We start from the raw sequence: 50,413 nt of genomic DNA, 5'->3' as shown, positions 1-50,413 counted from the left end.
TGCGGCCTCGCCGCCGTTCGATCATGATCACTGCGCGCTCTTCGCTGCTCAAATGGCTGTACGTCGTTCCCATCGCAATACCTTACCTGCAGCAGGGTGTTGCACTTGGAACTTGAGTCTAAGCAGTTCCTCCACCGGTATCACCACCGCCGCCAAAACTTCTTCCAACTCGGTCACGGCTTCCGGCATATCGTGTTTGAGGATGGCTTCAGCGTGATGCAGCGTGAGCACTCTCAAACATGGTTTTTTTACGTTTTTAGAGGAGAGGTCCGTGCGACAACCGAATTCAACCAACATCTGGGCCAGCGAAGCACGTACGTCGGTGACGATTGCACGGTAGCGTCTGCACATCACCCGCGCGCCGCCACCTTGGCCCAGGTGTCGCGCAGGGATACGGTGCGGTTCCACACCGGCGCGTCCGGGCGGCTGTCCGGGTCGGGCGTGAAGTAGCCGAGGCGCTCGAATTGATAGCCGCCGGTGGCAGCCGCCAGCGCCGGCTCGAGCAGGCAGTCGGTCAGCACCTGCAGCGAGTCCGGATTGCGCAGCGCCAGGTAATCGGTCTCCCCGGCCGGGTCCGGCACCGCGAACAGGCGGTCGTACAGGCGCACCTGCGCACGCAGGGCGTGCCTGGCATCGGCCCAGTGGATGGTGCCCTTCACCTTGCGCCCGTCCGGGGCGTTGCCGCCGCGGGTGGCCGGGTCGTAGCTGCAGATCAGTTCCAGTACCTCGCCGCTGGCCGGATCGGTCACCACCCGCTCGCAGCGGATGAAATACGCAAAGCGCAGGCGCACCTCGCGTCCCGGCGCCAGGCGGTGAAAATCCTTGGGCGGGTCGAGCATGAAATCGTCGCGCTCGATGTAGATCTCGCGCCCGAACGGCAGCTGGCGGCTGCCAAGCTCAGGTCGCTGCGGATGGTTGGGCGCGTCCAGCCAGTCGGTCTGGTCGGCCGGGTAGTTCTCGATCACCACCTTCAGGGGGCGCAGCACGGCCAGCGCGCGCGGCGCGGACTGCTCCAGCGCCTCGCGGATGCAGGTTTCGAGCTGCACCACGTCGATCACGTTCTCCTTGCGCGTCACGCCGACGCGGCTGCAGAAGTCGCGGATGGCGGCCGGCGGCACGCCGCGCCGGCGCAGGCCCGACAGCGTCGGCAGGCGCGGATCGTCCCAGCCGTGCACGTGGCCGCCTTCCACCAGCTCGTGCAGGCGGCGCTTGCTCATCACCGTGTAGGAAAGATTCAGGCGCGAGAACTCGATCTGGCGCGGGTGGCAGGGCACCGGCAGCTGGTCGAGGATCCAGTCGTACAGCGCACGGTGATCCTCGAACTCCAGCGTGCATAGCGAGTGGGTAATGCCCTCCAGCGCGTCCGACACGCAGTGCGCGTAGTCGTACATGGGATAGATGCACCAGGCATCGCCGGTCACCGGGTGCGGCGCGTGCTTGATGCGGTACAGCACTGGGTCGCGCAGGTTCAGGTTCGGCGAGGCCATGTCGATCCTGGCCCGCAGCACGTGCGCGCCGTCCGGGAACTCACCGGCCCGCATGCGGGCGAACAGGTCCAGGTTCTCGTCCACGCTGCGCGTGCGGTACGGGCTGTCGCGGCCCGGCTCGGTCAGCGTGCCACGCCAGGCGCGGGTTTCCTCGGCGCTCAGGCTGCACACGTAGGCCTTGCCGGCGCGAATCAGGTGGACCGCGAAGTCGTGCAGCTGCTGGAAGTAGTCCGAGGCGTGAAACAGCTTGTCGCCCCAGTCGAAGCCCAGCCAGCGCACGTCCCGCTCGATGGCCTCCACGTACTCGATGTCCTCCTTGGCCGGGTTGGTGTCGTCGAAGCGCAGGTGGCAGACGCCACCGAACTCCTGCGCCAGACCGAAATTCAGACAGATCGACTTGGCGTGACCGATGTGCAGGTAGCCGTTGGGCTCCGGCGGAAAGCGCGTGACCACCGTCCGATGCTTCCCGATGGCCAGATCCTGCTCGACGATCTGGCGTATGAAGTTGGTCGGCGTCGGGCGGTCGGCAGCGTTCATGCACGTTGGACTGATCAGGGGATGTGGCCGGTATTGTAAGTAAGCAGGCGAAAGCCCGCGGCGCCAGGGCCGCGCCTGCGCCACGTCCCGTCAGCAGTACCGGCCAACCGCCGGACCGCGCCGCCCGGGCGGCGGCCCGATCCGCGGGTCGCAGCCGGCCGCTGCGGGTTCCTTTGCCTCACTCATGCCGCCCTTCGCGCTGCTCTGACGCTTGGCGCCGCTGATCCCCCGGCCGGCCGCTTCATATCCCGCCTCATCCCCCACTTTCCGACGGACTGCACCAGCCGGTTGCGCTGCTGAGTTACCCGCAACCTGCTTCCGCAACTGCTGTATGGGCAACAGGCGCCCCTCGAAGCCCTGATGTTTCATTAATTAAAACAAACACATGTGATCTGGCACGGGGGCTGCTCAAGGCCTGGCCTGACTAACAGGCTCCCCGTCGCCGCGAAAACAGCGTTTCTCGCTGCATAGGGGCGCCGGCAGTCTGCAACCCCGCGGCGCAGCTTGTGCGGCACAAAACTGGCCGACCCATTCGCCACGTAACGAACTTTCAAGGAAGGGAGCAATGGATTTCGAAACAAAAGACGTCATGCCGCGGCCTGCCGGAACCGCCACGGCAGGCAACACGCAGAGGTCGAAACGGGTGGTGGCGTTGCTGCTGACGCTGGAGGCAATGGGCGCCAGGCATGGCGCATGGGCAGAAGATGCCGCGCCCACGCTGGACAACACCGACACCCAGCCTGCCGTCACGGCAACGCCCGCCAAGTCGGCGGTGGCGCTCAAGAAAGTCACCGTCACGGCGCGCCGCCGCGAGGAGGACGCGCAGGATGTGCCCACGCCCATGAGTGTGCTGGGCGGCGAAACGCTCGAGACGCAGCGCATCTACCGCGTGCAGGACATCCAGCAACTGGCGCCCAGCGTCAACGTGGCACACATGCATGCCCGCCAGTCGAGCATTTCCATACGTGGTCTGGGCAACAACCCGGCCAGCGATGGCCTGGAAAGCAGCGTCGGCATTTACGTGGACAACGTGTTTCTGGGCCGCCCCGGCATGGCGGTGTTCGACCTGCTGGACGTGGAGCAGATCGACGTGCTGCGCGGCCCACAGGGCACGCTGTTCGGCAAGAACACCACCGCCGGCGTGCTCAACATCACCACCCGCAAGCCGAGCTTCACGCCGGAGCGCAGCTTCGAGGCTAGCGGTGGGCAGGACGGCTATTTCCAGGGCAAGGGTGTGCTGTCGGGGCCACTGACCGACACCCTGGCGGGCCGGCTGGGGGCGTACCGCACGCGCGACGACGGCTACATCAAGAACGTTTTCAATGGCGATCGCCTGAACGGCGGCGAGCGCGAGGGCGTGCGTGGGCAACTGCTGTTCGAGCCCAGCGCGGACCTCAACGTGCGCTGGATCGGCGACTACCACGAGGAAGATTCCAGCAACGGCACCCGGGTGCTGTTCAGCACCGGCCCGACCATCGGCGGGATAAACCGCTACGAACAGCGCGCGGCCGCGGTCGGCGCCACCCTGGTGGATGGCCGCGACGGCAAGGTCAATATCGACGGCGCGCAGAACGTGCGGGTGTTCCAGGGCGGCACCTCGTTGGAAGCCAACTGGAAACTGGCGAATGACTTCACGCTGACGTCCGTCAGCGCATACCGCTTCTGGAATTTCACGCCGCGCAACGACGATGGGCTGAACGTGCCGGTCAGCCTCAACGCCGGCCAGTCGGTACGGGACGACCAGTACTCGCAGGAGTTGCGTCTGGCCTCACCCAGTGGCGGCCGCTTCGACTATGTGCTGGGCGCCTATTACTTTCGCCAGGACCTGACCAACGAATCCTTCTTCTTCAATGGCCCGCTTGCGGATACCTGGAATGACACGCCACCCGGCGCGCTGGCCAACGTCACCAGCATCGGCCACGGCCAGATCGAGATCGACAGCTACGCGCTGTTCGCGCAGGGCACCTGGCACCTGACCGAGCGCCTCGACCTCACCGCCGGCGCGCGCGGCACCTACGAAAGCAAGGACGCACGGGTGGACCGCGACGCACCGGTCGGCGGCGCACCGGTAGCCGGCCCGGCGGCGGCAGCGCGCAACGGCCGCTATGGCGCCTACGACTCAGGCGACCTCGGCCTGAACGCTTCCAGCCCGTCCGGGCTGCTGAGCCTGGGCTACCGGTTCACGCCGCAGGTGCTGGGTTATGCCTCGATCTCGCATGGCGAGAAGTCCGGCGGCATAGACCTGTCGGTGTCGGCCGCGCCGACCGCCGGCGCCGATTCCCTGCTGGTGGGCGCCGAGCGCGCCAACGACGCTGAACTGGGCGTCAAGAGCGTCCTTTTCGACCGCCGCCTGCTGCTCAACACCAATGTGTTCTGGAGCCAGGTCAACGGCTATCAGACCCTGGCCTTCGACGACGCATCCTTCACCCGCTACCTGACCAACGCCGGCTCGGTGCGTACCCGCGGCCTGGAGTTCGAAGCCACCGCGCTGCCGCTGCGCGGCCTCACGCTGAGCTTCAACGGCTCGTACAACGATGCCACCTACCTGTCCTACAAGGACGCGCCCTGCCCGCCGGAAATCGGTTTCCAGCCAGGCGCGCCGCAGTCCTGCGACCTGACCGGCCGGCAGGTGGTGGGTGCCCCCAAGTGGATCGCCAACCTCAGCGGCGACTATCGCTGGCGCGCCGGCGACGGCTTGCAGCACTACTTGGCCGCCAGCTACGCGTTCCGCTCCAGCGCGCCGGGCACGCTCGACGATTCCAAGTTCGGGCAGATCCCGAGCTACGCGGTGGTCAACCTGTCCACCGGCGTGCGCGTGGACCTGGGCAAAGGCCAGCTGGACCTGTCGCTGTGGCTCAAGAACGCCTTCGACAAGACCTACTACACCATCCTCTGGAACGAACAGAACGGCGGCTACGGCGGCCTGATCGGCACGCCCCGCACGCTGGGCGTGAGTGCTCGTTACGACTTCTGAGCCGGCCGGTCCTTATCTGTCACCATCGGGAGAGCCACATCATGACGACCATACCTACGTTCTTTCACGCCGTAGCGGTACGGCGCGGCTGGCTGGCCGCAATGGCCGGGCTGATGCTGGCCGCCGCTGCGCATGGCGCGCCCAGCGTCTACCCCACCGGCGTGACCCGTTACGACCCACAGAAGGCCTGGAACGGCTACGTCGTGTTCAGCGGTGCGGACCGCAAGACCCGCCTCATCGACATGAACGGCAACGAAGTGCGCCGCTGGGACTACCCCGGCTTTCCCACCGTGTTGCTGGACCCGGCGCTGGCCGGCGGCGCCCGCGGCCGCGTGCTGGTGCAGCTGGCTGCCACGGAAAAGCCGCACCCGCTCGCCTCCCCCGGCAATGGGCTGGACAACCAGGCCATCGGCGAGCTGGATTGGGACGGCAAGGTGGTATGGCGCTGGGGCGATGCCGCCCCAGACGGCGCCGCCCGCCAGCATCACGACCTGCGCCGACTGCCCAACGGCAACACACTGGTGCTGGTCAACAAGCCGCACCCGGTGGCCGGCTTCGACGTGCCGGTAGTCATTGACGACGCGGTGTACGAAATCACGCCCAACGGCGAGATCGCGTGGCGCTGGCTGGCCTCCGAGCACCTGGAGGAGTTCGGCTTCACCGCCGAGCAACTGGCGCTGGTGCGCGCCACCAAAAACCCGGATTACCTGCACGTCAACAACCTGAGCGTGCTCGGGCCCAACAGGTGGTTCGACGCCGGCGATGCCCGTTTTCATCCGGACAACCTGATGATCGACGCGCGCAACGCCAACTTCATCGCCATCATCGCCAAGGCCAGCGGCAAGGTGGTGTGGCGCCTGGGCCCGGGGCTGCCGCCAATAGACCCCAAGGCCGGCCAGCACGTGCCGCGGCCGGTGGACCAGTTCGTCGGCCAGCACGACGCGCACCTGATCCCCGCCGGCCTGCCCGGCGCCGGCAACCTGCTGGTGTTCGACAACCAGGGCGCGGCCGGCTACCCGCCGACGCCGTTGCAGGTGACTTCCGGTTCGCGGGTGCTGGAAATTGACCCCGTCAGTTGGCAGATCGTCTGGCAGTACAGCGCCGAGCGCTCGCGGCAGCCCGGCTGGGCCTTTTTCAGCTCCTTCATCAGCAGTGCGCGGCGGCTGCCCAATGGCAACACGCTGATAGACGAGGGCATGACTGGCCGGTTCTTCCAGGTGACGGCGCAGGGCGAGATCGTCTGGGAGTACGTCAGCCCGTATTTCGGCAAGGCGCCGCACGGGGATGCTTCGAGCAACTGGGTCTATCGCGCGACACCGGTGCCATACGACTGGGCGCCCGAAGGCACCGCGCGCAGCGAACAAGCGGTCATCCCCACGCTGCCGGGGCAGGTTCCCGTGCAGCGCACGGCGGCACGCTGACGCCCGGCGATGCACGCCGCAACCGGTCGCGCCCGACCACCGATTCACTGCCCGCATAGTGCGGCCCGGCCGGCAGCCGGCCACCTCAGGCACGAGCGATGTCGTGGCGCGCGACGGCTTTCTTCGAACCCTGATTCAACCCCATGAGGACCCCGACATGACCCACTCCGCACTCGCTGCTACAGCGCACGCCCAGGAGCTGGACATCGCCCCGGTCGCCGGACGCATCGGCGCCGAGATTCGCGGCATTGCACTGTCCGCGGCGCTGAATGACACCACCCTGGCCGCGATAGAACACGCCCTGGTGGCTCACAAGGTGCTGTTCTTCCGCGACCAGACCCACCTCGATGACGCCGGCCAGGAGGCTTTTGCCGCCCGGCTCGGCTCCCCCGTTGCGCACCCCACGGTGCCGGTACGGGAAGGTACCCGCTTCCTGCTGGAACTGGACGGTGCCCTGGGCCAACGTGCCAACAGTTGGCACACCGACGTGACCTTCGTGGCCGATTACCCCAGGGCCGCGGTGCTGCGGGCCGTGGTCGTGCCCCGGTCCGGAGGCGACACCCTGTGGGCAAACACCGCCGCCGCCTACGCCCACCTGCCGCCGCCACTGCGCGACCTGGCGGACCGCCTGTGGGCGGTACACAGCAACGAGTACGACTACGCGGCTGTGAAACCACACATCTCCACGGAGCAGCTGAACACCTACCGCAAGGTGTTCACCTCCACCGTTTACGAGACTGAACACCCGGTGGTGCGCGTGCATCCGGTCAGCGGCGAGCGCGCCCTGCTGCTCGGTCATTTCGTGAAGCGCATCAAGGGTTATGGGCCGGCCGATTCGACGCAGCTGTTCAACCTGCTGCAGGGCCACGTCACCCGTCCCGAGAACTCCGTTCGCTGGCGCTGGCGGGTCGGTGACGTGGCCATCTGGGACAACCGCGCCACGCAGCACTACGCCGTGGACGACTACGACGCGCAGCCGCGCATCGTGCGCCGCGTGACCGTGGCTGGCGATGTGCCATTTGGCGTGGACGGCACGCGCAGCCAGACCCTGCGCCCCACCTGATCTGCACCCCGGCGTGCCGGCCGGCGCAGGCCCCTGCGCCGGCGCGCCGCGTATTGCCGCCTCCCGCTCCACCGGTTCGCTGCGCGCCGGGCGCTCCGGCGTGTGCTGCATGCGACGGAAAGGAAACCGGCGCAATGCCGAGGGGCGGGCGCCGGCCGACCGTGCAAGACCACCGCGCGACAAACGGCCCGACGACCCAGCCCCTTTCTGTCCCGAGCATCGGGCTCGTAGCGGGGACACCCCGACCATCCGGCCCGGCCCCGGCGTTTCTGCTGCACGCGCAACAGGCTGCTGAGCGCACTGTTGATGCGGCAGCATGGCCCCGGCCATTAATAAAATTATTCACACAAAATCAGTAAGTTATTTTTGGCACGCGACCTGCTAAGGGAAGAGCGTCCGCCGACACCCGGGACAGGCCCGCGCCGACATCAGCCGGCGGGGCCAGCCCGTGCCGGTTTTTTGTACGGTTTCTTTGTTCGCTCAGGCAGGAGTGCATTCATGGGCAACGCGCTGACCGCCGACAGCGTCTCTGCGCTGTACTGGCGCAACGTTCCAGTACGCGAGGCTTACCGCCCCGCGGTACAGGCCGCGCCAGTCCTCGTTGGCGCGCTCCCGCCCGGGCACGTGCTCAGTCGCCGTGAAGCGGTGCTGATTGCGGCACTGGCGGTGGTGCTGCATGGCGCGATGTTCCACGCATGGAATGCCCAGCCGGAACCGTCGCTGCCGATGACGGCACCGATCGTCCCGCCGCTTGAAATCGAACTGACCCGCCCGGCGCCGCCGCCGGTCATGCCGCAGCCCGTGGTGCCGCAGCCGGTCGTTCCGCAACCGGTGGTGGCACCGCCGTCACCGCCGCCACCGCAGGTAGATGAGTTCGCCGCGCGTCCGGCGCCACGCAAAGCGCCGCCCAGGCCGAAGGCCCCGCCTGCGCCTGCGCCCGAGCCGGCTCCGATGCACGCGCCTGCGCCAATTGCGCCCGCCGTGCCGGCACCCCCGGCGCTTCGTCCACCGGCGGCGACGCCGCCGTCGGCGAACGCGGATTACCTGCGCAACCCGCCGCCGGAGTACCCGGAGTTCGCCCGCCGCCGCGGCTGGGAAGGCACCGTGGTGCTGCGCGTCCACGTGCGTGCCACTGGCGTGCCCAGCGAAATCCAGGTGCAGCAGTCGAGCGGCCGGGATGTCCTGGATGCGGCGGCGGCACAGGCGGTCCGGCGCTGGACCTTCGTGCCGGCGAAGCGCGGCGACCTGGCCGAGGACGGCTGGGTCAGCGTACCGATCGGCTTCAGCCTGTCCTGAGCCAACCTGTCCCGAGTCAACTTGGAATTAAAGACCATGAACCTGTCGGCATCCCCCATCCAGTCGGTAGACCACGCGGTGCTGTGGCTGCTGGCCGGCTTCTCCACCATCACCTGGGCGCTGGGCCTGTTGAAGGGCGTGCAGTTCGTCCGCCTGAAACGCCAGGACCGGCGTTTTCTGAAACGGTTCTGGAGCGCCTCCAACCTGCCGGCCGCCGCCGAGCTGGTGGACGAGGCGCCCGGCGCCGCCGCGCGCGTGGCGCAGGCTGGTTTTGCCGCCTTGCATACCGCGGCAGCGCCGGCCGGTGACCTCAGCCACGCCATCGACCACCAGGACCGCCTGGAACGGGCGCTGCGTCAACAAGTGCAACGCGAGCGGCGGGGGCTGGAAAGCGGCCTCGCGGCACTGGCCAGCATCGGCTCCACGGCGCCGTTCATCGGCCTGTTCGGCACCGTGTGGGGAATCATGAAAGCGCTCGATGGCATTGCCGCCGCCGGCTCGTCCAGCCTTGAAACGGTGGCCGGCCCGATCGGCGCGGCGCTGATTGCGACCGGTTTTGGTATCGCCGTCGCGGTGCCCGCGGTGCTGGTCTACAACTACTTCCTGCGGCGCCTGAAGCTGACCGCGGCCGACCTCGACGACTTTGCTCACGACTTCTACAGCCTGGCGCAGAAGTCTTCCTTCCAGGTGATTGCACATCCGGCGCCCCGCCCTGCCGCCGTGCAACGCGTGCGGGAGGCGTTCTGACATGGCCTTCTCGACCCAGGACTCGGACGAAGTCCTCAGCGAGATCAACATCACTCCGTTGGTGGACGTGATGCTGGTGCTGCTGGTGGTGTTCATCGTCACGGCGCCGCTGCTGACCAACGCCATCCAGGTCAACTTGCCCAAGACCGCCGCCGTCGCGCCGCCGGAGCAGAAGGAGCCGCTGGTGGTGGGCATCGACAGCGCCGGCAAGGTGTTCATCGGCAAGGACGAGATCCAGCCCGAGCTGCTGGAAGCGAATCTCGCGGCGGCCCGGGCGAGCAACGCCGATCTGCGGGTGCAGCTGCAGGCCGACGCCGGCGTGAACTACGGCGTGGTTGCGCAGGCCATGGCCGCAATCGAGCGGGCGGGCATCACGCGTCTGGCCGTAATCACGGCGCGCTGACATGGCCGCGCACCCGCACGTGGCAACGCTGATGCACACGCTGTATGCAGGATCTGGCGCGTCGGCCGGTGACGCGGCCGCGCACCGTGCCGGCATCCAGCCCGGCACGGTGCGCGCCGCGCCGAGCTACGGCCGCCGTCTGGGCGCCGCGCTGGTGCCATGGCTGGTGCCCGCGCTGACGGCGCTGCTGTGGTACCTGGCCAGCCGGCAGCAGTGGATGTCGCCGCAGATACTGCCTTCCCCCGAGGTGGTCGCAAAAACTGCGCTGGAACTGGCTTCGGGCGAACTGGGGGGGCAACTGTGGATCAGCGTCCAGCGGCTGGCGCTGGGACTGCTGGGCGGCGTGTCCACGGGACTGCTGCTGGGGGCCGTGCTGGACGCCAGCGCGCGGGCCGAACGGCTGATCTACCCCACCTTCAGCGCCCTGGCGCAGGTGCCGACGCTGGCCTGGATTCCCCTGTTCATGCTGTTTTTCGGCATCGGCGAACTGCTCAAGTGGGTGGTGCTGGTCAAGGCCATCGTCGTGCCGGTAACCGTGCACACGCTGGTCGGCGCGCGGGACGTGCCGCCGCGCCTGCGCGAGGCAGCGGCGGTGCTGCGTCTGCCGCGCGGCGTGCGACTGTGGCGCCTGACCGTGCCGGCGGCGCTGCCGTCGGTCCTCACCGGCCTGCGGCTTGCGCTGTCACAGGGATGGGCCGCGCTGCTGGCGGTGGAACTGCTGGCCTCCAGCGAGGGAATCGGCTACCTGATGGTGTGGGGCCGGCAACTGTTCATGCTGGACATCGTCCTGGTGTGCATCCTGGTGGTCGGCCTGACCGGCGGGGTCATGGCCTGGGCCATGCACCGCCTGAGCCAGCGCATGGTGCACTGGCCGCAGCCTGGCATGGCTGCGTTTGCCGGTGGCCGCGCCGCGCCCGGTGGCTGGGGCGTGCAGTCGTGGGCACTGCCGCTGGTACTGCTCGCGGTGTGGCAGCTCGCCAGCCAGCATGGCGGCGCTGCGCGCATCCTGGCCGCACCGCTCGCGGTGCTGCACACCACCGCGAGCGGCCTGCTCGACGGCAGCCTGCCGACCGCCATGGCGCTGAGCCTGGGGCGCACCCTGGGCGGACTGGCGCTGGGCGGCGGCAGCGGTGTGTTGCTCGGCCTGGCGCTGGGGCTGTGGCGCCCCGCCGAGCGCGCACTGGGTCCGGCGCTGGCCGCAGTGCGCCAGGTGGCCATCTTCGCCTGGGTGCCGCTGCTCACCGCCTGGTTCGGGCTCGGCGAGCCGGCCAAGGTGGTGTTCGTGGCGCTTGCCGCCTTCTTCCCGCTGCTGCTGGCTACCCAGCACGGCGTCGCCGACCTGTCCCCGCAGCTTGCCGAAGCGGCCGGCGTTCTGCGCCTGAATCTGCGCCAGCGGCTGCGGTTGCTGATCCTGCCTGGCGCCTTGCCGGCCATCTTCGCCGGTCTGCGGCTGGGGCTCATCTATGCCTGGCTCGGCACCGTCGGTGCGGAGTACTTCATGCCGTCCGGTGGCGGCATCGGCAGCCTGCTGATAGGTGCCCAGCAACTGTTCCGCATGGACCTGGTGCTCAGCGGCATGCTGCTGATCGGACTCACCGGCGCGGCCCTGGGCGCACTCGGACAGCTGCTGGAGCGACGCAGCACCTACTGGAGACACGCATGAGGCCATTACCCGAACCGGCCGTCCGATTCAGCCATGTCAACAAGCAGTTTGCGGTAGCCGGCGGGCAATTGCAGGCGATTGCCGATTTCAGCCTCGAGGTCGCCGCCGGCGAGCTGGTTGCCATCGTCGGGCCGAGCGGTTGCGGCAAGTCCACCCTGCTGCGGCTTCTGGTCGGGCTCGATACGGCGTTTGAGGGCCAGATCCGTGTGGACAACGTCCCGGTAACGGGCGTGGGCGCGGAGCGGGGCATCGTGTTCCAGGAGCCGCGGCTGTTTCCGTGGCTGACGGTCGAGCAGAACATCGCCCTGGGCTTGATCAACGAGCCGCTGAGCGACGCGCAGCGGACCGGTCGCGTCGACGAATTCATCCAGCTGGTGGGTCTGCGCCGGTTTGCGCGCGCCTATCCGCACCAGTTGTCCGGCGGCATGGCACAGCGCGTGGCGATTGCCCGGGGCCTGGTGGCCAGTCCGCGGGTGCTGCTGCTGGACGAGCCCTTCGGCGCCCTGGATGCCCTAACCCGCCAGCAGATGCAGACCGAGCTGCTGGCCATCCGCGCGCGCACGCGCGTCACCACGTTGCTGGTTACCCACGATATCGAGGAGGCCCTGTTCCTGGCCGACCGGGTAGTGGTCATGGCGCCGCGGCCGGGCCGCATCCGGCGGGTGGTGGAAGTGCCCTTGCCGACACCGCGGGCACGCAGCGGCGCCGACTTCCAGCGCCTGCGTGATGTCCTCCTGCACGAACTGACCGGCGCGCCGCTGGCCGGCGAGACCGACCGTTCCATCAATCCCTCCTCGCAAAAAAGGGCCGTCGCATGAGTTATTCGCTGGGCAAGCGCCCGAATTTTCTGGTCATCGTGGCGGACGACCTGGGCTTTTCCGATCTGGGCGCCTTTGGCGGCGAAATCGCCACGCCGCACCTGGACGCGCTGGCCCACGCCGGACTGCGGCTGACCAACTTCCATACCGCGCCGACCTGCTCGCCGACCCGTTCCATGCTGCTGACCGGCACCGACCACCATATCGCCGGCCTGGGCACCATGGCCGAGACGCTGGCACCGGAGCAGATCGGCAAGCCCGGCTATGAGGGCCACCTCAACGACCGGGTGGTCACGGTGGCAGAGCTCCTGCGCGAGGCCGGCTACCAGACCCTGATGGCCGGCAAATGGCACCTGGGGCTGACCTGCGAGCAGGCGCCGCACGCGCGCGGCTTCGAGCGGTCGTTCGCGCTGTTGCCGGGCGCCGCGAACCACTATGGATACGAGCCCCCTGAGACCGCCGACCGGCCGGGGGTATTGAAAGTCACCCCGGCGCTGTACATCGAGGATCAGACCTTTGTGCCCAGCCTGCCGGCGGATTTCTATTCCTCCGACGCCTACGCCGACAAGCTGATCGGGTACCTCGCCGACCGGGACCGCGACCGGCCATTCTTTGCCTACTTGCCGTTTGCCGCGCCGCACTGGCCCCTGCAGGCACCGGCGGAGCTGGTCGCGCACTATCGCGGGCGCTACGACGCCGGCCCCGAAGCGTTGCGGCAGGAGCGGCTGCAACGGCTCAAGGCGCTCGGTCTGGCAGACGCGCACGTGCAGGCCCATCCGGTGCAGGCCAGCACCCCGGAGTGGGAGGCCCTGAGCCCGCAGCAACGCGCGATCTCGGCCCGCACCATGGAGGTCTACGCCGCCATGGTCGAGCGCATGGACTGGAACGTCGGCCGGGTCATCGAGCAGTTGCGCGCCGCGGGTGACCTCGACGACACGGTGATCCTGTTCATGTCCGATAACGGCGCCGAGGGCGCGCTGCTGGAGGCCTTTCCAAAGTTCGGCCCGGACCTGCTCGGTTACCTCGACAGCCACTACGACAACAGCCTGGAGAACATCGGCCGCGCCAATTCCTACGTCTGGTACGGCCCGCGCTGGGCGCAGGCTGCAACTGCGCCGTCGCGCCTCTACAAGGCCTTCACCACGCAGGGTGGCATTCGCGTGGTTGCCTTCGTGCGCTACCCGGGCTTTGCGCGCCAGGCGCAGGTCGGCGATGCGTTCACCACGGTCATGGACATCACGCCGACCCTGCTCGATCTGGCCGGCACGTCGCATCCGGGCACCGCTTGGCGCGGCCGCCCGGTGGCGCCGCCGCGGGGCAGGTCCTGGGCGGGCTACCTCGCCGGGCGCGACCACGCCGTCCACGACGCGCAGGCCGTCACCGGCTGGGAGCTGTTCGGCATGCGCGCGCTGCGCCAGGGTGATTGGAAGGCGGTGTACATCCCGCCCCCTGCCGGCCCCGGAACCTGGCAGCTCTATAACCTTGCCAGCGACCCCGGCGAAGTCCACGACCAGGCGCGCACGCAACCGGACACCCTGAACACGCTCATCGAACACTGGCACCAATACGCGCGGGAAACCGGCGTGGTGCTGGCCGACTCCGGTCCGGCGCGCGTGCACGATACCGGCGCCGCGGTCCCGCAGCACGCGGCTGCGGGCTGAACTTCAAGCGCCGCTCCCGCGCCGCGGGAGCGGGTCCAGAAAATGACGCCCAGGAGGCGCCAAAAAATGCCCACGTTTCCGATCTCATGGCCGCGACTGCTCCTGCTCGGGTTGCTGGCCGCCTGGCATGCGCCGCTGCCGGCGGCGCCCGCCCCGGTTACGGAAATCCGCATCGCCGTGCCCGATCTGGGTGCCGGCAGCCGCCCCAGCGGCGGGGGGCTGGTGGACGTGCTGCGCGAGCAGCAGCTCTTCGAGCAGGCATTTGCCGGTGACGGCATCCACATCGCGTGGACCTTCTTCAAGGGCGCCGGGCCGGCGGTCAACGAGGCGCTCGCCAGTGGGCAGGTGGATTTCGCCTTTCTGGGCGATCTGGCGGCCATCATCGGCAAGGCAGGCGGGCTCGACACCCGCCTGCTGTGCGCCACCGCGCGCGGCATAAAAAGCTATCTGGGCGTGGTGCCGGGCTCCGGGATCAAGACCCTCCTGGATCTCAAGGGCCGGCGCGTGGCGCTGTTTCGCGGCACCGCCAACCAGCTGTCCTTTGATGCCGCGCTGGCCAGCCAGGGGCTCAGCGAGCGCGACATCAAGGTGATCAATCTCGATTTCAATGCCTCCACCGCGGCGCTAGCGGCGCGCCAGGTGGATGCCGTCTGGGGGCTGTCCAACCTGATCGCGCTGCGCGAGCGCGGCTTGGCGCAGATCCCGCTGTCGAGCCGTGACATCCAGGGTGCCGGCAGCACGCAGGCCGTACTGGTGGGCGCCGGCGCCTTCGTGGACCAGCATCCCGAGCTGGTGGTGCGCCTGCTGCGCGCCCATCAGCAGGCGGTGCGCTGGCTGGCCGACGAGGCCAACCGCGAGGCCTACCTGGATCTCGTCTCCGCCACGGCGGGGTATCCGCGGGTGATCCTGGAAACCGACCTCGAGGGTGAGCGGCTGGGCGAGATGTTCGCCCCGCAGCTGGATCCGCCCTTTCTGGACCACCTGCAGGCCGGCGTGGAATTTGCCTTGGCGCAGCGACTCATCCGCAAAGGCTTTCAGGTGCGCGAATGGGCCGCGCCGCGGTTTCTCGAAGCCGCCCTCGATGCGTCGCTGCCTGGCGCGCGGCCGATCACAGACGGCGCCAAAGCGCCACCAGCACAGGCGGCGCACTGAAGGCAAGTATCTGGCGGTGTCCGCAGGCGGCCTTCACAGTCGATCAAATGCGGCATATTCCGTCTCATTTGAATTTGTGAAAATCAAATTTCACGGATATTCCAGCAATTGTGCTTGAAATATGCCTTATCTCGGGCTTTGAAACCCGGCTGCCGGCATTTCAACAAGATGATGCGCCGATGCGGGCCTGCTGGCACGACCTATGCGGTTACCAAGCCCATTTGCAGATGATCAGTCCTCCAGGATTCATGTCCACCGCCCTCGACCTGACCGTTCGCCAGCACCACATGCAGGTCGCCTGCGCGGCGGACGCCCGGGAGCTGGCGCCCGCCATTCGCACACACGCCGGCTGGAACGCGCCGGCGCGATGTTGCTGTACGTCGCAAGGCGCCCTCTAGCCGGTCGCTACGAAAACGTAGCGCTGTCATACCGGCCGCCCTGCGGGCGCCCATCACGAACGGTTCGACGACCTACCCGACCGGTGTTGGGCGCCCGTGTGGTCGATGCCGTCACGACCGCGTTCCACCGTTGTATTTGAAGGAATCACCTCCATGGCGGATGCATTTTCAGCCCGGTCGCTGCCACGGCTCGGCAGCGCACTGGTCATTCCTGGCAAGGACGGCAGCGGGCCGGATCACTGGCAAACGCTGTTCGAAGGCCGCTGGCCGGGCAGTCGCCGGGTCCAGCAGCAGGACTGGCAACGGCCGGATCTGGAGCCGTGGGCTAGCCGCGTGATGGAAACCGCGGCGCAGTGCAAGCGGCCGCTGGTGGCCGTTGCGCACAGCTTCGGGTGCCTGGCAGCGGTCCGCGCCATCGGCCGCGGCGCCGCCATCGACGCCGCCTTGTTGGTGGCGCCGGCCGATCCGGACCGGTTCGGCATTGCCCGCTGGTTCATCGAACGCCGGCTGGGGTTGCCGGCGCTGCTGGTGGGGAGCGACAACGACCCGTGGCTTAGCGCCGCCCGCGCCGCCGAGCTGGCGAGGCATTGGGAGGCCGCCTTCATCAATCTGGGCCCGGCAGGTCACATCAACGTGGCGGCGGGCTTTGGCCACTGGCCGCTTGCGGAGCAATTGGCGGCCCGGCTTCTGCAGGAATCCGGCGGGCGCAGGTCCGGCCCTGTTCGGCCAGGACGGACCGACGACGTCGGGCAGCCCGACAGGATGGTCTGGTCATGAAACTCACATCCTTTGCGCAGCGACCCACGCAGGCCGAGCATGCCGCCCGCGATGCCGGTAGCGGCGGCGCGGCGGCCGGCCGCCCGTCGGTGCTGACCCTGCCCGAGCCGAGGCGACAGACCCATTCGATTCGCGCCAGCGCGCTGGTGTTCGAAGACCCGCTGTCGCGCGAGCTGTTGGCGTACCTGGAACGCGTCGCACCGAGTGATGCGACGGTGCTGATCCACGGCGAGACCGGCACCGGCAAGGAGCTGGTGGCGCGGCACGTGCACGCCCTGAGCCGCCGCCGCAACGCGCCCTTCGTGGCCGTCAACTGCGCCGCCCTGAACGAATCCTTGCTCGACTCCGAGCTGTTCGGACACCGCAAAGGCGCCTTCACCGGCGCCGACCGGGATCGCGAGGGCTGGTTCGAGACCGCCGACGGCGGCACGCTGTTTCTGGACGAAATCGGCGACCTGCCGGCCGCGGCGCAGGTCAAGCTGCTGCGCGTGCTGCAGGAGCGCGAGGTGGTGCCGGTTGGCGCGCGCACGCCGACGGCGGTCGACTTTCGGCTGATCGCCGCCACCAACGTGGATCTGAAACATGCCGTCGAGGCGGGTCATTTCCGCGCCGATCTCTATTACCGTTTGAGCGTCGCCGACGTGCGCCTGCGGCCACTGCGCGAGCGGCCGGGCGATATCCCGCCGCTGGTCGAGCATTTTCTGGCCATGTACGGCGGTCGCCTGGGCCACGGCGTCCCCAGCGTCTCGCCGCCTGCCATGCAGCGACTGCTGAGCCACCCGTGGCCGGGCAACATCCGCGAACTCGAAAACGTCCTTCACCACACCCTGCTGGTGTGCCCCGGTCCGACCATCCGCGCCCAAGACGTCTATCTGCCCGAGCGGCCCCAGTCGCCCGACGTGCACGGCGCCAGCGCGGGTGGGGCGAATCTGCAGCAGGTCATAGTCGAACTGCTTGAACAGGGCGTTCCCGATCTATACGCCGAGGTTGAGCAGACGGTCATCCGCACCGCCTATGAGTACCATCGCAGCAATCAGGTGCGCACCGCGCAGGCGCTGGGCATCAGCCGCAACGTGCTGCGCGAGCGCCTGCATCGTTTGGGCATGTTGCCGTACGCGCCGTCACGCCGCCCGGAAACGTAGTGGCGACCAACCAGGGCCCACAGCAAACTCTGCCCAGCCCGGTTCAGCCGCGCCGCCCGCCTCAAGGGCCGGCGCGCAGGCTTTGCGCCGGCGGCGTGGCCAGCACGCGGCGCGCGCCCAGGCGGCCGGTCAATGTCACCAGCGCCGTGGCCAGCAGGAGCGCGCCCAGCAGTGCGCCGGCGTTCGGCTGGTAGGGAACTTCAAGGTAATGGGCGCACGCCAGGGCACCCGCCACCACTGCCGCGCCGCTGCCCAGCAAGGCCGCCGCGCCGCCCAGTAACGCAAAGCGCAGGTTGTAGACCGCGCCCAGCTGGCGGCGGCTGGCGCCCAGCGTGCGCAGCACGGCCGCTTCGCTCAGCAATCGGGTTCGCTCGGCCAGCACCGCCGCCAGCAGCACGGCCAGGCCCGCCAGCAGCGTGAAGCCGGCCAGAAAACCGGTGGCGCGGGACAACTGCGCGACCAGGCCCTGCAGGGTGGCAGTCATCGCGTCCAGGTCGATCACGGTCAGGTTCGGGAAGCGCTGCACCAGCGTGCGCAGCAGGGCGTCGGCCTGGGCCGGATCGATGCGGTAGCTGGTGACGTAGGTCGCCGGCAGGGCGTCCAGCGCGCCGGGCGAGAACACGACGAAGAAATTGCTGCGCAGGCTCTCCCAGTTGACCTCGCGCAGGCTGGTGACGGTGCCGGTCACCTGCTGACCGCTGACCTCGAACGTGAGCGTGTCGCCCAGGGCCACGCCCAGCGCCGCCGCCCATTCCTGTTCCAGCGAGATTTGCGGTTCGGGCGCCGCCGCGTTCCACCATTCGCCGGCCACCAAGCGATTGCCGGGCTCCGGATCGGCGCGCCACGTGAGGTTGTTCTCGCGCTCCAGAAAGCGCCGCGCCCGTTCGTTTTGCGGCGCCGGCGGGGGCTTGCCGTCGATGGCGGTCAGGCGCGCCCGCACCATCGGCCGCAGGTCGACGTCGCGGGCCCCGCCCGTGGCCAGCAGCTGGGCCACCGTGTCCCGCTGGTCCGGCTGGACGTCGATCAGGAAGCGATTGGGCGCCCCCGGCGGCACGCGCATCTGCCACTGGCGCAGCAGGTCGGTCTGCACCAGCGCCGGGGTCAGGATGGCAAGCACGCCAAAGCCGAGCGCCGCCACCGCCAGCACGGTATGGGCCGGTGCCCGTCCGAAGGCGGCCGCCGCATAGCGCCAGGCAAACGGCCCGCGATGCGACAGGCGCCGCGCCGCCCGCGCCAGCACCCGCGCGCCGACGCCGAACAGCAGCGCGGCACTGAGCAGCACACCGATGGCCAGCAGGCCGCGCTGGACGCTGCCGCTGAGCCACGCATAGACGGCGCCGCACAGCAACAAGGCCAGTACCAGGCCGGCGCCCTCGGTGCGCGCAAAGCCGCGCTCGACCTCGCCCTGCGCAGGCGCGCGCAGCACCGCCGCGGGCGGCGTCGCGCCCAGGCGCAGCAGCGGCGGCGCGGCCACGGCCAGCGCCACCAGCAGTGCCAGCAGTACGGCTATCGGCAGCATGCGCACATCGGCCGGCGGCAGGTCGGCGGGCACCAGGCCGCTGAGCAGGATGGGCAGCAGCCGTTCCAGAACGCTGCCGGCCGCTGCACCGGACAAGCCACCCAGCAACGCGACGGCGGCCACCAGCCCGGCATAGGTCAGCAGCACCAGCCGCCGGCTGGCGCCGAGCGCTTTCAGTGTCGCCGCCGCCGGCAGGCGTTTTTCGGTGAGATTGGACGCCGACAGCACCACCGCCGCCGCCGCCAGCACGACGCCGGCCAGGGCCACCAGGCGCAGAAAATCGGCTGCCTGGCGGGTCATGTTGCGTGTCTCGTCGAGGCCCTCGTCGGCCGTTTCGACGCTTGTGTGGGGCGGCAGTTCGGCCTCGAGCGCCGACACCAGGCGAGCAGCCTTCGTCGGCGGCGGGTCGTAGAGCAGTCGGCTGCGCACCCGGCTTTGCGGCGACACCAGGCGCGTAGCCGGCAGATCGTCCAGGTTCATCAGCACCCGCGGACCGATGCTGAAGGCGCCGGCCACGCGGTCCGGTTCGTCGGCGATGACGCCCGCCACCGTAAACGCGCTGTAGCCGAGTTCGATCCGATCACCCACCTCGATGCCCAGCTGCGCCAGCAACACCGGCTCCACCCACACCGTGCCGGGCGCCGGCGCGCGCCGCGCCCCCTGACCGGCGATCAGCAGCTCGCCCAGCAGCGGGTAGGCGGCGTCCACGGCCTTGAGCTCCACCAGGCGCAGGCGCTCGCCGGCCGCCGCCATGGTGGGCAGCTCCAGCACCGTCGTGGCCGGCCGCAGGGCGGACGGCAGGCTGGCGGCGACCGGCCGCAAATCGCGCTGGGCGGCGATCCGCACCGAGCCGCCGAGCAGGGTCGCGGCGCGCGCGTCGATGGCCGCCTGCACGCGCTGCGCAAAACCGCTGACGCTGGTCAGCGCCGCCACGCCCACCGCCACCGCCAGCAGCATGGCCAGCAGCAGCGGATCGGGCCGGCGCAATTCGCCGCGCAGCAGGCGGCCGGCGGTGCCCAGCTCAGTCATGTTCGGTCAGCCGCCCGGCGTCGAGTGTCAGGCGCCGGTCGACGCGCGCGGCCAGCGCCTCGTCGTGCGTGACCACCACCAGCGTGGTGCCGGCGGCGCGGTTCAGGTCGAACATCAGTTCCAGCACCGCTTGCGCGCTGGCACGGTCCAGGCTGCCGGTCGGCTCGTCGGCGAACAGCACCCGTGGCTGGCCGACGAAGGCCCGCGCCAGCGCCACCCGCTGCTGCTCGCCGCCGGACAGGGTGGGTGGATAGTGTCGCGCCCGCTGGGCCAGGCCGACCTGCTCCAGCATCCGGCGGGCACGCTCGCGGGCATCGCGCTGGCCGCGCAGCTCCAGCGGCAGCGCCACGTTGTCGAGCGCCGTGAGGTTGCCCAGCAGCTGGAAGTTCTGGAACACGAAGCCGACCTGCTCGCGGCGCAGCGCGGCGCGGGCGTCCTCGTCCAGGGCCGTCAGTTCGGCGTCGGCCAGCCACAAGCGCCCGGCGCTGGGCACGTCCAGTCCCGCCAGCAAGGCCAGCAGCGTGGTCTTGCCGCTGCCGGACGGGCCGACGATGGCGCAGCGTTCACCGTCCGCAATCGCCAGATCGACGGGCTGTAAGATGTCCAGCCTCCCCTGCGGCGAGGTAACCCACTTGGCGACTCCCTGGGCGCGTATCACCTGCGTCTTGCTCCTGTTGTTGGCCGGCTGCTCGCGGGCGGCCACGCCCCTGCCGGCCGGATCGATCCTGGTGCTGGGCGACAGCCTGAGCGCCGGCTACGGACTGCCGGACGGCGCCGCCTGGCCGGCCCGGCTGGCCGCTGCGCTGCGCGAACAAAAGCTGCCGTGGACCCTGGTCAATGCCGCCATCAGTGGCGACACCAGCGCCGGCGGGCTGGCCCGGCTGCCGGCGCTGCTGGACAGCCACCGCCCGGTGCTGGTGCTGATCGAGCTGGGCGCCAACGACGCCCTGCGCGGTCAGCCGCTGAACGCCACCGCTGCCAACCTGCGCGCCATGGTCGACGTCGCGCAGGCGGCCGGCGCGCGGGTGGGCCTGATCGGCATGCAGATTCCGCCCAACTTTGGCCCCATCTACACGCGCCAGTTCCGTGATCTGTTCCACGAAGTGGCGCGCGAGGCGGATGTCCCGCTGCTGGATTTCCTGCTCGAACCGGTCGCCGCCGACCCGGCCATGTTCCAGGAAGACGGCATCCACCCCACCGCCGCGGCCCAGGGGCCGATCGCAGACCATGTTGCGCAATGGCTGCAGGGCGCCTTCGGCCTGCCGGATCTGACCCCGGCCGGCAAGGCGCCCTGATCCGCCCGCGCCGGATGGGCGCGCTCAGCCGCGCGCGCCCGCCGTCGGCTGGTCCGGCAGGGTGATGTTCAGCTCCAGGATGTCGCAGTCGCCCAGGTGCTCCACATCCACCTTGACCGCGCTGTCGTCGACGGTCACATAGCGGCGCACCACCTCCAGCAGGTCGCGCTGCAGGCTGGCGAAATACGGCGGCCGGCCGGCTTCGCGCCGCTGGTGGGCGACCACGATCTGCAGCCGTTCCTTGGCCATCGAGGCACTGCCCTTGTTGCGCCCGTTGCGCAGGAAATCGAGGACTCTCACGCGCGTGCTCCGAAAAGGCGCCGCAGCAGGCCGCGCTCCTCGGTGATGAAGCGCAGCGGTTTCTCCTCGCCCAGGAAACGCGCCACGGTGTCGGCGTACGCCTGCGCGGCGTCGCTGGTCTGATCCAGGATCACCGGTGTGCCGGCGTTGGACGCCGCCAGCACGCTGGGCGACTCCGGAATCACGCCCAGCAGCGGTATACCCAGAATCTCGCCCACGTCGTCCAGGCTGAGCATCTCGCCCTTGCCGACGCGCTTTGGCGAGTAGCGCGTCACCACCAGGTGCTCGCGCACCCGCCCGCCCTGCTCGGCGGCCCGCGTCTTGCTGGCCAGCAGGCCCAGGATGCGGTCCGAGTCACGCACCGAGGACACCTCCGGATTGGTGACCACGATCGCCTCGTCGGCGAAGTACATGGCCAGGTGCGCGCCTTTCTCGATGCCGGCCGGCGAGTCGCAGACGATGTAGTCGAACTCCTTGGCCAGCTCGTCCAGCACCCGCTGCACGCCGTCCAGGGTCAGGGCGTCCTTGTCGCGGGTCTGCGAGGCGGCCAGGATGGCCAGGCCATCGACCCGCTTGTCGCGGATCAGCGCCTGGTTCAGCTGCGCCTCGCCGTGGATGACGTTCACGAAGTCATACACCACGCGCCGCTCGACGCCCATGATGAGGTCCAGGTTGCGCAGGCCGACGTCGAAGTCGATGACCACGGTCTTGTGCCCGCGCAGGGCCAGGCCGGTGCCGAAGGCGGCGCTGGTGGTGGTCTTGCCGACCCCTCCCTTGCCGGAGGTGGTGACGATGATGCGTGCCAAGTTTTTATCCTCTGTATGCCTAGCGTTGCGCCCTTGGGAAGCGCTGAATAAATCCATCCTGGATTTCTCAGCGCCCGCCATCGGAAAAGCGTGGTTTTCCGATGGCTCACAAGATCAGCAGCTTACAGCCACTGATCTTGGCAGCGCGTCCCTGCGCTGCGGGAAACGCTGAATAAATCAACGTTTCCCTTACAAGGGCGCGGTGACCAGATCCTCGCCATCGAGGAACACCTGCGCCGGGCGCCCGCGCAGGGCCGGGTCAATGTCCTCGGCCACCTGAAAACAGCCAGCGACGGCGATCAGCTCGGCCTCCAGCGCGCGGCAGTAGATGCGCGCCTGCGTGTTGCCGCGAAGCCCCGCCAGCGCCCGCCCACGCAGCGGGCCGTAAACATGAATGTGGCCGTCGGCCAGCAGCTCCGCGCCGGGGCTGACGCCGGCCAGCACGATCAGGTCACCGCGCGAGTACACCTGCTGTCCCGAGCGCACGGTCTGGGTGATGAGCCGCGTCGGCGCGGGGGCGATCGGGGCTGCCGCGTCCGGCCCGGCTGCAGCGTTCGCGGTGGCGGATGGTGGCGGCGGTTCTTCCTGGGCCGGTGGTGGTGCCGGCTCGGCGTCCGGCGGCAGGCGACCTTCGCCCAGCACGCCAAGGCCCAGTGCCGCGGCGGCACTGGCCACCGTGTCGCCGCCGCCGCGCACCGCGACCGGCACGAAGCCCAGCCGTGCCACCAGCGCGCGCAGACCGGCCAGGTCCAGGGCCTGCGGCTCGGCCAGATCGGCCAGGTCCAGCAACAGCGGCGCGCGGTCGAACAGCGCCGGCGCCTGCGCCACCTTGGCGGCCAGGCCGGCGTCGATTGCGGACAAATCGGTGCTCAGCGGCTTCAGTATGGACAGCGTCACCAGGCTGCCCTTGAGTCGGAACGGTGGACTCGCGGCCATTGAAAAATCGGGTTGGAATGCGCCGCGTGTCGACGGCCCGGCTACCTTAGCAGAAGCAGCGGCCGCGGCGGGCGCCTCGCGCCAACAACCCGCCAGCGCGGCCGGCAACCGGCTAGCTGCCGAGCCGGCCGCGGGCGCTGTCCAGCAGCGCGGCGGTGGAAGCATCGTGCGCGGCGCCGGGCACGCCCTGCCCGCCCAGCTCCCGCTCCAGTGTGCCGGCCAGGCGCTTGCCCAGCTCCACGCCGAACTGATCGAACGGATTGACCCGCCACAGCACTCCACTGGTGAAGGTGCGGTGCTCGTGGCAGGCCAGCAGCGCGCCCAGCAGCTGCGGCGTCATGTCCGGCAGCAGGAACATTGTGCTCGGCCGGTTGCCGGGGCAGCGGGCATGCGGCTTGTCAGGTGCATCAAAGCCGGTGAGCAGCGCTTCGGCCTGCGCCAGGCACTGTGCGACCAGCCGCCGGCGGTGGCCGGGCAGGTCCGCATCGGGCCGGGTGCACACCACGAATTCGGCCGGAATGGTGGCCGGACCCTGGTGCAGCAACTGGTAGAAGGTGTGCTCGCCGTCGTTGCCGTTGCCACCCCAGACGACCGGACAGGTGGGATAGTCGAGCGGCTGGCCGTCGCGGTCCACGCCCTTGCCGTCGCTTTCCATCGCCAGCTGCTGCACGTAGGTCGGCAACAGGCGCAGCCCCTGGTCATAGGGCAACAGCGCGCGGCTGCCAAAGCCCCAGAAACTGGCGTACCAGACGTCCAGCAGGCCCAGCAGCAGCGGCAGGTTGTGCGCCGGCGGGGCGGTCAGGAAGTGCCGGTCCATGGCCGCGGCGCCTTCGAGCAGCTGCGCGAAGCGGTCCGCGCCCAAGCCGATGGCCGCCGGCAGGCCGATCGCCGACCACAGCGAATAGCGCCCGCCGACCCACTCGGGAAAGGTGACGATCGCATCCTGCGCAAATCCCAACGCCCGCGCCTTGTCCGAATTGGCGGTGACGGCGATGAAATGGCGGTCGACCCCCTCGGCCAGCTGCCCGGCCATGAAGGCGCGCGCCGTCTGATAGTTGTAGAGCGTCTCGGTGGTGCCAAAGCTCTTGGAGGACACCAGAAACAGCGTGCGTTCCGGCTCGCATTGCGCCAGCACGCGCTTGAGCGGCGCCGGGTCGACGTTGGAGACGAAATCGATGCGCATGTCCGGCGTGGCGAGTTCATGCAGGGCTTCCAGCGCCAGCGCCGGACCCCAATACGAGCCGCCGATACCCAGGTTCACCACCTGCGTGAAACGCTGGCCGCTGGCGCCGACGCGCCGCCCGCTGCGCACCGCGTCGGCCAGATCCGCGATCTGCCGGTGCATGGCGGCCACGCCGGGCTTGATGTCCTGTCCGTCGACCACAATCGGTTCCGGCGAGGCATCGCGCAGGGCCGTGTGCAGGGCCGGGCGGCCCTCGCTGTTGTTGATCGGCTCACCGGCAAACAGCGCCGTGCGCCAGCGCGGCAATTCGGCCGCCTCCGCCAGCGCCAGCAGCGCGGCCAGGGCAGCATCGTCCAGCAGATGCTTGGACAGATCCACGTGCAGGCCGGCCACGCCCAGCGTGTAGCGCGCCACGCGCTGCGGATCGGCGGCGAACAGCTCGGTCATGCGGCAGCCCGCCAGGCGGATTTGGGCGGCGGCAACGGTCTGCCAGGCGGATGAGAATTGGGCGTGTGTCATGGCGAATCCCGGTGAACGATTGGGTGCGGGGTGTTTTAGCGCGGCCGGATTGCCAGCGTGTGGCGGCCTGCCATCGACTACTGCCGAACAGCAAGATCGATGCCGGCGCAGGCCACCCGCGCCAGCAGGACGATTTCGTCCTCGGTGATGACGTATGGCGGCATGAAGTAGACGACGTTGCCGAGCGGCCGCAGCAGCACGCCCTCGCTCAGGCCATGCTGATAGACGCGCAGGCCGCGGCGTTCCTGCCACGGATACGGCCGGCGGCTGGCCTTGTCCTGCACCAGCTCGATGGCCAGGATCATGCCGGTCTGGCGCACTTCGGCTACGTGCGGATGGTCCACCAGATGCGCCGTCTCGCGCGCCATGGCCGCCGCCAACGCGCGGTTGCGCTCGAGCACCGGTTCGCTGGCGAAGATGTCCAGCGTGGCCAGCGCCGCCGCGCAGCCGAGCGGATTGCCGCTGTAGCTGTGCGAGTGCAAAAAGGCGCGCTGGCTGGCGTAGTCGGCGTAGAAGGCCTGGTACACGGCATCCGTGGTCAGCACTACCGCCAGCGGCAGGTAGCCGCCGGTCAGGCCCTTGGACAGGCACAGAAAATCCGGCGCGATGCCGGCCTGCTCGCAGGCAAACAGCGTGCCGGTGCGCCCGAAGCCGACCGCGATCTCGTCGGCGATCAGATGCACCCGGTAGCGGTCGCACAGCGCCCGCAGGCCGGTCAGGTAGGCCGGGTGGTGCATGCGCATGCCGCCGGCGCACTGCACCAGCGGCTCGACGATGACCGCGCAGACCTCGTGCGCGTGGGCTTCGAGCAGCGCCTGCATGTCGGCCAGGCGCCGCTGCGCCACCTCAGCCCAGCTCTCGCCGGGCTCGCGCTCGTAGGCGTCGGGAGAAGGCGCGGTGATTGGCGCGCGCAGCAGCTCGGCGTAGGCGTCGCGGTACAGGCCGACGTCGCCGATTCCCAGCGCGCCCAGCGTCTCACCGTGGTAGGCGCCGCGCAGGTTGATGACGCGGGATTTGCCGCCGATGCCGCAGTTGCGCCAGTAGTGGTAGCTCATCTTGAGCGCGACCTCCACCGCGGACGAACCGTTGTCGGCAAAAAAACAGCGCGCCAGCGACGGCGGCGCGAGCGCCACCAGCCGCTCGGCCAGCAGCAGTGCCGGCTCGTGCGAAAAGCCGCCGAAGATGACCTGTTCGAGCTGTCCCGCCTGCCGGGCGACGGCGGCCGAAATGTACGGATTGGCGTGCCCGAACAGGTTCACCCACCACGAGCTGATGGCGTCCAGGTAGCGCCGGCCGTCGAAATCCTCCAGCCATACCCCAGCGCCGCGGCGGATCGGCACCAGCGGCAGCCACTCGTGATCCTGCATCTGCGTGCACGGATGCCACAGCACGGCCAGATCGCGGGCGACGAAATCGGCGTTGTTCATGCCGCGATTGTAGGAGCGGGCCACGCCTGCGGCCACGCCGCATCGGTGCGGGCGCCAGCAAGTCAGCTTGAGCGCCGCACGCGCGGTCGCCCGCCGGCAAGTGGGCAAGCGCCAACTGCTAAACTGGCGACCCGCTTTTTACCGGAGCCGCGCCATGCGCATAGCCGACGACTGTGTCGTGACCCTCGCTTACACCCTGCGCGACGACGCCGGCGAGGAGCTGGACAGTGCCACCGCAGCCGATCCGTTTGCCTTCGTGCACGGCCGCCACTCGGTGATTCCGGGCCTGGAAAAGGCGCTGACCGGGCACGCTGCCGGCGACAAGCTGGAGCTGACCATCGCCCCGGCCGATGCCTACGGGGAGCACAGCCCGGCGCGCGTGCAGGTGGTGCCGCGCGATCGCTTTCCGGCCGACATGGACATCGAGCCGGGCATGCAGTTTCACGCCAGCGATGAACACGGCGGACGCATGTCGGTACGCGTGGCCGAGGTGAGCGAGGACGGCATCACCGTGGACGCGAACCATCCGCTGGCCGGCCAGACGCTGCATTTCGCAGTCGAGGTGCTTGGCGTGCGCGCGGCGACAGCCGAGGAGCTGGCGCACGGCCACGTGCACGGCCCCGGCGGTCATCACCACTGACGCAGCGGATTCCCGCCTATCGCTTGCTGCCCGCCGTGCGCCGCCCGCTGCGGGCGGGCGCCTGGCTGGGGTGGCTGCTCGCCGCTCTGGCCTGGGGGAGTGCGGCAGCCTCCGAGCCGGTGGCCGAGGCGCTGCAGGCCGCGCTGGCGGCACCGAGCCTTACGGCCGAACGGTCGCTGTACGCCCCGGAGCTGCTGCGACCGCTGTATGCGGTGCGCGGCTACGCGCCGCTGTGGGACGCTCGGCGCGCGGATGCGGCGCGCGCCGAGCTGGCGGGCGCAGCCGCGCACGGTCTGCGCGCGGCCGACTACCACCTCGCCGCCATCGATGCGCAACGCGCAGATCGATCTGCGGCCGGGCAGGCGATGCTCGATCTGCTGCTCAGCGACGGCCTGTTGATGCTCGGTTCGCACGTGCGTGGCGGCAGGATCGAGGTCGGCGGGCTCACCCCACGCCGGCGCTTGCTGGCGGTGGATGCCGATCTGCCGGCGCGCCTGCAGCAGGCCGAATCCGCAGCGGCGTTCCTGTCCGGGCTCGGCTCCTCCCTGGCCGGCTATCCGCGCCTGCAGCAGGCCCTGGCGCATTACCGTGCCATCGCTGCCACGGGTGGCTGGCCGCTGCTGCCCGACGGCCCGACCCTGCGGCCGGGTGATCGTGACCCGCTGCTGGCTGTGCTGCGTCAGCGCCTGGCACGCGAGGGCATGGACGGCCCGGTCGGCGATGGCGAGGCGCTGTTCGATGCGCCGCTCGAGGCCGCAGTGCGCCGTTTTCAGGCTCGCCACGGGCTCGACGTCGATGGCGCCGTCGGTCGCCAGACGCGCCGGGCGCTGAACACGCCGGTGAGCTTTCGCGTCGACCAGCTCATCGCCAACCTGGAGCGCAGACGCTGGCTGGGCGCCGCGCCGGGGCGGCGTCAGGTGCGCGTCAACATGGCGGCCTTCACGCTGGAGGCCATCGACGGTCCGGCGGTGGCGCTGCGCATGCGCGTAGTGGTAGGACAGCCCTACCGGCCGACGCCGGAATTCTCGGACCGCATCCGCTATCTGGTGCTAAACCCCTACTGGGAAGTTCCGCCGCGCCTGGCGGCGCAGGACAAGCTGCCGCTGATCCGTCGCGATCCGGATTATCTGGCCAGGGAGCATATACGGGTGCTCAGCGGCTGGGCCGAGGACGCGCGCCAGATCGACCCGGCCACCATCGACTGGCAGCACCTCAGGACCCCGCTGCCGTACCGTTTGCGCCAGGATCCGGGGCCGTGGAATGCGCTCGGGCGGATCAAGTTCATGTTCCCGAACGCCCATGACGTCTACCTGCACGACACCCCGGCGCGGGCGCTGTTTGAGCATGCCGAGCGCGGCTTCAGTTCCGGCTGCATCCGGCTGCAGGAGCCGCTGGCGCTGGCCGACTGGCTGCTGTCGGGCGACCCGCGCTGGTCGCCCGAGGCGCTGCGCGCGGCCATCGACAGCGGCCAGACGCGCACCGTGAACTTGCGTGAGCCGGTACCGGTCTACCTGCTGTACTGGACCGCCTGGGTGGACAGTGACGGGACGGTACAGTTTCGACGCGATATCTACGACCGCGATGCGCCGCTGGCGGCGGCGCTTGTCACACCGATTCAGGGAGATTGACGTATGGGCCGGCACTGTTTCGGTCACTGGCTGGCGCGTTGGCTGTGCTGCGTCGTACTGGGCCTGGCCGGCGTGATGCCGGCACTGGCGGCGCCGCTGCAGTTGGCCATGTTGACGCCGGCATCGGGCACGTCCGGTGGTGCCGGCTTCAGCGTGCGCTGGGGCACCGAGCGCTCTGGACTGGCGGTCAACCCGCTGGTGGCCAGCGCCGGGCAGGCCATCACCTTGCAGGTGGAGAACCCCGACAGCGGCACCTTCACGCTCGATGCCGGCGCCGGCGCGGTCCAGCGCCTCGGCGCGGCCCAGTGGCGCTGGACCGCGCCCGGCAAGCCGGGCGCCTACACGCTGGAGGTTCGACGCGCCGACGGGGCGCGGATGCGCTTCACGGCGCTGGTCACCACGCCGCGGCAGGCGCTGCGCGGCGGCGCGCTGAACGGCTACCTGATCGGCGATTACCCGAACCACCCCGGCGGCCAGGCGCTGTACCGGCCGCCGGAAGGTTTCATCGAGATCAATGCCCGCAGCGCCGAGCTGCCGCTGACGCCGCACCTGAAGCTCGGGCAATTCGTCTGCAAGCAGGCGGCCCGCGGGCCGCGCTACGTGGCGCTGCGCGAGCGGCTGCCGCTGGCGCTGGAGGCGGCCATGGAGCGCTTTGCGCGCGCCGGCATCGCCAGCGGCGGCCTGACCGTGATGAGCGGCTATCGCACGCCGCACTACAACCGCCAGCTGGGCGACACCCGTTTCAGCCGCCATCAGTGGGGCGATGCGGCCGACGTGTTCATCGATGAGGACGGCGACGGGCGCATGGACGACCTCAACGGCGACCGCCGCCATGATCGGGAAGATGCCCGGCTGCTGTTTGAAATCGTCGACGCGGCGCAGGGCGAGGCCGGCTGGCAGCGCTTCATCGGCGGCCTGTCGGCCTACGCGCCCAATGCCTACCACGGCGCGTTTCTGCACCTGGACACGCGCGGGGTCAAGGCGCGCTGGTAGTCCGTGGCAGACGCCGCCCCGGCCGTTCGCGCCGGGGCGGCGCTGCCACCCGGATGGCGCATGGCAGCGGCCCGGGTCAGGGACGCCCGAAGCGCTGCCGCGCAAACGCCACCCGCTCGGCCACGCTGGCGCCTTCCCGGCCGTGCGCGTCCACGGTGGCCAGGCGCGGCAGCAGGCCGGTCTGGTTGGCGATCTGAATGTTCAGACCCGGGCGGGCGTTCATCTCCAGCATCATCGGCCCGAAATCGCGGTCCAGCACGAAGTCCACGCCCAGATAGCCCAGGCCGCTGATGTCGTAGCAGCGGGCGGCCAGCTCCAGCAGCGTCTCCCACTGCGGCACCTGCACGCCGGTGATCGGGTTGCCGGTGTCGATGTGTTCGTCGATCACCTCGTTGCGCCAGACGCCGCGGCCGGTCAGGCCGCTGGCGATGTCGATCCCGGCACCGATGGCGCCCTGGTGCAGGTTGGCCTTGCCGTCCGAAAGCGCGGTCGGCAGGCGCACCATGGCCAGCACCGGATAGCCCTTGTAGACCACCGTGCGCAGGTCCGGCACGCCCTGGTGCGAGATCGGCTCGAACACCGGGTCGACCTTGACGCGGTACTCGATCATCGCCGCGTCCGGCTGCCCGCCGAGGCTGTACAGGCCCGACAGGGTGTTCGAGACGTGGTGTTCGAGTTCGTCCTCGGTCAGCTGAGCGCCGCTGGCCTTGCGGTAGCGGCCCTTGCGACGCCCGACGATGACCAGCACGCCATTGCCGCCGCTGCCGTTGACCGGCTTGACGACAAAATCCTCGCGGCCCTCCAGCAGCTTGGGCAACTGCAGGACCTGGTGCTGGATGGCGATCAGGCCGTACAGCTGCGGCACCTGGATGCCGGCCGCCTGGGCCAAGGTCTTGGTGCGCACCTTGTCGTCCACCAGCGGATACAGGCGGCGCGGGTTGACCCGGGCGATGAAGTCCCCGTTGCGCTGGTTCATGCCGAGCACGCCGTGCGCGCGCAGCGCCCGAGCCCGTTGCCAGGGGAACGTGATCATCCGGCCAGTGCCTTGAAGCGTCGCAGCTCGGTCAGGCGATAGCCGGTGTAGCGGCCCAGGGCCAGCGTGATGGCCAGCACGATCAGCAGCAGTTCCGGGAACATGAACACCAGGTGCTGCACCTGCCGCTCGGTCATCACCAGGTACGCCAGCGAGGCCGCCAGCAGGCTGCCGCCGGCCTGTTGCAGGGCCTCGCGCGGACCGGCCTCTTCCCAGCCGATCGACATGCGCTCGATGGTCATGGTCAGGATCACCATCGGAAACAGCGCCACCGACAGCCCGGCGCCGATGCCCAGTTGGTAGGTCAGCACGCTCAAGGTCGCCATCATCAGCACCACCACGGTCAGCACCGAGGCCAGGCGCGGCACCAGCAGGAGCTTGAGCCGCTCCAGGTAAAAGCGCGCGCCCAGACCCAGCGCAACGATGCCGGTGAACAGCAGGATGCCGTTCAAAAGCCTGGTTTCCCGAAACGCCAGCGCGATCAGGATCGGCGCGAAGGTGCCGAAGGCCTTGATGCCGACCACGTTGCGCAGCAGCACGATGATCAGCGCCCCCAGCGGCATGGTCAGCACCACCCGGTACACCATCTGCATCTGCACCGGCAGGCTCAGCAGCGAGAACTGCAGCGCCAGTGAGCCGCGCTCGGCGGCGCGCTGACGAGCCACGGCCAGGGCCTCGTAGGTATTCTCGGCGGCCGAGAATTCGAGCCGCAGGTGGCGTACGCCGTCGCTGTCGCGCAGCGGCGGCTTGCCGCGCGACCAGACCAGGAAATCGTCCGGTTGGCCCTGGGCGCCGCTCAGCGGGTCAAACGACAGCCAGCGCTCGCCGTTGTGGACTTCCAGGCGCGTCAGCAGCGGCAGGCGCCGACCTTCCTTCTGGAGCTGGAAGCCGTACACCGGACGGGCGGCGATATTGGCCGTGGCCAGAATGCCGGCGGCGACTTCGGCGCGGCGCTCCGGGGAGTTATCACCGGCCAGCAGCAGGTTGATGTCGCTGTTGTCGCGGGCACCCAGCCGCTGCAGGGTTTCGACGGCGAAGGTGGCGATGTCCGCCGAGTGGGCGCGAATCTGCTCGACCAGGCTGGTCACCACAGCGGCCTGCGCGTCGCTGAACTGCGGCGGCTCCACCGGCGGCGGGCGCGAGCCGCTGGACTGGGCCGTGTCGCGGGCCGGGTAGACCACCGCCTGGTAGTACAGCTCCTGCTCGCCGCGGGCGCGGCGGATGGCCCACAGCGCCTCGCGGTCGCCATCCTGCACGGCCGTCGACAGACCGTAACCGCTCGACACGAAGGTCTCGTCCAGCAGGGCAAAGCCGGGCGGGCGCAGCGGCACCGCAAAGCGCACCTTGACCGGTTTGCCGGACTGCGCCGTGAAGCGGATGCGCGCCTCCACGGTCCAGGCCCCGATGGCGTTGTCGGCCTTGATCGGCACGCCAAGATCGAGCCACTTGTACAGAAAAAGGCTGCCGCCGGCCGCAACCAGCAGCAGGCACAGGATCAGCAGATGCCGGTTGCGCAGGACACTACTCCCCTTTGACACCGGCCTGGCAGCGCGGCTCGCGGACGAAGGTACGGGCCGGATCGACCACCGCCAGGCGTGCCAGCGCCTTGCGCCCCAGCAGCAGCGGATAGATGAAGCGCCCGCGATCGGTCAGGTTGACCTCGACCGTGCGCAGCTCGTCGCCCAGGCACAGCGGCAGGCGGATCACCGGCCGGCGGTCGTAGGGACCGCTGTGGCGCTTGATGCGCACGTAACGCACCACCGGCTGCTCCATGAGCGGTGCTTCCTGAAGCCCCGATCGGCTGACCCGAAAGCGCACCCAGCGCCCGCCGTCACGCTCGAAGGGCGTGATGTCGGTGGCATCCAGCGAGGAGCTGCGCGCGCCGGTGTCGAGCTTGGCCTTTAGCTTCAGCGGCTGGCCATCGAGGTGCAATTCCGCGAACTCGACCCAGCCGTACACGCCGCGGGCCGCGGCCGGTGCAGCCAGCAGGCACAACAACAGGGCAAGCGCGGCGCAGGTGTGGCGCATGGATCGTCGGGCGCAGTGAAGACGTGGGCGGCAGCCGGCTGGCCGAGGCGGCCGGCATTCTATAACAGCGCCTTATGGGCACCGCTTCAGCGAAACGGATTGCCCGCCTGCAGCGCCAGCAGGCGCTGGTGCAGGCCCGGGTGCTCGGACAGCACCCGGTATTCGAGCAACTTGAGCACGCTGCGCAGCGATCGCCACTCGTCCAGCACCGGCTGCGGGCCGGTCAGCAGCTGGCGGGCCTCGTGCAGGGCGGCGCGCAGGTACTCCGACGCCGGGCGGGTGTCCACCTCGTGTTCCAGGGCGCTCACGATGCGCTCGAACTCGGCCTCGTCCAGCCACACGCCGAAACAGGCGTCGCAGTAGTCCACGGTCACCCCGGTGCGGCCGTACTCGAGCGCATGCAGGGCGCCGTCGCCGGTCGGGCAGCGGCCGCTGCGCGGGGCATGACGGAACTGCTCGGCATCCGACCACAGTTCGACGTCCAGAAAGGCCAGATCGGGATCGGCCGCTTCGCGCGCCGCGCGCAGGGCGTGCGCCTCGAACCACAGGCCGCGGCAGCGCGGGCAGCGCGCCACCGGCACCTGCTGCAATTCGGTGGCCGCCAAGGCAATGGCGCAGCGGGGGCACTGGGCAGTCATGACAGGCGGTCTCCTGAAAAAGCTTGCTCTGACAGTACGGGGTAGCCGCGGCCAGCGTAGTCGAAACCATCCAGCTCGAAGTGACGGCGCTCATAAGGCGCATGACGGTTCAGGTAATAGGCCCGGATCTCGCCGATGCGCCCGTCGCGCAGGCGGTACCACTCGGCGCCGCGCATCAGCTCCGGCGCGCCGCCGGGTGGGGTCCAGCGCAGCGTCCATTCGATGACCGCCTCGTCACCCTGCACGATGCCGTGATCCACCGTCCAGTGGCCGCCGATGCGCGGCTGCATGCACGCCCAGTGCTCGGCCAGCGCCGCGGCGCCGCAAACCGGCGCGTGGTGGGTGAAGTAATGCACCACGTCATCGCAGAACGTGGCCTGCATGGCCGCGCGGTCGGCGGCGTTGCAGCCGGCGTAGTAGCGGCGGATCAGGTCCAGCGGCGGCTCGCCGCTCACCCCCGCGGTCCGGCAATCAGCCAGATCAGCAGGCCCAGCACCGGCAATAGCAGGATCAGCACCACCCAGCCCACCTTGGCGCCGGTGCCGGCCCCGCTCTGGACCACGTTGATGACGGCCCACACGTCGGCAATCAGGATGAGCAGGCCCAGCAGCCCGCCGACTTCGATACCCATGATGCAGTCTCCTTTTTGTTGACAACGGCGCAGCGAATGTTCGTAGGTTAACCTTTCCCGGCGCAGCCACGGGGCTGCGACGCAGGAGGAGCGCGCCCGATGAACACCGACAGCGGCCGGTCCGAAGCCGCGCTGGAAACCCGTGACGGCGCGGCGCTGGGTGCCCTGTTGGGCCTGCCGACGGGGCTGCTGTTGCTCACGCTTGCCTACGCAACCACCCGTTACGTGGTGTTTGGACCATGGACTGTCGGCCACATTCCGCTGTACGTGCTCAACAAGGCAATTTCCTGGAGCGCGCTGTGGCTGGTGGCCCTCGCACTCGCCCTGGGGCCATTGGCTCGCCTCGCACCGGGACGATTTGCGCGCTACCTGTGGCGACGGCGCTACTTCGGGATCATGGGTTTTGCGCTGGCGTCGCTGCACGTGGTGATGTCGCTGGCTATCCTGAACTATGCCTACTACCGGCAGTTTTTCCGGCAGGCTTTCGAGCTGACGCCACTGGCGGAATTCTCGATGGCGATGGGCGCGCTGGCCTGGTTCCTGCTGCTGGCGCCCCTGGCCGGCTCGCTGCCCGGCGCACGTGCGCAGATGTCGGCGCGTTATTGGCAGTTGCTGCAGAAGATCGGCGTGCTGGGCATGCTGCTGGGCGGCCTGCACCTGAGCTACGGCGTGCCCGGTTGGCTCACGCCGGCGGCGTGGTATGGCGGCTTGCCGCCGATCACGCTGTGGTCGGGCAGCGCCGTGGTGATCGCGCTGGCGCTGCGGATGCTGGCGCCGCGCAATTCCGGAGACGCGCAATGAATCCCACCGCATGCCTAGTGCCGATCGCCGCCGCGCTGCTGGCCAGCGGCGGGCACGCATCCGAAACCGCCCCGCACGGTGCACCCGTGTGGCAGGTGGCGATCGCGCACGATTTTCGCCTGCCCCAGGATGACCCGCCGGTGCACCTGTACCCGCCGGCCACGCTGCGCGTGGATGGCCTGGGCTGGCTGCGGGCATTTCGGGACGACGGCGGCACCGTGACCTGGGACCTGCCGGTCGGCCATTCCGGCAACGACGGGCTGATCGCCTGGGGTCGCTGGGGGCATGGTCGCACGGGCGGCGACGGCCGCCATGGCGGCATCGACATTACCGGCGGCGAGGGCGTGCGCAACGCCATCTATTACGTCGCCGGCGAGCCACTGACCAAGACTCCGACCGGCGCGGCCCGTTATTCCGTGCTGGGCGGACAGGTGTCGCCAACGGCCGGCGAGGGCGGCATGGCGGCGACCACCTTCCTCGAAAACGGCGCGCTGGAAGTCGATTTCGATGCTGCGCGGGCCACGCTCGAACTCGCCATCACGGTGCCCAGTGGTCGCTACGAGCTGAAGGCGCAGGACCTGCACATCGTCGATGGCCGCTTCGTGAGCGCGCCCGACAGCCGCCTGACGGTCACGGGCGTGCTGTGCTTTGCCGGCTGCACGGCGCGCCTGGAAGGCTTCCTGGCCGGGCCGGCCGGCGAGCGGGCGGGCCTTGCGTATCACATCGATATCGAGGCACTGACCGAGGACGCCAACGGCGTGGTCGCCTGGCGGCGTGACTGAGGCGCTGCCGCGCTCGACCGTCACCGGCCTGCAGTGGCCGGCGCTGCCGGACAGCGTCGGCGCCAGCCTGCTGGCCGTGCATTACCAGCTGGCGCAAAGCGAATGGTGGCCGGGCGCGCGACTGGCCGAGGCGAGCTATCGCCAGCTCGCCGCGCTGCTGCGCCACGCCCGCGACACCGTCCCCGCCTACGCCCAACGCTTGGCCGGCCTGCCGCTGGACGCTCCCCAGGCGCTGACCGGCGCGTGGCAGCAGCTGCCGCTGCTGCGCCGGGCAGACGTACAGGCGCTGGGTGACGATCTGCACAGCCGGGCCGTGCCAGCCGACCACGGACAGCTCATCGAGCACCACACGTCCGGCTCCACCGGCCGGCCGCTGCGCGGCGTCGAGACCGAACTCAGCCATTTCTTTTTCGGGGCGCTGAACCTGCGCGAGCACCTGTGGCAGCGGCGCGACTTCGCCGGCACCTTCGCGGCCATTCGTACCCAAGTGACGGACGCGCATCTGCCCGGCTGGGGCCGCGCCATCGAGGCGGTGTTCCGGACCGGCCCGGCCGTGACGCTGCCCATCCACACGCCGCTCGATCAGCAGCTCGACTGGCTGCTGGCGCACGATCCGGACTATCTGCTGACGCATCCGAGCAACCTGCGCGGCCTGCTGCTGGCGGCGCGCGATCGCGGCGTGCGGCCGGCCCGCCTGCGCGGGCTCGGCAGCTTTGGCGAGCAGCTGCCGGATGACCTGCGCGCCCTGTGCCGGGACGTGTGGGGCCTGCCCCTGGCCGACGTCTACAGCTGCGAGGAAGCCGGCTACATCGCCCTGCAATGCCCGCAGGTGGAGGGGCACTACCACGTGCAGGCCGAGCATCTGCTGGTCGAGGTGCTGGACGCCGCCGGCCAACCGTGCGCTGCGGGCGCTACCGGCGAGGTGGTGCTGACCACGCTGCACAACTTCGCCATGCCGCTGATCCGCTATGCGATCGGCGACTTTGCCGAGGTAGGCCCGCCGTGCCCGTGCGGGCGCGGCCTGCCGGTGCTGCGGCGCATTCACGGCCGGGCGCGCAATCTGCTGCGCCTGCCGGATGGCAGCCGGCACTGGCCATCGTTTCCGGCCGATGACTGGCTGGCCGTCGCGCCGGTGCGTCAGTTCCGTCTGCGTCAGACGGCCATCGAGCGGATCGAGGTGGACCTCGTCACCGCCCGGCCTCTGAAGCCGGCCGAAGAAAGCGCCTTGCGGCAGATGCTGCAAAGCCGGCTCGGCCACCCGTTCCAGATCGTGCTGCAGGCGGTTGCCGACATACCGCGTTCGCCGGGCGGCAAGTTCGAGGATTTCGTATGCCAGATCGACGCCTGAACGCAGTGCGGACGGGCGGCCCTGCCGGATGCCGGGCGCCGCAGAACAGGCAGTTGACGGTACCTGATAGACTAGACTGTCATTTTTGTGTCTTTTCAGGTTCCCTGCATGGCCCGTATCACTGTTGAAGACTGCCTCGCCAACGCCGAAAGCCGCTTCGATCTGGTGCTGATGGCAGCACGCCGGGCGCGCCAGCTGTCGCTGGGGCGCGCGCCGCTGGTGGAAGCGGAAAACGACAAGCCGACGGTGATCGCGCTGCGCGAAATCGCCGCCGGCAAGATCGACCGCAGCGTGCTGGAGCCCGAGGAACTGCACCTGTTCCTGACCGCCGAGGAGCTGGCCGCGCAGCGCGCCGCCACCGGCTGGGAGCAGGCACTCGACGCCGCCGCCCACGTCGACCTCACCCATCCCCCCACCGAGGGGTCCGCCCCCACGGCGGACGAGGAGCCCTGAGCGCACCGGCACCCGCCATCCAGGCCAGCGGCATCGAGTCGCTGGCCCGCAGGCTAGCTGCCTACCTGCCGCCGGACGACGTCGCCGCCGTGCGGCGTGCCCACGCCTTCGGCGCCCAGGCCCATTCCGGCCAGCAGCGCAAGACCGGCGAGCCCTACATCGCCCACCCGCTGGCGGTGGCCGAAATCCTGGCCGACCTGCACGTCGACGGCGACACGCTGTGCGCAGCGCTGCTGCACGACGTCATCGAGGACACTGCCGCCACCCGCGCGCAGATCGCCGAGCAGTTCGGCGAGGAAGTGGCCGCGCTGGTGGATGCCGTCACCAAGTTGACGCAGATTCGCTTCGAAACCCGCGAGCAGGCGCAGGCGGCGTACTTTCGCAAGATGATGCTGGCGGTGGCCGGCGACCTGCGGGTGATGCTGATCAAGCTGGCCGACCGCCTGCACAACATGCGCACCCTGGGCCATCTGGAGCCCGACAAGCGGCGGCGCATCGCCCGCGAAACCCTGGACATCTACGCCCCGATCGCCAATCGCCTGGGGATGCACCAGCTGCGCAGCGAACTGGAGGAACTGGGCTTCGTGGCGCTGTATCCGCTGCGCAGCCGGGTGCTGGACGAGGCCCTGCGCCGGGCCCGTGGCAACCGCCACGACCTGGTCGGCAAGATCGAGACCGCGCTGCGGCACAGCCTGGACGCGGCCGGCATCCGCTACCGCCTGGTCAGCCGCGAGAAACACCTGTACAGCGTCTACCAGAAGATGCGCGAGGACCGCATTCCGCTCAGCGAGGTGTACGACGTGTACGCGCTGCGCATCGTGGTCGAGACGGTCGACGACTGCTACCGGGTGCTCGGCGTGGTGCACAACACCTACAAGCCGCTGCCGCAGCGCTTCAAGGACTACATCGCCATTCCCAAGACCAACGGCTACCAGTCCCTGCACACGGCGCTGTTCACGCCCTACGGCGTGCCGGCCGAAATCCAGATCCGTACCGAGGAAATGGACCGCGTGGCCAACGAGGGCGTCGCCGCGCACTGGTCCTACAAGGACCCGAGCGGCGGCGGCCGGCCCCAGCAGCGCGCCCGCGAGTGGCTGCAGAGCCTGCTGGAGCTGCAACGCAACGCCGGTGATCCGCAGGACTTCCTGGACTCGGTCAAGGTCGACCTGTTCCCGGACGAGGTCTACGTGTTCACGCCCAAGGGCCGCATCCTGGCCCTGCCGGCCGGCGCCACGGCGGTGGATTTCGCCTACGCGGTGCATTCGGACATCGGCAACCACTGCGTGGCGGTGCGTATCGACCGGCGCCTGGCGCCGCTCAGCAGCGCGCTCGAAACCGGCCAGACGGTCGAGATCATCACCGCCCGCACCGCCACGCCGCACCCGAGCTGGCTCAGCTTCGTCGTCACCGGCAAGGCGCGCGCCGCCATCCGGCATTTCCTGAAGAACATCGATCACCAGAAGGCGGTGGAGCTCGGCAGACGCCTGCTGGAGATCGAACTGGCACGCCTGGGTACGCCGATGGCGCAGATCCCGGAGGCGCACATTGCCGGCCTGCTGCGCGAGTTCAGCGCCAAGGCGATGGACGACCTGCTGGAGGATGTGGGCCTGGGCAAGCGCCTGGCGGCGGTGGTGGCCACGCACCTGGTCAGCGGCACGCCGCAGACCACGGGCCGCCCGCCGCGCTCCGGTCTGCGCCGGGCCCTGGCGCGGGTGGCGCCGCGCTGGCTGGTCGGCAAGGATGGCCACAGTGCACCGCTGGCCATCAAGGGCACCGAGGGCCTGGTGGTCAGCTACGGCAAGTGCTGCCGACCGATCCCGGGCGACCCGATTCGTGGCTACGTCAGCGCCGGGCGCGGCGTGGTGATCCACGTCGATGGCTGTCCGAGCACCGCCGAGTTCGCCAAGCAGCCCGACAAGTGGCTGGATGTCGAATGGCAGCCGGCCGGCGACGCCCGCTTTCCGGTCGACATTCGCGTCGAGGTGGTCGACCAGCGCGGCGAGCTGGCGACCCTGGCCGCCGCCATCGCCGACATGGACTGCAACATCGCCAACGTGCAGCTGAACAACCGCGACGGCATCCATGCGGTGGACGATTTCACGCTCGAAGTCCGCGATCGGGTCCACCTGGCGCGCATCATGAAACGGCTGCGCACGCTCAAGTCCGTGCGCCGCATCACCCGCAAGCGAGGCTGATCCATGTCTTTGAACGCCGTCACCAGCGACCGTGCCCCGGCTGCCATCGGCCCCTATTCGCAGGCCATCCGGGCCGGCAGCACGGTGTACCTGTCCGGGCAGATTCCGCTGGATCCGGTCAGCGGCGAGCTGATCGGCGGCGACATCGAGGCGCAGGCGGTGCGCGTGTTCGAGAACCTGAAGGCCGTCGCCGAGGCAGCCGGCGGCACGCTGCGCCAGGCGGTCAAGATCACCATCTACCTGACCGACCTGTCCCATTTCGCAACCGTGAACGCGGTCATGGCGCGCTACTTCGAGCCGCCCTACCCGGCCCGGGCGACGCTGGGCGTGGCGGCCCTGCCGCGTGGCGCGGCGGTGGAGGCCGACGCCATCCTGGTGCTGGGCTGACCTGCAGCGCTCGACTCGCGAATGGCTACCGCCGCAGCCAGCCGGCCCGCTGCCGCGGCGTCGGCCCTGGCCGCGCTGCCGGGGGTGGGGTCCGCGCTCATCGGACGACTGGCGCTGCTGGGCATCACCCAGCCGGCCGACCTGCTGCTGCACCTGCCGCTGCGTTATGAAGACCGCAGCCAGCTGGTGCCGATCGCCAGTCTGCGCGAGGGCCAGCAAGCGCTGATCCGAGGTCGCATCGAAGCGGCCGAACTCAGCCAGGGGCGCAGGCGTGCGCTGCTGGTCAGCCTGGTCGACCCGCCGGCCGGCATCACGCTGCGGTTCTTCCACTTCCGCCCGCCGCAGTTGCAGCAGCTGCAAGCCGGCGTGTGGCTGGAATGTTATGGCGAGGTCCGGTCCGGGCCATTTCGGCTGGAGATGGTCCACCCCGAGTACCGGCTGCTCCCCAACGGCGCCGACGAGCCGCTGCCGCAGTCCACGCTGACGCCGGTCTATCCGACCACCGCCGGCCTGACGCAGGCCACGCTGCGACGCCTGATCGGCGCGGCGCTGGCGCGCTGCGAACAATTTTTGCCGGAGCTGCTGCCGGTTGGCCTGCGCACGGCGCAACAGCTGCCGGACCTGCCAAGCGCGCTGCGCTGCCTGCACCAGCCGTCGGCCACGGCCGCGCTCGACCAGCGCCCGGCGGCCCTGCACCGGCTGGCGCTCGAGGAACTGCTGGCGCATCACCTGAGCCTGCGTCAGCGGCGGCGCCAGCGCCAGACCCGCCGGGCGCCACCGATTGCCGCCAGCGGCGCGCTGCGCGGGCGCTTGCTCGAATCGCTGCCGTTCGCGCTCACCGCCGCCCAGCAGCGCGTCATCGACGAGACCCTGGCGGACCTGGCCAAACCCCATCCCATGCTGCGTCTGCTGCAAGGGGATGTGGGCTCCGGCAAGACGCTGGTGGCAGCGGCGATCGCGCTGCAGGCGGTCGAGGCCGGCTGGCAGGCGGCCATCATGGCGCCGACCGAACTGCTGGCCGAGCAGCATTTTCGAAACTTCTGCCGCTGGCTGCCGCCGCTGGGCATCGATCCGGTGTGGCTGGCCGGGCGCCATGGCGGACGCGCGCGGGCGAGCATCCTGGAGGGCATCGAATCCGGCCGCGCGCCGCTGGTGGTGGGCACGCACGCGCTGTTCCAGGACGATGTGCGCTTTGCGCGCTTAGGTCTGGTGGTGATCGACGAACAGCACCGCTTTGGCGTGCACCAGCGCCTGGCCCTGCGCGCCAAGGGCGACGACGGCGCGCAGGCGCCGCACCAGCTGATCATGACCGCCACCCCCATCCCGCGCTCGCTCGCCATGACCTTCTACGCCGACCTCGACACCTCGGTCATCGACGAGCTGCCGCCCGGTCGCACGCCGGTACAGACCCTGGCCGTGCCGCGCCGGCGCAAGGACGAACTGCTGGCCGCCATTGCCGCCACCTGCGCCCGCGGCGAGCAGGCCTACTGGGTCTGCCCGCTGATCGAGGAATCGGAAGCACTCGCCCTGTCGGCCGCCACCGAGACGGCCGCGGAGCTGACGGCGGCGCTGCCGCAGCTGCGCATCGGCCTGCTGCACGGGCGCATGAAAAGCCGCGACAAGGAAACCGTCATGGGCGCCTTCCAGCGCCGCGAAATCGACCTGCTGGTTGCCACCACCGTGATCGAGGTCGGCGTGGACGTGCCCAACGCCACACTGATGGTGATCGATCACGCCCAGCGGCTGGGCCTGGCCCAGCTGCACCAGCTGCGCGGCCGGGTGGGACGCGGCAGCGCCCACAGCCGCTGCGTGCTGCTCTATCAGCCGCCGCTGTCCGGCGAGGCGCGCGCGCGGCTGGCGGCCATGCGCGAGACCGGCGACGGCTTCGAGATCGCCCGTCGCGACCTTGACCTGCGCGGCCCGGGGGAGCTGCTGGGCACGCGCCAGACCGGCGCCATCAACCTGCGCGTGGCTGACCTGGAGCGAGACCGGGCGCTGCTGACGCGCCTGCCGGCGCTGGCGAGCCGCCTGGAACAGGAAGCCCCCGAGGCGGTGCCAAGGCTCATCGACCGCTGGTTGGGCCGCGGCCTGGCCTACGGCGAGGTGTAAGACCATGACCGCCTGGCGGTGGCTGGCCGCGCACCTGCAAGCCTATGCCGAGCTGACGCGCCTGCACCGGCCGATCGGCAGCCTGCTGCTGCTGTGGCCGACCTGGTGGGCGCTGTGGCTGGCCAGCAACGGCCTGCCGGATCCGAAGATCCTGGCCGTGTTCACGGCCGGCGTGCTGACCATGCGCTCGGCCGGCTGCGCCATCAACGATTACCTCGACCGCGATGTCGACCGCCATGTGGAACGCACGCGCAACCGCCCGCTGGCGCGCGGCGCCATCCGGCCAGCCGAGGCGCTGGTGATTTGCGTGCTGCTGCTGATTGCATCGCTGGCGCTGGTGCTCACCCTGAACCGGCGCACCCAGGAACTGGCCGTGATCGGCGCCCTGCTGGCCGTGACCTATCCACTCGGCAAGCGCCTGACGCACCTGCCGCAGATCTATCTGGGGCTGGCCTTCGGCTGGGGCATCCCGATGGCCTATGCCGCGGTGCAGGACAAGGTGCCGCCCATCGCCTGGCTGCTGCTGATCGCCAACGTGTTCTGGACCGTCGCCTACGACACCTTCTACGCCATGGCGGACCGCGCCGACGACATCAAGGTCGGCGTCAAGTCGACCGCCATCCTGTTTGGCGAGGACGACCGGCTGATCATCGGCGTGCTGCAGGCAAGTGCCTTGGCCACGCTGGCACTGGTCGGCTGGAACGCCCGCCTGGGGCCCTGGTTCTACGGCGGGCTTGGCCTGGCGGCGCTGACCGCGCTGCACCACCAGTACCTCGCCCGGCACCGCGATCCGGCCGCCTGCTTCAGGGCCTTCGTAGCCAACAACTGGTTCGGTGCCGCGGTGTTCGCCGGCATTGCCGCCCACTACGGGATGAATCCGTGAGCCGCGATCTGCGCGCCTTCATCGCCCGCCTGGAGGCGCTGGGGGAGCTCAAGCGCATCGCCGTGCCGGTCGACCCGCGCCTGGAAGTCACCGAAATCTGCGACCGCGTGCTGCGGGCCGGCGGCCCGGCGCTGCTGTTCGAGCGCCCGGTCGGCCACGCCATGCCGCTGCTGGCCAATCTGTTCGGCAGCGTGCGGCGCGTAGCACTTGGCCTGGGGCGCGAGACGGTCGCCGACCTGCGGGAACTTGGCGAGCAACTGGCCATGCTGCGCGAACCACAACCGCCCGGCGGCCTGCGCGAGGCCTGGCGACAGTTGCCCATCTACCGGCAGGCGCTGGCCATGCGTCCGCGGCGCGTCGGCAGCGGACCCGTTCAGGAACAGGTGTTCGAGGGCGAAGCAGTCGACCTGGGCAGCCTGCCCATCCAGACCTGCTGGCCGGACGATGCCGCGCCGCTGCTGAGCTGGGGCCTGGTGGTCACGCGCGGGCCGCACGGCGGGCGGCACAACCTCGGCGTCTACCGCCAGCAACTGCTCGGCCGCAACCGGCTGATCATGCGCTGGCTGGCGCACCGCGGCGGCGCGCTCGACTACCAGGCCTGGCAGGCGGCGCGGCCCGGCGAGCCGTTTCCGGTGGCGGTGGTGATCGGTGCCGACCCGGCCACGCTGCTGGCGGCGGTGATGCCGATTCCCGACGGCCTGTCCGAGTACCAGTTCGCCGGCCTGCTGCGCGGCGAGCGCACCGAGCTGCTGACCTGCGCCGACAGCGACCTTGCCGTCCCGGCGCATGCCGAGATCGTGCTCGAGGGCGTGATCCGGCCCGGCGAGCTGGCCGACGAGGGCCCGTTTGGCGATCACACCGGCTACTACAACGAAACCGAACGCTACCCGGTGCTGACCGTGCAGCGCCTGTCCCGCCGCCGCGACGCCATCTACCACAGCACCTACACCGGCCGCCCGCCCGATGAGCCGGCCATGCTCGGGGCGGCGCTGAACGAGCTGTTCGTGCCGCTGCTGCGCCGGCAATTCCCGGAAGTGGTGGACTTCTACCTGCCGCCGGAGGGCTGCTCGTACCGGGTGGCGCTGGTGTCGATCCGCAAGCAGTACCCGGGGCACGCGGCGCGGGTGATGTTCGGCGTCTGGTCGGTGCTGCGCCAGTTCCTGTACACCAAGTTCGTCGTAGTGGTGGACGAGGACATCGACGTGCGCAGCTGGCAGGACGTGGTATGGGCCATCAGCACCCGCGTCGACCCGGCCCGCGACATCCTGCTGGCCGAGCGCACACCGATCGACACGCTCGATTTCGCCTCGCCGCAGCCGGGCCTGGGCTCCAAGATGGGCCTGGATGCCACCAACAAATGGCCCGGCGAGACCACGCGCGAGTGGGGCCGGCCGATTCGGATGGACGCGGCGGTCAAGGCGCGGGTGGACGAGCTGTGGGGGCAGCTGGGACTGTAAATCCGGCGCCGGGCGGCCAGCCGGGCCACCGACCGGCAAGGCCGTCAGGGGTTTGCAACCGCTGGCGGCCCGGCCCGCCATCGGCGGGTGCGTATAATCATGCCGTTTTTTGCCGCAACCACGCCTGGCTGTGAATGTCTCTACAGCCCCTTGCCACGGAAGACACTGTGACCGAAACATCCGCCGTCGCGCAGCGCGTGGACTCCTTCAGCCATGACCAGCTGCTGCGCTGCGCGCGCGGCGAGCTGTTCGGCCCTGGCAACGCGCAGCTACCGCTGCCGCCCATGCTGATGTTCGACCGCATCACGTACATCAGCGACCACGGCGGCCAGTTCGGCCGCGGCGAGATTCGCGCCGAACTGGACGTACGGCCGGACCTGTGGTTTTTCGGCTGTCATTTCCAGGGCGATCCGGTCATGCCCGGCTGCCTGGGGCTGGACGCCATGTGGCAGCTGGTCGGCTTTTATCTGGGCTGGATCGGCGGCCCGGGTCGCGGGCGAGCGCTGGGCGCCGACGAAGTGAAGTTCGGCGGCGAAGTCACGCCGGCCGCGCGCCTGGTCAGCTACCACATCCACATGAAGCGCGTGATCCAGCGCAAGCTGTTCATGGGCATCGCCGATGCCACCGTGGCGGTCGATGGCAACCCCATCTATACCGCCAGTGGCCTGCGAGTAGGACTGTTCACCAATTCCTTCGAGAGCACACCGTGAGACGCGTCGTCATCACCGGGCTGGGCATCGTGTCCAGCATCGGCACCACCCAGGCACAGGTCGCAGACTCGCTGCGCGAAGTCCGTTCCGGCATCGAGTTCAGCGAGGAATACCGCGAACTGGGCTTTCGAAGCCAGGTGCACGGGCCGCTGCGCATCTCGCCCGAGGAACACATCGACCGCAAGCTGCTGCGCTTCATGGGTGATGCCGCCGCCTACGCGCACATCGCAATGGTCGAGGCCATCGTCGACGCCGGACTGACCGAAGCCGAGGTTTCGAATCCGCGCACCGGCCTGGTTGCCGGATCCGGCGGCGCCTCGACCGCCAACACCGTGCTGGCAGCAGACACCCTGCGCGAGAAAGGCGCCCGTCGCGTTGGGCCGTACATGGTGCCGCGCACCATGTCGAGCACGGTCGCCGCCTGCCTGGGCACCGCCTTCAAGATCAAGGGCGTGGGCTATTCCATCTCGTCGGCCTGCGCCACCTCCGCCCACTGCATCGGCAACGCCGCTGAACTGATCCAGGCCGGCAAGCAGGACGTGGTATTCGCCGGCGGTGGCGAGGAACTGCACTGGACCGAATCGGTGCTGTTCGACGGCATGGGCGCACTGTCTTCCGCCTATAACGACCGCGCCGCGGTCGCCTCCCGTGCCTACGATGCCGATCGCGACGGCTTCGTCATCTCCGGCGGCGGCGGCATCGTTGTGGTGGAGGCCCTTGATCACGCGCTGGCCCGCGGCGCCAAGATTTATGGCGAGCTGATCGGCTATGGCGCCACCTCGGACGGCTTCGACATGGTGCAGCCGTCCGGCGAGGGCGCGGTGCGCTGCATGCGTCAGGCGCTGGGCGACATTCCGCTCACGGACATCGATTATCTGAACACCCACGGCACCAGCACGCCGGTCGGCGACAGCCGCGAACTGGAGGCCGTGCGCGAGGTGTTCGGAGAACAGGTTCCGGCATTCAGTTCCACGAAGTCGCTGACCGGCCATTCGCTGGGCGCCGCCGGCGTGCACGAGGCCATCTACTGCCTGCTGATGATGCGCGGCGGCTTCATCACCCCGTCCGCACACATCGAGCGCCTCGATCCGGCGGCCGAAGGCCTCCCGCTGGTGCGCAAATTGCGCGACGGTGTGCGGTTGGATACGGTGATGTCGAACAGCTTCGGCTTCGGTGGCACCAACGCCACCCTGGTGCTGCGCCGCTACAACGGCTGAAGCCCCAGCCCGAAAGCGGCCACATGAAAAAGGCGGGGCCGGCAATGCCGACCCCGCCTTTTTTTGGCCGCGATAACCGCGGCGCGGCTTATTTCTTGACCTGCGCCACCATGTAATCGACCGCGGCCTGAACCTGGGCGTCGCTCAGGTTCATGAAACCGCCCTTGGGCGGCATGGCACGGATGCCCTGCAGCGAGTGCTGGTGCAGCACCTCGATACCCTGCGCGATGCGCGGCGTCCAGTCTTCGGCGCTGCCGAGCTTGGGCGCGCCGGCGACACCGGAAGCGTGGCAGGAGAAGCAGGCCTGCTGATACACGGCGGCGCCATCGACCGGTCCGGCATCGGCCGCTGCGGTGGCGGCCATGCCACCAGCCGGCGCGCCGGGACCGCCGATCTGCACTTCACCGACCGGCTTGATGCGCTCGTTGGCCAGGGCGGCGACGCTCGGATCCACCTTGGACGGGCGCATGGCGCCGACCGCGAACACGGCGATGCCGGCAATCAGGAACGTGAGGGCAACCAGGGACAGCAGAACAACGGTGAAGGCGCTGGCGGAATTGTCGCCAGCCGGGGCGGAATGGGCGTTCACAAAGACTCCTTGCTGGAACGGGGGATCACGGGGGCAACTGCACGGGCAGCCGCGCAAGTATAACGGCCACCGGCCAGCCACGATCACAAGCGTGGGGTGTCTTGCGTGCCGTCAAGCCTGGCCACCGCGCGCCGCCGGCCCCGGACATCCTGCTAAACTGCGCCTCCCCGCGCCCTTAGCTCAGCTGGATAGAGTGTTGGCCTCCGAAGCCAAAGGTCAGAGGTTCGAATCCTCTAGGGCGCGCCAGTCCCCTCGTGTGTCGGCGGTCGTGGCGTGGGCGGCGCAAGGCCTGCCTCGACCGACCCGGCGCGTGCCTGAATCCCCGGCCGGTGCCCGCATGTCGCTGTTCCCATGCTGATCTTCGACCAATCCATCGCCGGCCGGGCCAATGGCGCCCAGGTCGCCCCGGCCCCGCCCCCCGACGATCTGCCTGCCGGTTTGCTGCGCACCAGTCCGCCGCCGCTGCCGGAAGTATCCGAACTGCAGGCGGTGCGCCACTACACGCGCCTGTCGCAGAAGAACTTCTCGATCGACACGCATTTCTATCCGCTGGGCTCCTGCACCATGAAGTACAACCCGCGGGCGGCCAACGAGCTGGCCCTGCGGCCGGTGCTGCGCGACCGCCACCCGCTGGCGCCCGCCGCCACCGGACAAGGCTTTCTGGCCTGCCTGTGGGAATTGCAGGACATCCTGGCGCGCGTCACCGGCATGGCCGGCGTGTCGCTGACGCCGCTGGCCGGCGCCCAGGGCGAGCTGGCCGGCATCGCCATGATCGAGGCCTATCACCGCAGCCGCGGCGACAGCGCGCGGCGCGAAATCCTGGTGCCGGACGCGGCGCACGGGACGAACCCCGCCACGGCCGTGATGTGTGGCTATCAGGTGCGCGAAATCCCGACTGACGCGCAGGGCGACGTGGACCTGGCCGCCCTGCGCGCCGCCGTCGGCCCGCACACGGCCGGCCTGATGCTGACCAACCCGTCGACGCTGGGCGTGTTCGAACGCCAGATTTCGGACATTCAGCGCGTGGTACACGAAGCCGGCGGCCTGCTGTACTACGACGGCGCCAACCTGAACGCCATCCTGGGTCACGCGCGCCCGGGCGACATGGGCTTCGACGTGGTGCACCTTAACCTGCACAAGACCTTCGCCACGCCGCACGGCGGCGGTGGGCCGGGCGCAGGCCCGGTCGGCGTCAGTGAGCGTCTGCTGCCGTTCCTGCCGGTGCCGATGGTGGCGCGCGAGGGTGATCGCTACCGCTGGCTGACCGAGGCCGACCGGCCGCAGAGCATCGGCCGCCTGTCGGCCTTTGCCGGCAACGCCGGCATCCTGCTGCGCGCCTGGGTCTACATCCGCCTGCTGGGCCGCGAGGGCATGCGCCGCGTGGCCGAATTCGCCACCCTGAACGCGGCCTACCTGCAGGCCAGATTGCGCGAGGCCGGCTTTGAGCTGGCCTTCCCCAACCGGCGCGCCAGCCACGAGTTCATCGTCACCCTGCGTCGTTCCAAACAGGAGCTGGGCGTCAGTGCGCTGGATGTCGCCAAGCGCCTGCTCGACTACGGCTACCACGCGCCGACCGTGTATTTCCCGCTGCTGGTGCCCGAATGCCTGTTGATCGAGCCGACCGAGACCGAGACCCGTGACATGCTGGACGGCTTCGTCGAGGCGCTGATCCAGATTGCCCGGGAAGCACGCGAACAACCCGACCTGCTGCACGGCGCCCCGCACACGCTGCCGGTGCGGCGGCTGGACGAGGTGCGCGCCGCGCGCCAGCCGGACCTGGCCTGGCGTCCGGCCTGAGCGGCGGCCATTCACTCATCGGAGAGACTGCATTGCGGGCACTGATCTGCGGCTCGATGGCCTACGACACCATCATGGTGTTCCAGGACCGCTTCAAGAACCACATCCTGCCGGACCAGGTACACATCCTGAACGTGTCGTTCCTGGTGCCGCAGATGCGCCGCGAGTTCGGCGGCTGCGCCGGCAACATCGCCTACAACCTGAAGTTGCTGGGTGGCGATCCGCTGCCGATGGCCACCGTCGGCGAGGACTTCGGCCCCTACTTCGACTGGCTGGACAAAAATGGCATCGACCGCCGGCACGTGACGCAGGTGCCCGGCAGCTACACCGGCCAGGCCTTCATCACCACCGACCTCGACGACAACCAGATCACCGCCTTTCACCCCGGCGCCATGAACGAGTCGCATCGCAACTCGCTGGCCGACGTGCAGGACGTGGACATCGGCATCGTCGCCCCGGACGGCCGCGAGGGCATGCTGCTGCACGCACGGGAATTCGCCGAGGCCGGCGTGCCGTTCATCTTCGATCCCGGCCAGGGGCTGCCGCTGTTCGACAAGGCCGACCTGCTCGGCTTCATCGACCAGGCGACCTGGATCACCGTCAACGATTACGAAATCGAACTGCTGCAGACACGTACCGAGTTGTCGGCCGGCGACATCGCCAAGCGCGTCGAGGCGCTGATCGTCACCCGCGGCGGCAAGGGCTCCAGCATCTATACCGGCGGCCACCGCATCGACATTCCGGCCGTGACGCCGGCTGCGGTGAACGATCCCACCGGCTGCGGGGATGCCTACCGCGCCGGCCTGCTATACGGCCTGCTGCACGAACTGGACTGGCCAACCACCGGGCGCATCGCCGCGCTGCTGGGCGCGCTCAAGATCGAGCACCACGGCACGCAAAACCACCACTTCACGCGCGAGGACTTCGAGCGCCGTTTCATGGCCGAGTTCGGCCACGGCTTCTAGGCCGGCCACCATCAGGGTGGGTCGGCGGGCCTGGACGCCGACAAATCCCGGACACTGCACACTGCGTCCGGGGACTGACGAACCGCGCCGGGTGCAGGCCATCCCGGCGGGCGCCGCGCGCATCTCGGGCGACTGGAAGCCCTGAAGGCCCAGTCGGGCCTGGCGAGCGGCATCGGGCGCTGACACCGGCCTATCCCGCCCGAACTAGGGGGCATCCCCCGCCCGACTGGCGCCGGCTTAACCCTCGAAGACCCCCGCCGCCGCACAGGCAGCCAGCACGTCACGCAGTTCATTCACCAGGCCATCGGGCGCCCCGGCGGCAGCCAGCGTGTCGGTGACTGCGCTGTAGTACCAGCAGGTGTCCGCCGGGCCGGCGTTGAAGCGGCGCCACAGCGCAGGGCCGTGGACGCGGTAGTCGGCCCTGATGCAGCGCAGGTTGTGCAGCTTGTCGGCCGCGCAGACGCGCAGCACCGGCAGCGGGGCCGTGCGCAGGTGTTCGATGTACGTTTCCTTGCGCTCACGCCACGGCGGCTTGGGCTGCGTCACGGCATCCGTCAGACCGTCCACGATGGCCAG

The 50,413-nt window shown here is 69.6% G+C and carries 45 protein-coding genes, 1 tRNA gene and 1 pseudogene; 30 read left to right on the top strand and 17 right to left on the bottom strand.

The window, feature by feature from the left end:
- Positions 1–48: 48 nt before the first annotated feature.
- Together H5U26_RS13390 and H5U26_RS13385 are read right to left on the bottom strand one after the other, a co-directional pair.
- Positions 49–351: a hypothetical protein gene (locus H5U26_RS13390; RefSeq protein ID WP_290620529.1), complete on the bottom strand. Its 303-nt coding sequence runs from the start codon at positions 349–351 to the stop codon at positions 49–51.
- Positions 351–2,024: a glutamine--tRNA ligase/YqeY domain fusion protein gene (locus H5U26_RS13385; protein WP_290620527.1), complete on the bottom strand. Its 1,674-nt coding sequence runs from the start codon at positions 2,022–2,024 to the stop codon at positions 351–353. The genes H5U26_RS13390 and H5U26_RS13385 overlap by 1 nt, the downstream gene beginning before the upstream one ends.
- Positions 2,025–2,697: 673 nt before the next feature.
- Between H5U26_RS13385 and H5U26_RS13380 the strand changes: the two genes are divergently transcribed.
- The 12 genes from H5U26_RS13380 (at position 2,698) to H5U26_RS13325 (ending at position 17,539) form a co-directional block, all read left to right on the top strand.
- The gene (locus H5U26_RS13380) at positions 2,698–4,998 is read left to right on the top strand and encodes a TonB-dependent receptor (protein WP_366055966.1); all 2,301 of its coding nucleotides are present in this window, start codon (positions 2,698–2,700) and stop codon (positions 4,996–4,998) included.
- A 101-nt stretch (positions 4,999–5,099) separates the two neighbouring features.
- Entirely contained in the window at positions 5,100–6,419 is a 1,320-nt protein-coding gene (locus H5U26_RS13375; RefSeq protein ID WP_366055965.1) for an aryl-sulfate sulfotransferase, read from the top strand.
- Positions 6,420–6,576: 157 nt separating this feature from the next.
- Positions 6,577–7,482 (top strand): TauD/TfdA family dioxygenase, encoded by a 906-nt coding sequence (locus H5U26_RS13370; RefSeq protein ID WP_290620521.1) that lies wholly within the window; start codon positions 6,577–6,579, stop codon positions 7,480–7,482.
- 498 nt (positions 7,483–7,980) lie between these two features.
- Positions 7,981–8,778 (top strand): energy transducer TonB, encoded by a 798-nt coding sequence (locus H5U26_RS13365; RefSeq protein ID WP_290620519.1) that lies wholly within the window; start codon positions 7,981–7,983, stop codon positions 8,776–8,778.
- A gap of 36 nt (positions 8,779–8,814) precedes the next feature.
- The gene (locus H5U26_RS13360) at positions 8,815–9,525 is read left to right on the top strand and encodes a MotA/TolQ/ExbB proton channel family protein (RefSeq protein WP_290620517.1); all 711 of its coding nucleotides are present in this window, start codon (positions 8,815–8,817) and stop codon (positions 9,523–9,525) included.
- 1 nt (position 9,526) lies between these two features.
- Positions 9,527–9,928 carry a biopolymer transporter ExbD gene (locus H5U26_RS13355; protein WP_290620515.1) on the top strand — a complete coding sequence of 134 codons (402 nt, stop codon included), beginning with the start codon at positions 9,527–9,529 and terminating at the stop codon, positions 9,926–9,928.
- Between the two features lies 1 nt (position 9,929).
- Positions 9,930–11,591, top strand: a complete 1,662-nt coding sequence (locus tag H5U26_RS13350; protein WP_290620513.1) for an ABC transporter permease subunit — start codon at positions 9,930–9,932, stop codon at positions 11,589–11,591.
- Positions 11,588–12,409 (top strand): ABC transporter ATP-binding protein, encoded by an 822-nt coding sequence (locus H5U26_RS13345; RefSeq protein WP_290620511.1) that lies wholly within the window; start codon positions 11,588–11,590, stop codon positions 12,407–12,409. Before H5U26_RS13350 ends, H5U26_RS13345 begins: the two co-directional genes overlap by 4 nt.
- A gap of 8 nt (positions 12,410–12,417) precedes the next feature.
- On the top strand, positions 12,418–14,070 hold the full coding sequence (locus tag H5U26_RS13340; protein WP_366055964.1) for an arylsulfatase: 1,653 nt from the start codon (positions 12,418–12,420) through the stop codon (positions 14,068–14,070).
- A gap of 66 nt (positions 14,071–14,136) precedes the next feature.
- Positions 14,137–15,222, top strand: coding sequence for an ABC transporter substrate-binding protein (locus tag H5U26_RS13335; RefSeq protein ID WP_290620507.1), 1,086 nt, complete (start codon positions 14,137–14,139; stop codon positions 15,220–15,222).
- Between the two features lie 551 nt (positions 15,223–15,773).
- A complete protein-coding gene (locus tag H5U26_RS13330; protein ID WP_290620505.1) occupies positions 15,774–16,397 on the top strand; it encodes an alpha/beta hydrolase in 624 nt (207 codons plus the stop codon).
- Positions 16,394–17,539: a sigma-54 dependent transcriptional regulator gene (locus tag H5U26_RS13325; RefSeq protein WP_290620503.1), complete on the top strand. Its 1,146-nt coding sequence runs from the start codon at positions 16,394–16,396 to the stop codon at positions 17,537–17,539. The genes H5U26_RS13330 and H5U26_RS13325 overlap by 4 nt, the downstream gene beginning before the upstream one ends.
- A gap of 61 nt (positions 17,540–17,600) precedes the next feature.
- Here the strand turns inward: H5U26_RS13325 and H5U26_RS13320 are convergent, their stop codons facing one another.
- The gene (locus H5U26_RS13320) at positions 17,601–20,087 is read right to left on the bottom strand and encodes an FtsX-like permease family protein (protein WP_290620501.1); all 2,487 of its coding nucleotides are present in this window, start codon (positions 20,085–20,087) and stop codon (positions 17,601–17,603) included.
- Positions 20,080–20,745, bottom strand: a complete 666-nt coding sequence (locus H5U26_RS13315; RefSeq protein ID WP_290620499.1) for an ABC transporter ATP-binding protein — start codon at positions 20,743–20,745, stop codon at positions 20,080–20,082. The genes H5U26_RS13320 and H5U26_RS13315 overlap by 8 nt, the downstream gene beginning before the upstream one ends.
- Positions 20,746–20,752: 7 nt before the next feature.
- Between H5U26_RS13315 and H5U26_RS13310 the strand changes: the two genes are divergently transcribed.
- Positions 20,753–21,382: an arylesterase gene (locus H5U26_RS13310; RefSeq protein WP_290620497.1), complete on the top strand. Its 630-nt coding sequence runs from the start codon at positions 20,753–20,755 to the stop codon at positions 21,380–21,382.
- Positions 21,383–21,406: 24 nt separating this feature from the next.
- On the opposite strand, the gene minE is transcribed toward H5U26_RS13310, so the two are convergent.
- The 5 genes from minE to H5U26_RS13285 form a co-directional block, all read right to left on the bottom strand.
- Positions 21,407–21,682 (bottom strand): cell division topological specificity factor MinE, encoded by a 276-nt coding sequence (gene minE, locus H5U26_RS13305; protein WP_290620495.1) that lies wholly within the window; start codon positions 21,680–21,682, stop codon positions 21,407–21,409.
- Entirely contained in the window at positions 21,679–22,488 is an 810-nt protein-coding gene (gene minD / locus H5U26_RS13300; RefSeq protein ID WP_290620493.1) for a septum site-determining protein MinD, read from the bottom strand. Before minD ends, minE begins: the two co-directional genes overlap by 4 nt.
- Before the next feature lie 189 nt (positions 22,489–22,677).
- Complete coding sequence (gene minC / locus H5U26_RS13295; protein WP_290620491.1) at positions 22,678–23,424, bottom strand: septum site-determining protein MinC; 747 nt, start codon at positions 23,422–23,424, stop codon at positions 22,678–22,680.
- A 112-nt stretch (positions 23,425–23,536) separates the two neighbouring features.
- Positions 23,537–25,126 (bottom strand): glucose-6-phosphate isomerase, encoded by a 1,590-nt coding sequence (pgi, locus tag H5U26_RS13290; RefSeq protein WP_290620489.1) that lies wholly within the window; start codon positions 25,124–25,126, stop codon positions 23,537–23,539.
- 77 nt (positions 25,127–25,203) lie between these two features.
- Positions 25,204–26,553 carry an adenosylmethionine--8-amino-7-oxononanoate transaminase gene (locus H5U26_RS13285; protein ID WP_290620487.1) on the bottom strand — a complete coding sequence of 450 codons (1,350 nt, stop codon included), beginning with the start codon at positions 26,551–26,553 and terminating at the stop codon, positions 25,204–25,206.
- Positions 26,554–26,707: 154 nt separating this feature from the next.
- On the opposite strand from H5U26_RS13285, the gene H5U26_RS13280 reads away from it, so the two are divergent.
- From H5U26_RS13280 to H5U26_RS13270, 3 genes are read left to right on the top strand one after another with little or no spacing between them, the layout of a single operon-like run.
- Positions 26,708–27,193, top strand: a complete 486-nt coding sequence (locus H5U26_RS13280) for a peptidylprolyl isomerase (RefSeq protein ID WP_290620485.1) — start codon at positions 26,708–26,710, stop codon at positions 27,191–27,193.
- A gap of 35 nt (positions 27,194–27,228) precedes the next feature.
- Positions 27,229–28,821 (top strand): L,D-transpeptidase family protein, encoded by a 1,593-nt coding sequence (locus H5U26_RS13275; RefSeq protein ID WP_290620483.1) that lies wholly within the window; start codon positions 27,229–27,231, stop codon positions 28,819–28,821.
- Between the two features lie 3 nt (positions 28,822–28,824).
- On the top strand, positions 28,825–29,814 hold the full coding sequence (locus H5U26_RS13270) for a D-Ala-D-Ala carboxypeptidase family metallohydrolase (protein WP_290620481.1): 990 nt from the start codon (positions 28,825–28,827) through the stop codon (positions 29,812–29,814).
- 76 nt (positions 29,815–29,890) lie between these two features.
- On the opposite strand, the gene H5U26_RS13265 is transcribed toward H5U26_RS13270, so the two are convergent.
- From H5U26_RS13265 to H5U26_RS13240, 6 genes are all read right to left on the bottom strand, one after another.
- Positions 29,891–30,847, bottom strand: coding sequence for an alpha-L-glutamate ligase-like protein (locus H5U26_RS13265; RefSeq protein ID WP_290620479.1), 957 nt, complete (start codon positions 30,845–30,847; stop codon positions 29,891–29,893).
- Positions 30,844–32,385 carry an inactive transglutaminase family protein gene (locus H5U26_RS13260; protein WP_290620477.1) on the bottom strand — a complete coding sequence of 514 codons (1,542 nt, stop codon included), beginning with the start codon at positions 32,383–32,385 and terminating at the stop codon, positions 30,844–30,846. Before H5U26_RS13260 ends, H5U26_RS13265 begins: the two co-directional genes overlap by 4 nt.
- Positions 32,369–32,875, bottom strand: a complete 507-nt coding sequence (locus tag H5U26_RS13255) for an ATP-dependent zinc protease (protein ID WP_290620475.1) — start codon at positions 32,873–32,875, stop codon at positions 32,369–32,371. The genes H5U26_RS13260 and H5U26_RS13255 overlap by 17 nt, the downstream gene beginning before the upstream one ends.
- An 86-nt stretch (positions 32,876–32,961) precedes the next feature.
- The gene (locus H5U26_RS13250; RefSeq protein WP_290620473.1) at positions 32,962–33,513 is read right to left on the bottom strand and encodes a zf-TFIIB domain-containing protein; all 552 of its coding nucleotides are present in this window, start codon (positions 33,511–33,513) and stop codon (positions 32,962–32,964) included.
- A complete protein-coding gene (locus H5U26_RS13245) occupies positions 33,510–33,968 on the bottom strand; it encodes a nuclear transport factor 2 family protein (RefSeq protein ID WP_290620471.1) in 459 nt (152 codons plus the stop codon). Before H5U26_RS13245 ends, H5U26_RS13250 begins: the two co-directional genes overlap by 4 nt.
- Positions 33,965–34,144, bottom strand: a complete 180-nt coding sequence (locus H5U26_RS13240) for a PLDc N-terminal domain-containing protein (protein WP_290620469.1) — start codon at positions 34,142–34,144, stop codon at positions 33,965–33,967. The genes H5U26_RS13245 and H5U26_RS13240 overlap by 4 nt, the downstream gene beginning before the upstream one ends.
- A 99-nt stretch (positions 34,145–34,243) precedes the next feature.
- On the opposite strand from H5U26_RS13240, the gene H5U26_RS13235 reads away from it, so the two are divergent.
- The 11 genes from H5U26_RS13235 (at position 34,244) to fabB (ending at position 46,486) form a co-directional block, all read left to right on the top strand.
- On the top strand, positions 34,244–34,945 hold the full coding sequence (locus tag H5U26_RS13235) for a ferric reductase-like transmembrane domain-containing protein (RefSeq protein ID WP_290620467.1): 702 nt from the start codon (positions 34,244–34,246) through the stop codon (positions 34,943–34,945).
- Positions 34,942–35,727: a hypothetical protein gene (locus tag H5U26_RS13230; RefSeq protein WP_290620465.1), complete on the top strand. Its 786-nt coding sequence runs from the start codon at positions 34,942–34,944 to the stop codon at positions 35,725–35,727. Before H5U26_RS13235 ends, H5U26_RS13230 begins: the two co-directional genes overlap by 4 nt.
- Positions 35,720–37,075 carry an AMP-binding protein gene (locus H5U26_RS13225; protein WP_290620463.1) on the top strand — a complete coding sequence of 452 codons (1,356 nt, stop codon included), beginning with the start codon at positions 35,720–35,722 and terminating at the stop codon, positions 37,073–37,075. The genes H5U26_RS13230 and H5U26_RS13225 overlap by 8 nt, the downstream gene beginning before the upstream one ends.
- A 108-nt stretch (positions 37,076–37,183) precedes the next feature.
- Positions 37,184–37,528: a DNA-directed RNA polymerase subunit omega gene (gene rpoZ, locus H5U26_RS13220; protein WP_290620461.1), complete on the top strand. Its 345-nt coding sequence runs from the start codon at positions 37,184–37,186 to the stop codon at positions 37,526–37,528.
- Positions 37,529–37,617: 89 nt separating this feature from the next.
- Positions 37,618–39,723, top strand: coding sequence for a bifunctional (p)ppGpp synthetase/guanosine-3',5'-bis(diphosphate) 3'-pyrophosphohydrolase (locus tag H5U26_RS13215; RefSeq protein ID WP_290620459.1), 2,106 nt, complete (start codon positions 37,618–37,620; stop codon positions 39,721–39,723).
- 3 nt (positions 39,724–39,726) lie between these two features.
- On the top strand, positions 39,727–40,110 hold the full coding sequence (locus H5U26_RS13210) for a RidA family protein (RefSeq protein WP_068803951.1): 384 nt from the start codon (positions 39,727–39,729) through the stop codon (positions 40,108–40,110).
- Between the two features lie 21 nt (positions 40,111–40,131).
- Positions 40,132–42,219: an ATP-dependent DNA helicase RecG gene (gene recG / locus H5U26_RS13205; protein WP_290620456.1), complete on the top strand. Its 2,088-nt coding sequence runs from the start codon at positions 40,132–40,134 to the stop codon at positions 42,217–42,219.
- A gap of 4 nt (positions 42,220–42,223) precedes the next feature.
- A complete protein-coding gene (gene ubiA, locus H5U26_RS13200) occupies positions 42,224–43,102 on the top strand; it encodes a 4-hydroxybenzoate octaprenyltransferase (protein ID WP_290620454.1) in 879 nt (292 codons plus the stop codon).
- Positions 43,099–44,559, top strand: a complete 1,461-nt coding sequence (ubiD, locus tag H5U26_RS13195; protein WP_290620451.1) for a 4-hydroxy-3-polyprenylbenzoate decarboxylase — start codon at positions 43,099–43,101, stop codon at positions 44,557–44,559. Before ubiA ends, ubiD begins: the two co-directional genes overlap by 4 nt.
- A gap of 167 nt (positions 44,560–44,726) precedes the next feature.
- Positions 44,727–45,269 carry a 3-hydroxyacyl-[acyl-carrier-protein] dehydratase FabA gene (gene fabA, locus H5U26_RS13190; RefSeq protein ID WP_290620449.1) on the top strand — a complete coding sequence of 181 codons (543 nt, stop codon included), beginning with the start codon at positions 44,727–44,729 and terminating at the stop codon, positions 45,267–45,269.
- On the top strand, positions 45,266–46,486 hold the full coding sequence (gene fabB, locus H5U26_RS13185) for a beta-ketoacyl-ACP synthase I (RefSeq protein ID WP_290620447.1): 1,221 nt from the start codon (positions 45,266–45,268) through the stop codon (positions 46,484–46,486). Before fabA ends, fabB begins: the two co-directional genes overlap by 4 nt.
- Before the next feature lie 88 nt (positions 46,487–46,574).
- On the opposite strand, the gene H5U26_RS13180 is transcribed toward fabB, so the two are convergent.
- A complete protein-coding gene (locus H5U26_RS13180; RefSeq protein ID WP_290620445.1) occupies positions 46,575–47,075 on the bottom strand; it encodes a c-type cytochrome in 501 nt (166 codons plus the stop codon).
- Between the two features lie 169 nt (positions 47,076–47,244).
- On the opposite strand from H5U26_RS13180, the gene H5U26_RS13175 reads away from it, so the two are divergent.
- The 3 genes from H5U26_RS13175 to H5U26_RS13165 all read left to right on the top strand — a co-directional run bounded on the left by H5U26_RS13175 (position 47,245) and on the right by H5U26_RS13165 (position 49,837).
- Positions 47,245–47,321: transfer RNA gene (locus tag H5U26_RS13175), tRNA-Arg, on the top strand.
- 105 nt (positions 47,322–47,426) lie between these two features.
- On the top strand, positions 47,427–48,872 hold the full coding sequence (gene gcvPB, locus H5U26_RS13170; RefSeq protein WP_290620443.1) for an aminomethyl-transferring glycine dehydrogenase subunit GcvPB: 1,446 nt from the start codon (positions 47,427–47,429) through the stop codon (positions 48,870–48,872).
- A gap of 32 nt (positions 48,873–48,904) precedes the next feature.
- Positions 48,905–49,837 carry a carbohydrate kinase family protein gene (locus H5U26_RS13165; protein ID WP_290620441.1) on the top strand — a complete coding sequence of 311 codons (933 nt, stop codon included), beginning with the start codon at positions 48,905–48,907 and terminating at the stop codon, positions 49,835–49,837.
- 237 nt (positions 49,838–50,074) lie between these two features.
- On the opposite strand, the pseudogene H5U26_RS13160 reads toward H5U26_RS13165, so the two are convergent.
- A pseudogene (locus H5U26_RS13160) lies at positions 50,075–50,413 on the bottom strand (phosphohydrolase); the annotation flags it as partial.

The sequence above is a fragment of the Immundisolibacter sp. genome (genome assembly GCF_014359565.1).
GTDB lineage: Bacteria > Pseudomonadota > Gammaproteobacteria > Immundisolibacterales > Immundisolibacteraceae > Immundisolibacter.
The sequence above is the reverse complement of the archived record's forward strand: the minus strand, read 5'-3'. Positions and strand labels throughout refer to the sequence as shown.

Bases quoted from the DNA above. Each gene is read 5' to 3' on its own strand.
- H5U26_RS13320 (WP_290620501.1), bottom strand. From the start codon at position 20,087: ATGACTGAGCTGGGCACCGCCGGCCGCCTGCTGCGCGGCGAATTGCGC.
- H5U26_RS13350 (WP_290620513.1), top strand. From the start codon at position 9,930: ATGGCCGCGCACCCGCACGTGGCAACGCTGATGCACACGCTGTATGCA.
- H5U26_RS13265 (WP_290620479.1), bottom strand. From the start codon at position 30,847: ATGATCACGTTCCCCTGGCAACGGGCTCGGGCGCTGCGCGCGCACGGC.
- H5U26_RS13345 (WP_290620511.1), top strand. From the start codon at position 11,588: ATGAGGCCATTACCCGAACCGGCCGTCCGATTCAGCCATGTCAACAAG.
- H5U26_RS13280 (WP_290620485.1), top strand. From the start codon at position 26,708: ATGCGCATAGCCGACGACTGTGTCGTGACCCTCGCTTACACCCTGCGC.
- H5U26_RS13385 (WP_290620527.1), bottom strand. From the start codon at position 2,024: ATGAACGCTGCCGACCGCCCGACGCCGACCAACTTCATACGCCAGATC.
- H5U26_RS13370 (WP_290620521.1), top strand. From the start codon at position 6,577: ATGACCCACTCCGCACTCGCTGCTACAGCGCACGCCCAGGAGCTGGAC.
- H5U26_RS13360 (WP_290620517.1), top strand. From the start codon at position 8,815: ATGAACCTGTCGGCATCCCCCATCCAGTCGGTAGACCACGCGGTGCTG.
- H5U26_RS13330 (WP_290620505.1), top strand. From the start codon at position 15,774: ATGGCGGATGCATTTTCAGCCCGGTCGCTGCCACGGCTCGGCAGCGCA.
- ubiA (WP_290620454.1), top strand. From the start codon at position 42,224: ATGACCGCCTGGCGGTGGCTGGCCGCGCACCTGCAAGCCTATGCCGAG.
- H5U26_RS13230 (WP_290620465.1), top strand. From the start codon at position 34,942: ATGAATCCCACCGCATGCCTAGTGCCGATCGCCGCCGCGCTGCTGGCC.
- H5U26_RS13255 (WP_290620475.1), bottom strand. From the start codon at position 32,875: ATGCGCCACACCTGCGCCGCGCTTGCCCTGTTGTTGTGCCTGCTGGCT.
- H5U26_RS13250 (WP_290620473.1), bottom strand. From the start codon at position 33,513: ATGACTGCCCAGTGCCCCCGCTGCGCCATTGCCTTGGCGGCCACCGAA.
- H5U26_RS13365 (WP_290620519.1), top strand. From the start codon at position 7,981: ATGGGCAACGCGCTGACCGCCGACAGCGTCTCTGCGCTGTACTGGCGC.
- gcvPB (WP_290620443.1), top strand. From the start codon at position 47,427: ATGCTGATCTTCGACCAATCCATCGCCGGCCGGGCCAATGGCGCCCAG.
- rpoZ (WP_290620461.1), top strand. From the start codon at position 37,184: ATGGCCCGTATCACTGTTGAAGACTGCCTCGCCAACGCCGAAAGCCGC.
- minC (WP_290620491.1), bottom strand. From the start codon at position 23,424: ATGGCCGCGAGTCCACCGTTCCGACTCAAGGGCAGCCTGGTGACGCTG.
- H5U26_RS13270 (WP_290620481.1), top strand. From the start codon at position 28,825: ATGGGCCGGCACTGTTTCGGTCACTGGCTGGCGCGTTGGCTGTGCTGC.
- H5U26_RS13355 (WP_290620515.1), top strand. From the start codon at position 9,527: ATGGCCTTCTCGACCCAGGACTCGGACGAAGTCCTCAGCGAGATCAAC.
- H5U26_RS13375 (WP_366055965.1), top strand. From the start codon at position 5,100: ATGGCCGGGCTGATGCTGGCCGCCGCTGCGCATGGCGCGCCCAGCGTC.
- H5U26_RS13285 (WP_290620487.1), bottom strand. From the start codon at position 26,553: ATGAACAACGCCGATTTCGTCGCCCGCGATCTGGCCGTGCTGTGGCAT.
- H5U26_RS13390 (WP_290620529.1), bottom strand. From the start codon at position 351: ATGTGCAGACGCTACCGTGCAATCGTCACCGACGTACGTGCTTCGCTG.
- H5U26_RS13335 (WP_290620507.1), top strand. From the start codon at position 14,137: ATGCCCACGTTTCCGATCTCATGGCCGCGACTGCTCCTGCTCGGGTTG.
- H5U26_RS13380 (WP_366055966.1), top strand. From the start codon at position 2,698: ATGGGCGCCAGGCATGGCGCATGGGCAGAAGATGCCGCGCCCACGCTG.
- H5U26_RS13210 (WP_068803951.1), top strand. From the start codon at position 39,727: ATGTCTTTGAACGCCGTCACCAGCGACCGTGCCCCGGCTGCCATCGGC.
- H5U26_RS13235 (WP_290620467.1), top strand. From the start codon at position 34,244: ATGAACACCGACAGCGGCCGGTCCGAAGCCGCGCTGGAAACCCGTGAC.
- pgi (WP_290620489.1), bottom strand. From the start codon at position 25,126: ATGACACACGCCCAATTCTCATCCGCCTGGCAGACCGTTGCCGCCGCC.
- recG (WP_290620456.1), top strand. From the start codon at position 40,132: ATGGCTACCGCCGCAGCCAGCCGGCCCGCTGCCGCGGCGTCGGCCCTG.
- H5U26_RS13325 (WP_290620503.1), top strand. From the start codon at position 16,394: ATGAAACTCACATCCTTTGCGCAGCGACCCACGCAGGCCGAGCATGCC.
- H5U26_RS13240 (WP_290620469.1), bottom strand. From the start codon at position 34,144: ATGGGTATCGAAGTCGGCGGGCTGCTGGGCCTGCTCATCCTGATTGCC.